Below are 43,966 nucleotides of genomic sequence, written 5' to 3'. Positions count from 1 at the left end.
CCGCCACCAGGGGCGCCGCCACGGTGAGGTAGGGCGAGGCGAACGGCCGGGCGACGCGGCGCCCGAGGCCGAGGGGCCCCGGGCCGACCCGGAACGGCAGCAGCGCCGCGAGGTCCCGGCCCCGCCGGACGACGAGGCAGGCGAGGTCCGCGGGCGCCAGGCCGTGGGCGCGGTGGGCCTCCATGACGCGGCGGCCGTAATCGGGCGTGGCGGCCGCGGNNNNGCCTCCGGGTCGCGGGCGAGGTCGGCGAGGGTCGCGACCTCGGCTCGCAGCGGGAGCGGCGCCCGAACGGGCGAGGGCCGGGCCGCGAGGCCGCTCACGCGCGCCCCCGGGCGAAGGCCGGGGTGGCGAGGCCGAGGCGGCGCCGGGCCGCGAGCGCCAGGGCGAGGCCCCGGGCGGCCGTGACGGCGGCGGCGGCGAGCGCCGCCCCGAGGGTCCCGAGGAGCGGCACCAGGGCCAGGGTCAGGGCGACGGCGGCGAGGAGGAGCGCCAGCGTGATCGCCGCGCAGAGGCGCTCGCCGCCGAGCATGGTGAGCAGGTCCTCGGCCGGCCCGCAGGCGCTCGCCGCGACGGCGCCCGCCACCAGCACGGCGAGCAGCGGCAGGCTCGCCCGGAACTCGGGGCCGAACAGCCCGAGGAGGAGCGGCCCGGCCGCCACCACGGCGAGCCCGGTCGAGAGGGTGGCGAGGAGCGTCAGGCGCGACCAGCGCCGCACCAGGGCCTCGAGGCCGGCGCGGTCGCCGCGCGCGCCGGCCTCCGCGAAGCGCTGCGCCGTCACCGAGGAGGCGGCGTACTGCACGAAGACCACGAACTGGAGCAGGCGCGTCGCCGCGAAGTAGGCGCCGACCTCCGCCGGCGGCAGCAGGAAGCCGAGCACCAGCACGTCCACGAAGTTGAAGCCCGAGCCGGCGAGGTCGACGAGCGCCATCGGCAGGGCGGCCCTGAGCCACTCGCCGCACGGGTAGAGCCGCCGGCCCGCCGGCAGGTCGGCGCGCAGGCGCGCCAGGATCAGCCCGGCCTGGACGCCGAGGGAGAGGGCCGTCGCGGCGAGCGTGCAGGCGACCGCGACGGCGGCCTCCGGGGGCGCGCCGAGCGCGACCGCGAGGAGCATCGCCGCCATGATCAGCCCCTGGCGCAGCAGGTAGGGCGGCGCGACCGCGAGGAGCGTCCAATTCCGGCTGCGGGCGACGCCCTCGCAGAAATCCTGGAGCGCGAACAGCGGCAGCACCAGGGCGGCGAGGCGGAGCGGGGTCGCGTAGGCGGGGGAGACGAGGTCGGGCCGCAGCGCGAGGAGGCCGGCGCCGAGCCCCGCGAGCACCGCCCCGGCCGCGAGCGAGAACAGGGCCCCGAAGACCAGGAAGCCCCGGGCCGGGCCGGCGGCGCCCCGCGCCCGGTAGGTCGGCAGGAAGCGGCAGGCGGCCTGCGAGAGGCCCCAGGTCGAGGCGTGGCCGAGGAGCGCGGTCCAGACCCAGACCGACGCGAACACGCCGTACTCCGCGCCCCCCATCACCCGGGCCATCAGCACCTGGGCCAGGAACGCGAAGCCGGCCGCGGCGATGCGGATGCCGAACACCGCGACCGCGGTGCCGGCGACGCCCGTCGCCTCGGCATCGCTGAGAGAAACCCCGGCCGCCATGCGCGCTCACCCGGGCGCGGGCCGCCCGCGCGTCCGGTCCTGCCTAGCGGCTCGGGGTTGCGCCGGGGTTAAGCCGGAGGCGCGGATTCGGCGGACGGGCCGCGCGCAATGGGTCGCGCTCAGTGGGCCGCGGCCGGACTCGTGCTGCCGGTGACGTCGGGCTGGAGCAGCGAGACCGTGATGGCCCGGGTGACGTGCTCGGCCATGCAGCGGTAGCCGAGGTCGGCGAGGCGGAAGCCGGCGCCCGCCACGGCCTCGCCCTTCGCCCGGGCGGCGAGGTAGCGCATGGCCTCGTAGCGCTGGACGAGCGGCACCTGCTCGCTCGCGGCCACTTTCTGGATCGCCTGGACGAAGTGGTTGTAATAGTCGTCCTTGGCGAGGCTCGCGGTGTATTGCGGGTCCACCAGCACCACGTCGATGCCGTGGGACTTGATCCAGGCCACGGTCTCGGCGAGGGACTGGGCGAAGCCCTCGATCTCGACGCGGGCGAGGGCGTCGTTGCCGCCGACCTGCCAGACGACGAGGTCCGGCTCGATCTCCGCCACCATGGTGCGCAGGCGCTCGGCGGCCCCGAAGGCGATCTCCCCCGAGACGCCGCGGCTGTCCACCTCGACCTCCACGTCCGGGAAGGAGCGGGTGAGCGCGTCCTCGAGCTTGACCGGGTAGCTCGCCGCCGCCCCGAGCCCGCCCGAGGTGGAGCCGCCGATGGTGAGGACGTGGACCGCGCGGTGCTCGCGCAGGGCCTTCTTCACCGCCTTGAGCTTGGCCAGGGTGTAGAGCTTCGAGCCCGGCACCCGGCACTCGGGCGAGAGGCTCGGATCGGGCGCCTCCGGGCTCGGCGCGGTGGCCTGGGGCCCGGGGATCTCCGCCGCCTGCGGGGTCTGCGCCGCGGAGGGCGAACCGAGGCTCAGGCCGAACGCAAGGCTCACACCGACGAGGAGGGCCGGGGAGAGCGTGAGCGCCATTCGACGAACCATGCGGTGAAGGACAGGGCAGCGAAGCCGCATCCTACGACAAAGATATCGACGGCGAAACCGCCCCCGCTCCAGAATCTGACGAGCTGTGCACCGAGGCTCGCGACCGAGCCGACCGAGAAGACCGCCAGGGAATTGCGTCCGAGGGCGGCGAGCTGGCGCGTCATCCAGGTCAGGCGCGGCTGCACCCAGCCGAACACCGCCTGGAAGGCCAGGAGGACGCCGAGGAAGTGCACGAGCCGGGCCGGCGAGAGGTAGCTCTTGTCGAAGGTGAAGAGCAGGCGCGGCTCGGGCACGGAGAGCGGGTCGGGCCTGAGGTTGAACCAGGACAGCACCGCCCCCAGGGCCACGATGACGAGGCCCGCCGGCATCAGGCGCCGGCGCCAGGCGAGGAAGCGCTCCGAGTCGCGCCGCCACTCGTAGGCGGCAAAGCCCAGAACCAGGAGGAGCTGCCAGCACAGGGGGTTGAAGAACCAGTGCCCCTCGACGGGCCAGGTCGGGATGTTGATCTCCGCCACGAGGCAGACCGCGTAGAGGGTGAGCGAGGCCGCGAGGGCGAGGCCGAGATGGACCCGCGCGATCAGCACGAAGACGGGCGCGAGCCCGAGCAGCACGACGTAGAGCGGCAGGATGTTGAAGAAGCCGAGCTGGTGCAGGAGCGTGACCCAGCCGACGGTCGCCTGGATCGGGTCGCCGAAGATCGGCCCGGCATTGTGCCACTCCACGAGGAGCGGGTTGTCGAGGGAGAGCGCCGCCCCGGCCAGCATCGCGAGGGCGATCGCCGTGATGACGAGCTGCGCGCGGTAGACCTCGACCATCCGGGAGAGGAGCCGCAGCACGGTGCGGCCCGCCGGCTCGGGCGTGCCGTCCCGGCCCCGGGTGGCGATGCCGATCGACCAGCCGGCCAGGAACACGAACAGCTCGGCGGCGTCCGAGATGCCGTACTGCGAGTAGGTGTAGTTCTGGAAGACGTTGCCCGGGATGTGGTTGATGAAGATCGTGATCAGGGCGACGCCGCGCCAGAAGTCGATTGCGTTGGGGTCACGCATGGGGCTGGTCGTCCTCGGTCAGGCGGCCTCCGGCGCGGGCGCGCCGCGCCCGCCCTTCAACGGTGATCGCCCGGGCTCGCCCGGAGGCCGCGCGGGCGTCGCAGCGCTACTTCACGATGCGGTCGAGGCGGTTGTTGACGAAGAAGTACAGCTCCTTGGCGCCGGGCTCGGTGTAGAGGACCTGCACCTCGCGCTGGCCGCGCCCGCTCTCGCCGACGAGCACGTCGGTCGGGGGCTTGCCCTTGAGCCGCACGAGCTCGCACTCGCCGATGCCGGGCGCGATCGCGCCCGCGGCGCTCGGCACCGGCCCGGTGCAGGTGCCGTCCGGCGCGAGCACGGGCCCCGCGTAGGCCGGGGGGGCCGGGGGGGTGATCGTCACCGGCGGGGCGGCCCGGTTCGGGCTGCCGCCGCAGCCGGCCGCGGCCAGGCCGGCGCCGAGGGCCGCCGCGGCGGCGAGCCCCCGCGTCCCGGCCGCCCTCGCCCCGAGGCCCCGCTCCGTCCGCGTCATCGTCCCTCGCCCGCGCCCTGCCGTGCCCTCAGGGCCGCCTCGTAGAGGCGAAGAACCTCCCCGCGCAAGGCCGCGCGCGAGCTTTTGCGCGAGTAGAACATGTGGCCGCCGGGAAAGACCGCGAGGGCGAGGCGCCGGTCGCCGCCGAAGGCCGGGACCTGATCGAGGATCAACTTCGAGGCGAAGTAGGGCGTGACGAGATCCGTGTAGCCGTGCGCGACCAGCACCCGCAGCGACCCGTCGAGGGCGAGCGCCTGGCGCAGGTCGCCCACCACCTCCGGCGGCGAGCGGCCCGAGCCCCAGTTCCAGGACCGGTTCACGCCCGTGCTGAGGAGCTCGTAGCGCAGGTTCGGCACCCGCCAGTTGAGCGTGCGGGCGTAGAGATCCACCATGGCGCTCGTGAGGGGCGCCTGCATGGCGGAGAGCAGCGGATCCTCGAAGTGGGATTGCGCGGCGGTCGGGTCGGGGTCCCAGCCGGTGATGCCGGTGTCGTAGGCGCTGGCGACCCGGCCGTCGCCGCGGCCGATCTCGCGCTGGAAGCTGCCGGCGGACAGCCGCCCGCCCTGGCGCCGCACCGCCGCGGCGTCGAGCCCGACGAGGGCCGCGACCTTCTCGGAGAGCCGGTCCAGGGCCGCCGGGTCGGAGGGACCGCGCAGGAGGTCGGAGAGGTACTGGCCGGTGGCGTAGGCCTCGACCTCCGCCATCGTCCCGGGGCCCGGCGCGCCGCCGCGCCGCTCCAGGCCCGCCGCGGCCAGGGAGGGCAGGCGCGTCACGGCCCCGAGCGGGTTGTGGCGCGGCGGCTGGAGCCAGCCGAAATCGAGCACGGGCGAGAGCAGCACCAGCCCGGAGAGGCCGACGCCGACGTCGTCCTGGAGCTTGCGGGCGATCAGCGGCCCGCGAAAGCCGCCGTAGCTCTCGCCGAGGAGGAATTTCGGCGAGGCGAGCCGGTCGTTGGTGCGCAGCCAGCGGGCGATGGCGGCGGCGAGCACGGAGGCGTCGCTGTCGACCGCGTAGTAGCGCTTGCCGTCGTCGCCCGCCGCCCGGCTGTAGCCCGTGCCGACCGGGTCGATGAAGACGAGGTCGGTGAAGTCGAGCCAGGTCTCGTCGTTCGCGACCAGCGTCGGCGCCGCCGAGGGGCTGACGCTGGCGCCCTCGAGCGGCAGCCGCCACGGCCCCACCGCGCCGAGGTTGAGGTAGGCCGAGGCCGCCCCGGGGCCGCCGTTGAGCGCGAAGGTCACCGGCCGGCCGCCGGGCTCGCGCTCCGGGACGGCGTAGGCCGTGAAGGCGATCTCGGCCTGGAGCTTGCCCGCCTCGTCGACGAGGGCGAGGCTGCCGGCGGTGGCGGTGAAGCTCAGGGAGCGCCCGCCGGCGAGGGACAGGGTGTGCTGCGTCACCGCGTCGGCCGGCAGGCGCCGGCCCTCGGGCTGGCGCGCCTCGGACTGGCGGGATTCGGCGGGCTTTTGCTGGGCCGGCGCCGGCACCGGCCCGAGGCCGATCACGAGCGCGGCCAGCAGGGCCAGGGTACGGGTCATCGCGGTTCATCCTCCCGTTGTGCGGGGCCGGGCTCCCGCCCGCGCCTCGGCCGTCGTCAGGGGCCGGGCCGGCGCCGGGGTCCGGGCGCAGGGCCGGGCGCCCGGACCCCGGCGTCACGCCTTCTTCTGCCAGCGCCCGCTCTCGTCCTGCTGCCAGTAGGCGACGGCGTGGCCGGCCTCCTTGGCGCCCCGCCACTGCTCGCGGGCAAACAGCAGCGCGTCCTGGTCGGAGCCGTCGAACAGGATGCAGATGCGCTGGTAGGTGCCCGCATCCTCCGGCAGGGACGCCCCCTCCACCAGGAAGCGGATCGAGGCGCCGTTCGGGTTGGCGTCCCGGAGGGTCAGGACCACGGGCTGCGTGCCGCTGTCCGGCTCGCGCTCGGTGCCGTGGGGCAGGAAGCCGTCGTCCGAGAAGGTCCAGAGGTGGTCGTCGAGGGCCTGGAGACGCTCCTCGCTCGTCGCCTGCACGGCCACGCGCCACTGCCGCTCCAGGGATTTCTCGAGGAGGCTCGGCAGCACCGACTCGAGGGGCTGGCGCTGCATGTGGTAGAACAGGATCTCGGTCACGGGGTGTGAGATAGGGCCGCGGGCCCCGAAAGGCATCCGGCCTCACGGCGCGATGACGTGCGGCACGAAGCGCGCGGCGTTGCCGGTGATGGGGTCGGGGCTCTCGCGCAGGCACAGGCCCGCCGGGACGTCGCCGACGAGCCAGCTCCCGGCCAGGACGTGCTGGCCGGCGAAGACCGGGAGCGCGCACAGGGCCTGGCGCACGTGGCCCTCGGCGCCGTAGGGCCCGTCCCGGCGGGCGAGCACGGCGCCGTCCCGCACCATGAGCACGTTCGCGCCCTCGCGCGACAGGATCGGCTTGCGCACGAACGAGGCGCCGAGGGCGCCCTTGCGGGGATCGTCCTCGAAGTAGGCCGGCAGCAGGTTGGGGTGGCCGGGCGCCATGGCCCAGAGGTGGGGCAGGAGCCCCTTCGTCGAGAGCACCGCCTTCCAGGGCGGCTCGAGGAACCGGGTCGGGGTGCCGGCGAGGCGGTCGCCGAAGGCGTCCCGGAAGGCCCATTCCCAGGGGTAGAGCTTGAACAGGGTGCCGAGCGGCGCGCCGAGCGCGTCCGTGAAGGCGCCCGCGCTGTCGAGCGCCACCGCCTCGAGGGGCACGAAGCGGGTGGCGAGGCCGGCCTGATGGGCGCAGTCCTGCAGGTAGGCGACGGTGCCGCGGTCCTCCGGCGCCGCCTCCATGCAGGTGAAGGCGACCGGGCCGCCGATCTCCCGGAAGCGCGCGACCAGCCGGTCGTGCACGGCGTTGAACTGATCGGTGCCGGCCGGCAGCCGGCCGCGCGCGAGGCTGTCCTCGAGCCAGAGCCACTGGAAGACGCCCGTCTCGTAGAGCGCCGTCGGGGTGTCGGCGTTGTACTCGAGGAGCTTAGCCGGCCCCTCCCCGCCCCAGGCGAAGTCGAGCCGGCCGTAGAGGGACGGGTCGCGCCGCCGCCAGCTCGCGCGCACGGCCTCGAAGGCGTGGCCGGGGATGCCCAGGGAGGCGAGGATCGCCGCATCGCCCACGGCCCGGTCGACGAAGGCGAGGCAGAGGGCGTGCAGCTCGGCGCTCGGCGCCTCGAGCCCGCGCTCGATCTCGTCGAGGGTGAACGCGTAGGCGTGGGTCTCGTCCCAGTAGGGCGCGCCGTCGAGGCTGTGGAACGTGAAGCCCGCGGCCGCGGCCTGCGCGCGCCAGTCCGGCCGCTCGCCGAGGGCGAGGCGCCGCATCAGCCGCCCGCGTGCCCGGAGCCCGCGTGTCCGGAGCTCGCGTGGACGGCGACGCCGTGGCCCGTGGCGCCGAAGCCCCCCGTGGCGACGACCCGCGCCGGGGCGGGGCCGCCGCGGGCGACCGCCGAGGAGACGCGGGCGAGCGTCGAGCCCCGGGCGGTCCAGACGCGGCCGCCGCCGCTCGTGCAGTAGCCGCCGGAGACGCCGGAGACGCCCGCCGCTTCGCGCGCCTCGTCGGGCGCGTGCCGGAACAGCGGCTGGACCGGCAGGTGCTGGTCGGCGGACCGGCCGATCATGAACCCCGCGAGGAGCGGCACGAACGCGCCGGCGGGCGCCGGCGCCACGGCGGCGGTGCAGCCGCCGCTCCCGTGGTGGCGCTCGCAGGCGGCGCTGTCGGGGTAGCGCGGCGCCACCGTCGGGTAGAGGGCGCGGACCTCGCGGTCGGCGGCCTCGCAATCCTCCGGGCTGCGCAGGCCCTGGGCCCGGCAGGCGGCGAGGTCGGCGTACACGAGGGTGTCCTCCTCCCGCTGGGAGGGATCGCGCCGCGCGAGCACGAGGGCGGCCGCCCCGACGCCGACGAGGAGCACGAGCGAGACGGTCTGGGACCGCTTCGAGCCCTGGGTCGGACCCGGCCCGTCGAGGGATGGCGCGTTGGCTTGCATCCGGGGCCGGCGCCCTCCGGGGTGGGGTCGGGGCAGACGACAGCAGCCGGGCCCGGCCGTCAATAGGTCATGGAGGCGGCGTTGAGGATGCCGGCGGCGAGCGAGGCGGCGGCGAGGAGCAGCGCCGGCGCGGCCTCCCCGGCCGCGATCTGCCGCGACAGGTCGGGCAGCGCGAGGCGGACCAGCCAGTAGACCAGCATCTGCACGACGAGCCCGACGAGGCCCCAGATCGCGCAGTCGAGGAGCCCCTGCGCGTTGTAGATCGCGACCGCGAGGGGCAGCGTGAAGGCGACGAGGCTGCCCCCGAGGGCGATCGAGGCCGCGGTGACCCCGCGCCGGATCAGCATCAGCTCGTCGTGCGCTGTCGCCAGGGTGTAGATCAGGAGGTAGAGCGCCACGAGGCCGAGCGCGGTGGCGAAGTAGGCCAGGAACGCGCCGAGTCCCGAGATCGAAGCCAGCATCTCCCCCCTCCCCGTTCGCCCGGGCCAGGCCGCGGCCCCGGCCGCCCCCGGGCGTCAGACCAGGCGGCTCTGCTCGATCGCCGCCGCGATGAAGCTGCTGAAGAGCGGGTGCGGCTCGAAGGGGCGCGACTTCAGCTCCGGGTGGAACTGCACGCCGACGAACCAGGGGTGGCCCACCACCTCCACGGTCTCGGGCAGGAGCCCGTCCGGCGAGAGGCCGGCGAAGCGCATCCCCTTGGCTTCGAGCCGCTCGCGGTAGGCCATGTTGACCTCGTAGCGGTGGCGGTGGCGCTCGGCGATCCGGGTGCCGCCGTAGATCTCGGCGATCTTCGAGCCGGGGGCGAGCGAGGCCGCGTAGGAGCCGAGCCGCATGGTGCCGCCGAGGTCGCCCTCCGCCATCCGGCGCTCGAGCTCGTTGCCCTTCATCCACTCGGTGAGGAGGCCGACCACGGGCTCGGGGGTCGGGCCGAACTCGCTCGAATTCGCCTCCGGGATGCCGGCGAGGGAGCGGGCCGCCTCCACCACCGCCATCTGCATGCCGAAGCAGATGCCGAAATACGGGATCTTGCGCTCGCGGGCGTAGCGGGCGGCGCGGATCTTCCCCTCCGCCCCGCGCTGCCCGAAGCCGCCCGGCACCAGGATGCCGTGCAGCCCCTCCAGGAAGGGCGCCGGGTCCTCGCGCTCGAACACCTCCGACTCGATCCACTCGAGGTTGACGCGGACCCGGTTGGCGATGCCGCCGTGGCTCAGGGCCTCGATCAGCGACTTGTAGGCGTCCTTCAGCCCCGTGTACTTGCCCACGATGGCGATGGCGACCTCGCCCTCCGGGTTCTTGATCCGGTGGGTGATCTGGCGCCAGCGGTCGAGCTTCGGCTCGGTGCCGCCGTCGAGGCCGAAATGGGCCAGAACCTCCCGGTCGAGGCCCTCCTCCCTGTAGGAGAGCGGCACCTCGTAGATCGTCGAGACGTCGCGGGCCTCGATCACCGCCGACTCGCGCACGTTGCAGAACTGCGCCAGCTTGCGGCGCTCCTCGCGCGGGATCGGCCGGTCGCAGCGGCAGAGCAGGATGTCGGGCTGGATGCCGATCGAGCGCAGCTCCGCCACCGAGTGCTGGGTCGGCTTGGTCTTCAGCTCGCCCGCCGACGGGATGTAGGGCAGGAGCGTCAGGTGCACGTAGGCGCAGGTGCCCCGCGGCAGCTCCTGGCCGAGCTGGCGGATCGCCTCGAAGAAGGGCAGGCCCTCGATGTCGCCCACCGTGCCGCCGATCTCGACCAGCACGAAGTCGTAGGCGTCGTTGCCGTCGAGGACGAACTCCTTGATGGCGTTCGTCACGTGCGGGATCACCTGGATGGTGGCGCCGAGGTAGTCGCCGCGCCGCTCCTTCGTGATGATGTCGAGGTAGATGCGCCCCGTCGTGATGTTGTCGGCGCGGGTCGCCGGCACGCCCGTGAAGCGCTCGTAGTGCCCGAGGTCGAGGTCGGTCTCGGCCCCGTCGTCGGTGACGAACACCTCGCCGTGCTGCGTCGGGCTCATCGTGCCCGGATCGACGTTGAGGTAGGGGTCGAGCTTGCGCAGGCGGACCTTGTAGCCGCGGGCCTGGAGCAGGGCCGCGAGGGCGGCCGAGGCCAGCCCCTTGCCGAGCGAGGAGACCACGCCGCCGGTGATGAAGACATACCGCGTCATGGGACTCGCTCCATACACAGGCGTGGCCGACTTGCCAAACGCCTCGGGCTCACACGGGGTCATGTCCGGGCGGCACGGCCGGCCGGATCCACGGGCATTCTGTCAGCCGGGCGGCGACGCGGCCCGCCGGCGCGGCGCCGGGCGGGCGCGGGGAGGCCGGTGCCTCAGCGCGACTGGGGCGCCTCGGGGGCGGCGGGGGCGGGGCTCGCCGGCGCGGCGGGGGCCGCGCCGCGGTCCTGCATCTGCTTCAGCTGGTCGAGGACGTTGCCGCCGGGGGCGGCTCCGGGCTGGCCCGCCGGGGCGCGCTGGGAGGCGCCCTCGAAGATCGAGCGGGGCCCGCCGCCGCGGTGCGACAGGATGGCGAGCACGATGCTGGTGGCGAAGAACAGGGCGGCCAGGATCGCGGTGGCCCGGGTGAGCGCGTTGGCCTGGCCGCGCCCGGTCATGAAGCCCTGGGTGCCGCCCCCGCCGCCCAGGCCGAGGCCGCCCTCGGAGCGCTGCAGCAGCACCACGCCGATGAGGGCGAGGACGATGATCAGGTGGACGACGATCAGGACGGTCTGCATCGGGCTTCCAGGCCGGCCCCCGCGGGGGCCGCCAACGTGCGAACGGCCGGCACGCGGGCGCGTCCGGACCTCGACTCCGGCGCGCTCGTACACGAGAAGCGGACGCGCGCCAACTGCGGCGTGCCCGTCCGCCCGCCAGCGGGAGGCGGGGCCGGGCCCGGCCCGCCGGGGCTCACGCCGCCGCCCCCTCCTCGAACCGGACCGCCTCGCCCCGCGACGGCTCGGCGAGCGCGCCCTCCCACATGACCGCCTGCCCGCGCACCACGGTGCCGACCGGCCAGCCGGTCACGACCCGGCCGTCGTGGGGCGTCCAGCCGCAGCGGGAGGCGATCCAGGCGTTCGTGATGGTCTCGCGCCGCTTCAGGTCGACCACCGTGACGTCGGCGTCGTAACCCACGGCGAGGCGGCCCTTGCGGGCGATCCCGAAGGCGCGCTTGGGCCCGGCGCTCGTGAGGTCGACGAGGCGCGCGAGCGAGAGGCGGCCGGCCGCGACGTGGTCGAGCATGAGCGGGACCAGCGTCTGCACCCCGGTCATGCCGGAGGGCGAATCCGGGTAGGCTTTGCGCTTCTCCGCGAGGGTGTGGGGAGCGTGGTCCGAGCCGATCACGTCGGCCACGCCCTGCGACACGCCCCACCACAGCCCGTCGCGGTGGCCCGCGTCGCGCACCGGCGGGTTCATCTGCACGAGGGTTCCGAGGCGCGCGTAGGCCTCCCCGCCGTCGAGGGTGAGGTGGTGGGGCGTCACCTCGACGGTGGCGACGTCCTTGTGGTCGGCGAGGAAGCGCATCTCCTCGGCCGTCGAGATGTGCAGGATGTGGATGCGCGCCCCCGTGGCGCGGGCGATCCGCACCAGCCGCTCGGTGGCCTTCAGCGCCACCTCGGGCGAGCGCCAGACCGGATGGGAGGACGGGTCCCCCGGCACCCGCAGGTCCCGGCGCGCCCGCAGCATCGCCTCGTCCTCGGCGTGGAAGGCGGCCCGGCGCCGCGTGCGGCTGAGGATCTCGGCGATGCCGGCGTCGTCCTCGACCAGGAGCGAGCCCGTGGACGACCCGATGAACACCTTGATGCCGGCCGCGCCCGGCAGCCGCTCGAGCGCGGCGACGTCCCGGGCGTTCTCGTGCGTGCCGCCGACCCAGAACGCGAAGTCGCAGTGCATCCGGTGGTGGGCGCGCCGCAGCTTGTCGGCGAGCGCCTCCGGCCCCGTGGTCTGGGGGTCCGTGTTCGGCATCTCGAACACCGTGGTGACACCGCCCATGACGGCGGCCCGGGACCCCGTCTCGAGGTCCTCCTTGTGGTCGAGCCCGGGCTCGCGGAAATGGACCTGGCTGTCGATCACGCCCGGCAGGAGGTGCAGGCCGCGGCAATCCTGCACGCGCCCGGAAGCGGCCCGCGACAGGTCGCCGATGGCCGCGACGCGCCCGTCCCGCACGCCGAGATCCGCCTCGCCGATCCCGTCGTGGTTGACCACGGTGCCGCCGCGCAGGACGAGATCGAAGCTCTGGCTCATCGGACGTGCTCCTTCGCCGGGGCACCGCGATTGAGGGCCGGGCGCTGGCGGCTTATGTCAGCGGTGCCCGCGGTTCAAGCAAAGGTCCCTCATGCCCCTCGCCTCCCTGCCGGAGCGCGCCGTCGTGGCGGTCACGGGCGCCGACGCCACCGGCTTCCTCCAGAACCTCGTCACCTGCAACGTCGAATCGCTGCCGGAGGACGAGGCGCGGCTCGGCGCCCTGCTCTCCCCCCAGGGCAAGATCCTGTTCGACTTCCTGGTGAGCCGCGCGCCCGGGGGGTTCTGGCTCGACACCGCCCGCGCCAGCGCGGCCGACCTCGTCAAGCGGCTGTCGCTCTACCGCCTGCGCGCCAAGGTCGCGGTGGAGCCGGCACCGGGCGCGGTCGCGGCCGCGTGGGGCGAGGCGCCGGCGGGCCCGGCGCGCCGCGACGGCCGCCTGCCCGCCCTCGGCTGGCGGCTCTACCGGGGGGACGGCGAGGGGCCGGCGCCCGACGCGGACGCGGCGGCCTACCACCGGCACCGCATCGGCCTCGGCGTACCGGAGAGCGGCGCCGACTTCACGCTCGGCGACGCGTTCCCGCACGAGGCGCTGATGGACCAGCTCGGCGGCGTCGATTTCCGCAAGGGCTGCTACGTCGGCCAGGAGGTGGTGTCGCGCATGCAGCACCGCGGCACGGCCCGGACCCGCATCGTGCCGATCGGCTACCGCGGCGGCCCGGCGGCGCCTCCCGGCCAGCCGGTCACCGCCGGGCGCCACACGCTGGGCCAGACCGGGAGCGCGGCCGGGGAGCGGGGCCTCGCCATGCTGCGCCTCGACCGGCTCGGCGACGCGCTCGCGGCCGGCGAGGCCGTGGAGGTGGCCGGCCGGCCGGTGGCCGTGGAGAAGCCCGCCTTCGCGACCTTCGGGTGGCCGGAAGCGGCGGCGTGAGGGAGGCCCCCGGGCGTCCCGCCGCCCGGGCCCGCCCGGGGGCGGTCACACCGGGCCGGGATCGCCGTCGGCCCCGCCCGGGGGCGCGCCGGGGGCGGGCCACACCGCCCCGAGCACGAACACCCGGATCGCCGAGGACAGGTTCTGCTCGCCCCGCTCCGCGTCGATGCGGCCCACCAGGGCCTGGACCGAGAGGCCGCGGGCGGCCGCGAGGGCGCGCAGGGCGTCCCAGAACGGCGTCTCCAGGGAGACGCTGGTGCGGTGACCGGCGATCATCAGGGAGCGCTTGAGGCTGCCGCCCGCGCTCATTCGGCCGGGTCGGGCCGCTCGAGCCGGTGGCCCTCGTGACGGGCGGCGTCGAGCGCCTCGCGGGTCTCGGCCCGGGTCTTGGCGGGCTTCGAGCGGCCGAAGGCCGCCCGGTTCTCCGCCGCGTCCCGGTCCCGGGCGGCCCGCTCGCGCGCCTTGCGGGCCTGACGAAGGTTGATGATCTCGGCCATGACACGGATCTCCCGCCGGGTCCCGGCGCGGGCGGGCCCGCGCCGCTCCCGTGAAACTGCGCCGGATCGCGCCGCGACGCCAGGGGCGTGAGGGCGGCGGCGCGCCGCGCCGCGCCGCTCCCGGAGCCCCGGGCGGGCCCGTGGCTACTCGGCGCCCGGCGCCAACCCGGATCTCGGGCGGGCCCGCGCCTACTCGGCGCTCGGCGCCAGCATGGTCTCGGGCCGCACCACCGCGTCGAACTGCTCGGCCGTGACGTAGCCGAGGCGCAGCGCCTCCTGCTTCAGGGTGGTGCCGTTCTTGTGCGCGGTCTTGGCGATCTCGGCCGCCTTGTCGTAGCCGATGGTCGGCGCGAGCGCGGTCACCAGCATCAGCGAGCGGCTCATCAGGTCGGCGATGCGGTCGTTGTTCGGCTTGATGCCGACGACGCAGTTGTCGGCGAAGCTCACCGCCGCGTCGGCCAGGAGCCGCACCGATTGCAGCACCGCGTTGGCGATGACCGGCTTGAACACGTTGAGCTCGAAGTGGCCCTGGCTGCCCGCCACCGAGACCGTGGTGCCGTTGCCGATCACCTGGCAGCAGGCCATGGTCATGGCCTCGGCCTGGGTCGGGTTGACCTTGCCGGGCATGATCGAGGAGCCCGGCTCGTTCTCGGGCAGCGAGATCTCGCCGAGGCCCGAGCGCGGGCCCGAGCCCATCAGCCGGATGTCGTTGGCGATCTTGAACAGGCCGCTCGCCAGCGCGGTCAGGGCGCCCTGCGCGAACACCAGGGCGTCGTGGGTGGCGAGCGCCTCGAACTTGTTGTCGGCCGAGGTGAAGGGCAGCCCGGTCAGCTCCGCCACCTTGGCGGCGAACGTGTCGGCGAAGTCCGGATGGGCGTTGAGCCCGGTGCCGACCGCGGTGCCGCCCTGCGCGAGCGCCAGCACGCCCGGGAGCGTGGCGCCGACCCGGGCGCCCCCGAGGGCCACCTGCGCGGCGTAGCCCGAGAATTCCTGGCCGAGCGTGACCGGGGTGGCGTCCTGGAGGTGCGTGCGGCCGATCTTGACGATCCCGTCGAATTCCCGGGCCTTGCCGTCGAGGGCGGCGTGCAGGTGCTGGAGCGCCGGCATCAGCCGGTCGCTGATCTCGCGGGCGACCGCGATGTGCATCGCGGTCGGGAAGGTGTCGTTCGAGGACTGGCCCCGGTTGACGTGGTCGTTGGGGTGGACCGGGGACTTGCCGCCGCGCTGGCCGCCGAGGCGCTCGTTCGCGAGGCTGCCGATGACCTCGTTGGCGTTCATGTTCGACTGGGTGCCCGAGCCGGTCTGCCACACGACGAGGGGGAACTCGCCGTCGTGCCGGCCCTCGACGACCTCGGCGGCGGCGGCCGCGATCGCGTCGGCGACGCGGGGCTCGAGCTGCTTGAGGTCGCGGTTCACCAGGGCGGCCGCCTGCTTGACGAGGCCGAGGGCGTGGACGAGGGGCGCCGGCATCCGCTCGGTGCCGATGCGGAAGTTCTGGATCGAGCGCTGGGTCTGCGCGCCCCAGTAGCGGTCGGCCGGGACTTCGATCGGCCCGAACGTATCGGATTCCGTGCGGGTGGCTTTCGCGGTCGGCGACATCATGGCCTCTTTGGCGGGTCTGGACGGCGCCTACTTAAGCCAAGAGCGGACAATGCGCGATGCCCCGCATCGCCCGCCGCCGAGCTTGAGGAGACCGGATGCCGTCGCCCGCCCCCGTCGCCGCCGCGCCCGCCGGACGCACCCCGTTCCGGCCCCGGGTGCCGCGCCCGCGCACGGAGCCGATGGGGCTCATCGCCTTCCTGCGCGCCGCGCGGGAGAACCCGCTGACGACGTGGTTCGCGGAGCATTTCGAGCAGCCGATCGTCGCCGGAGACGGCGCCCTCGGCCGCGTCACCGTGGTGAGCGAGCCCGCCGCGATCCGGCACGTGCTCCTCGACAACGCCGCCAACTACCGCAAGGACGACCTCCAGCGCCGGGTCCTCGCCCCGGGCCTCGGCAACGGCCTGCTCACCGCCGAGGGCGACGAGTGGCGCCTCCAGCGCCGGACCCTGGCGCCGATCTTCTCGCCGCGCCACGTCGCCGGCTTCCAGGCCCCGATGACCGAGGCCGCCGCGCGCCTCGCCCGCCGGCTCGCGCGCCGCGACGGGCAGAGCGTCGACGTGGCGCTCGAGATGACCCGCGTGACCCTGGACGTGCTGGAGCGCACGATCTTCACCCACGGGCTGCCGCGGGAGCCCGACGCCCTCGGCCGGGCGATCACCCGGTACTTCGAGGCGCTCGGGCCGATCGACCCCCTCGACGTGTTCGGGGTGCCCGACTGGGTGCCGCGCCTCGGCCGCATCCGGGCCCGGCCGGCCCTGCGCTTCTTCGCCGAGGTGGTGGACGAGCTCATCGAGCGCCGCCGGGCGCTCGCCACGGCGGCCGAGGCCCCCCACGACCTCCTCACCCTCCTGCTCCGGGCCCAGGATCCGGAGACGGGGCGCGGCCTCTCGGACCTCGAGGTCCGGGCCAACATCGTCACGTTCATCGGCGCCGGTCACGAGACCACCGCGAACGCGCTGACCTGGACGCTCTACTGCCTGTCGCAGGACGAGGCCGCCCGCGCGGCCGTCGAGGCCGAGGTCGACGCGGCCTTCGCGGGCACCGCCGCCCCGGCGGCCGAGCACCTGCCCTGGACCCGGGCGGCCATCGAGGAGGCGATGCGGCTGTTTCCGCCGGTGCCCTTCATGAGCCGGCAGGCCGTGGCCGACGACCGGATCGGGCGGATCAAGATCCCCCGCGGCTCCCTGGTGACGGTGGCGCCCTACGTGCTGCACCGCCACCGCCTGCTCTGGGAGGACCCCGACGCCTACGTGCCGGAGCGCTTCCTGCCGGAGAACCGGGCCCGCATCGACCGCTACGCCTACCTGCCCTTCGGGGCCGGCCCGCGGGTCTGCATCGGCGCCAGCTTCTCGCTCACGGAGGCGACCCTGGTGCTCGCCCACCTCGTGCGGGCAATCCGCCTCGACCGCGCCCCGGAGGCCGGACCGGTCGTGCCCCTGCACCGGGTCACGCTGCGCCCGCAGGACGGCCTGCGCATGCGGGTGACGGCGCGGGGTGGCGCGCCCGCGGCGGGCCCGGTGCCGAGTGCCGGGGGCGCCAGGAGAGGCGCGCGGGCGACAGGCGCGGCGACGTCGGCCCGCAGCGCTGCCGGCTGAGCCCGGCCGCCCGCGGCGGTGGGATCGACGCCCGGTCGGGGGATGTGGCGGCGCCGGGCCCGGGGGGCGGTGGCGCCCCCGCGGCGGGCCTCAGCTCTTCTTGCGGAACGCGTCCAGGCTGACCACCGAGGCGCCCTCGGGGGGCTCGGTCTCCGGGTCGGGCTTGTCCCCGTCGCCCTCGGCCTTCGCGCCCTCGGCGCCGGCGTCCCGGGCGGGCGCCGGCACCTTGGCGGCCTTGTCGGCGGCCGCGGCGACGAGCTTCGGGACGCCCGCGCCGATCGCCGGGACCTTCGCGGACGAGGGGATCTTGGACGAAGCGATCTTGGGCGAGGCCTCGCTCGGCTCGGAGCCGGCGCCGCGGATCGCCCGGAGCGGGGTTCCAGCCGGGGCCGCGCCCTCCTCGCTCGGCGCCCCGTCGTTGAGCTCGAACTTGAGGCCGAACTGCACCGAGGGGTCGAAGAAGCCGGTCACGGCCTCGAACGGCACCAGCAGGCGCTCGGGCACCCCTGAGAACGACAGCCCGACCTCGACGGTGTGCTCCGTGACGCCGAGGTCCCAGAACTGGTGCTGGAGCACGATCGTCATGTCCTGGGGGTACTTCTCCCGCAGCCGCTGCGAGATCCGCACGCCCGGGTAGTCCGTCCGGAACGAGACGTAGAAGTGGTGATCGCCCGCGAGCCCGTCGCGGGCCGCATCGCCCAGCACCTTGCGCACGACGTTGCGCAGGGCGTCCTGCACCAGGAGATCGTAGCGAATCAGATCGTCTGCCATCAACCGTCGCTTGCCTGGTGCCGCATCGTTCGGGCGGAAGGAAAGAAGTGGAGGCTTCTGTTGCCAGGTGCCTCCGAACCCCGCCTATGCAGTGCTACCCGCTAGGACTTCGTTTGGTATTGGGGACCGCTTACGCGGCCACCGCCACCGGAGCAAAGTTGTCGTTGGCAACTATTGCAATGGCCCGATAACGGCGGAACCATGCCGAGCGAAAGTCCAACCTTTACGCCCTCGTCGATCCTATTTCGCCCCCGCCGAAGCCCAGGCCGCGCGGCCGCCGCTCTGGGCTTGGGTGGAGGCGCCGGGTACCGCCCCCGGGTCCGATAGGTTTATTCCGAAGAACGTTTATCGCCATAGCCGGCCTCGCGACCGGCGAATGGGAATATAGAGACTCCCGTGCCGCTTTTGAAGCCCGCCGAACCGCATTCTGCGTCCGCGTCGCCGCCAGCGGCCTCCGGCGCGGGGACGGCCGCGGCCGGGGCACCGCGGGAGGCCGCCCGCCCGGGGCGACAGGGCCCCGCGTTCTGGCCGCGGACCCTGCGCGTCGCGGGCCTCGCCGCGCGGGCAGCGCTCCTCCAGGTCGCCGCCTTCGCGCTCGCGTTCGGGCTCGTCGCCGCGGCGCGCTGGCTCCTCGCCCGGTCGGGCCTGCCCGTCGCGCGGCTCCCGTTCGGGCGCCTCGGGCCGGAGGACGCCGCCGCGATGGCGCTGACGCTCGCGCCGCCCCCGGTGCTGGCGCTCCTCGTCCTGTGGCGGGCCCGGGCGCGGGAGGGGCGCGGCTGGGCGGGGTCCCTGGCGCTCCGCCGGCCGGTCCTTCGCCGGCGCGCCCTGTCGCTGCTCGTCGCCTGGCCCTTCCTCCAGGTCGCCTGGACGGCGGGCCTCCTGGTGCTGCTCGGCCAGTCGCCGGCCCGGGCCTGGCGCCTGTCGCCGGCCATCGCCGGCGAGGTGCTCTGGGCCTGGGCGCTCTGGCTCGTGGTGCTGGCGCCGCTCGCCGAGGAGCTGCTGTTCCGGGGCGACCTCTTCGGCCGCCTGCGCGGGCTCCTGCCGCCGGCCGCGACCGTGCTGGCGAGCGCCGGGGTGTTCGCCCTCTGCCACGCCGAGCGCGGCCTGACGCAGCCCCTCTCGGTGCTGCCGCTCGGCCTCGCCCTCGGGCTGATGCGGCTGTGGACCGGCAGCCTCTGGCCCTGCATCGTCCTGCACGCCGTGAGCAACGGGGCCGTGGTCCTGGCGATGCTGTGGGCCTCGCGGGCCTGAGCGCCCGCGGGCCCGGACCCCACGTGGAAACTCCACGTGGATTCGCGCAACCGGCCCTCACCGGCGCGGCGCGGATGCGCTATCGTCCGCGCCTCGCGAAGGCTCGTCCGCGGAGGAAGACGTCATGCGCCCCTATCACGACCTCCTGCAGCGCATCCTCGACGACGGCGTGGAGAAGCACGACCGGACCGGCACCGGCACGGTCTCGGTGTTCGGACATCAGATGCGCTTCGACCTCGCGGAGGGGTTTCCCCTCGTGACGACGAAGCGCCTGCACCTCAAATCCATCATCCACGAGCTGCTCTGGTTCCTGGCCGGGGACACGAACGTCGCCTACCTGCAGTCGAACGGCGTCACGATCTGGGACGAGTGGGCGGACGAGCGCGGCGACCTCGGCCCGGTCTACGGCAAGCAGTGGCGCTCCTGGGCCAAGCCCGACGGCGGCAGCGTCGACCAGATCGCCTGGGTCCTCGACGAGATCCGCCGCAACCCCGATTCGCGCCGCCTCGTCGTCTCGGCCTGGAACCCCGCCGACCTCGACCGGATGGCGCTCGCGCCCTGCCACTGCCTGTTCCAGTTCTACGTCGCGGACGGGCGGCTCTCCTGCCAGCTCTACCAGCGCTCGGCGGACGCGTTCCTCGGCGTCCCGTTCAACATCGCGTCCTACGCGCTCCTGACCGAGATGATGGCGCAGGTGGTCGGCCTGCGGCCCGGCGACTTCGTCCACACGCTGGGCGACGCGCACCTCTACTCCAACCACCTCAACCAGGCCCGCCAGCAGCTCGCCCGCGCGCCCCGCACCCTGCCGACGCTGCGGCTGAACCCGGAGGTGCGCTCGCTGTTCGACTTCCGGCACGACGACATCGCCATCATGGGCTACGAGCCGCACCCGGCGATCCGCGCGCCCGTGGCGGTGTGAGGCGCGGCCGGCGCGCCGCGATGCCGCTCCCGCCGCAAGCCGGCGCCCCGCCGCCCGGGGCGTCGGCCCGGCCGACCCGCCGAAGGCCCATGCCAGACCCCACCGTCACCCTGATCGCCGCCGTGGCGGAGAACCGCGTCATCGGGCGCGACAACGGCCTCGCCTGGCGCCTGCGCAGCGACCTGCGGCGCTTCCGCGCCCTGACCATGGGCAAGCCCGTGATCATGGGGCGCAGGACCTGGGACTCGATCGGCCGGCCGCTGCCGGGACGCCGGGTGATCGTGCTCACCCGCGATCCCGCCTGGACGGCGCCCGAGGTCGCGACCGCCGGCGGCTGGGCGCAGGCCCTCGAGCGGGCCGGGCCGGCGGACGAGGTGATGGTGGCCGGCGGGGCCCAGATCTACGCCCTCGCCCTGCCGTTCGCCCGGCGCCTCGCCCTCACCCGGGTCGCGGCCTCGCCCGCCGGCGACGCCCTCTTCCCGGAGATCCCGGCCGATTTCCGGGAGGTCGCGAGCGAGGCGCACCCGGCCGGGCCGGACGACGAGCACGCGTTCCGATTCGTCACGCTGGAGCGGCACGTCTGAGCCGGCGCGTCCATCTCAGAATCGCGGGTGCGGCGATGCAACTCCCTCGGCCCGGCCGAAACCTTGAGGGTTCGGGCGGCGCCGGAGGTTGCTTTCGCGCAAGGGTCAGCCGATATCGCACCGGGAGCGATCGAGAGACCAGTTCGGGTGCCGTGCGGGACGCGAGAGCGCGGGGCGTGCCGGCCAGGAAAGGACATGGGCGAGCATGCCTTGGAGCAATCAGAGCGGCGGCGGCGGCAGTGGCGGCAGCGGCGGCGGCGGGAGCGGTGGCAACGGAGGTGGCGGGCCCTGGGGGCGCGGCGGCGGCAATAGCGGCGGGCCCTGGGGCGGCGGCGGCTCGGGCGGCGGCAACCAGCCGCCGGACCTCGAGGACCTGCTGCGCCGCAGCCAGGACCGCCTGCGCAACCTGATGCCGGGCGGCTCCGTCGGGGCCAAGGGCGCCGGGCTCGTCGCCCTCGCGGTCCTGGCGCTCTGGCTCGCCACCGGCTTCTACACCGTCCTACCGAACCAGGTCGGCATCAACACCGTGTTCGGGCGCTACACCGGCCAGGCCGGCGAGGGCCTGCGCTACAACTTCCCCTACCCTGTCGGGTCCGTGGTGAAGCCGAACGTCGGCGAGTCCCGCAGCATCCAGATCGGCTACCGCTCCGGCGCCGGGGCGCAGCGCGCCCGCGACGTGCCGGAGGAGAGCCTGATGCTCACCGGCGACGACAACATCGTGGACATCGACTTCGACGTGCAGTGGCGCGTGAACCCGGCCAAGGCCGAGGAGTTCGTGTTCAACCTCCAGAACCCCGAGGGCACCATCAAGTCGGTGGCCGAGAGCGCCATGCGCGAGGTGGTCGGGCGCCGCCAGATCCAGGCGATCCTGACGACCGAGCAGTCGAGCGTGGCCCAGGAGGTCCAGGAGATCATCCAGAAGGGGCTCGATTCGTACGGCGCCGGCGTCCTCATCAACGTGGTGCAGCTCCAGGGCGTGAGCCCGCCGGCCGAGGTGCGCCAGGCCTTCGTCGACGTGAACGCGGCCCAGCAGGACGCGGCCCGCGCCCGCAACGAGGCCGAGACCTACGCCAGCCGCGTGGTGCCGGAGGCCCGCGGACGGGCCTCGCAGATCTCGCAGCAGGCCGAGGCCTACAAGTCGCAGGCCACCGCCGAGGCCACCGGCCAGGCGGGCCGTTTCCGCGAGGTCTACGATTCCTACAAGCTCTCGCCCGCGATCTCGCGCGAGCGCATGTTCCTCGACACGATGGAGAAGGTCCTGGGCGGCGTGAACAAGGTGATCATCGACCAGAACGGCGCGTCCGGTGCCGGCGCGGCGGCGGTGCTGCCCGTGCTGCCGCTGCAGGACTTCGCCACGACGGCGCGCCCGCCCGCCCAGATCCAGGGGTCCCCGCGATGAACACCCAGACCATCCGCACCGGCCTGGTGGTGCTCGCCGCCCTCCTGCTGGTGCTCGCCTACGCCTCGGCCTTCACGGTGACCCAGACCCAGCAGGCGCTGGTGCTCCAGTTCGGGCGCGTGCGCACCGTCCTCAACCAATCCGGGACCGATCGGCCCGGGCTCTACTTCAAGCTGCCGTTCTTCGAGAGCGTGGTGCTGTTCGAGAAGCGGCTGCTCGACCTCGACCTGCCGGTGCAGACCGTACTCTCGGCCGACCGCCAGAACCTCGAGGTGGACGCCTTCGCGCGCTACAAGATCAGCGACCCGCTGCGGTTCTACCAGTCGGTGAACAACATCCAGGTCGCCAACCAGCGCCTGTCGAGCTTCACCAACGCGGCCATGCGCAACGTGCTGGCGAGCGCCTCGCGCGACGCCATCGTGCGCACGCAGCGCGAGGGGCTGATGAACCGCATCCAGGAGGACGTGAACCGGCAGGCCAAGAACCTCGGCATCGAGATCATCGACCTGCGCCTGACCCGGGTCGACCTGCCGGCGGCGAACTCGCAGGCGGTCTACCAGCGCATGCAGACCGAGCGCCAGCGCGAGGCCGCCGACCTGCGCGCCAACGGCCAGCAGATCTCCGCCACCATCAAGGCCCGGGCCGACCGCGACGTCACCGTGCTCCTCGCCGAGGCGAGCCAGAAGGCCGACCAGCTCCGCGGCCAGGGCGACGCCGACCGCAACCGGATCCTCGCCGACGCCTTCGGGCAGGACCCCGACTTCTTCGCCTTCTACCGCTCGATGCAGGCCTACGAGAAGGGCCTGTCGGGCAGCGAGACCCGGCTGGTGATCAGCCCGAACTCGGACTTCTTCCGCTACTTCAACGACCCGCAGGGCCGCCAGCGGCTCGGCGGCGCCGCCGCGCCGGCCCGGGCGCCCGCCCAGTAGAGACTGCCCCCGAGCCCCTGGGAGGCGTCTCCCAGTCCCTCGCTTGCGAGACGATCAGACGGCATGACGACGCAGCGACTTCCCGGACGCCCGGCGCCGTGCCGGCGGGACAGGCCCTGAGGGCCGTGAAGGATCTCGCCGCCGCCCTCGGCCTCGCCCTGGCGATCGAGGGCCTCCTGTGCGCCGCTTTCCCGCAGGCGATGCGGCGGGCGATGCTGGAGGCCGCCCAGACGCCGATGGAGCGCATGCGCCTCGTCGGCATCGCCTCCGCGGTGGCGGGCGTCGTGGTGGTGGGAGCGGTGCGCCTGCTCCTCGGCTGAAATGCCGCCGGCGGGGCAAGCCTTGAACCCTGCCGGCCCGGAGCCGATCTAAGGACCGGCGTCGGCGCGGTCGCCCCGGCGGCTTTGCGCAGGCCGGCCGATCTGTCAGCATCGCGTCATGACGTTCACATCGCTCTTCCCGCCCAGCTCCTCCCATCCATGAGGTTTCCGATGGCCGCAGCCACGCGCGCACCCGTGCGCCGTTCCCCCGCATCCGTGAGACGGCGGCTGCCGGCCCTCGCGGGCGCGCTCCTCGCGCTCTCCGTCGGGACCGCGGCGCTGCCCACGGCCGCCCTCGCCAAGGGACCGGATTCGCTCGCCGACCTCGCCGATCAGGTGACCGACGCGGTCGTGAACATCTCGGCCTCCACCACGGTCGAGGCCCGCAGCCGCACGATGCCGCAGCTTCCCCCGGGCACGCCGTTCGAGGACCTGTTCGAGGAGTTCTTCAACCGGCGCGGCGGCCAGGGCGGCGAGAGCCAGCCCCGCGCTCCCCGGCGCTCGAACTCCCTCGGCTCGGGCTTCATCATCGACTCGGCTGGCATCGTGGTGACGAACAACCACGTCATCGGCGACGCCAACGACATCCAGGTGATCCTGCACGACGGCCGCAAGCTGAAGGCCGAGATCATCGGCAAGGACTCGAAGATCGATCTCGCGGTGCTGCGGGTGAAGCCCGATCCCGACAAGCCCCTGAGAGCGGTGCCCCTCGGCGATTCCGAGAGGATGCGGCCGGGCGACTGGGTGATCGCGATCGGCAACCCGTTCGGCCTCGGCGGCTCGGTCTCGGCCGGCATCGTCTCGGCCCGGGGCCGCAACATCGAGTCAGGCCCCTACGACAACTACATCCAGACCGACGCGGCCATCAACAAGGGCAACTCGGGCGGGCCGCTGTTCAACATGAGCGGCGAGGTGATCGGCATCAACACCGCGATCCTGTCGCCCACCGGCGGCTCGGTCGGCATCGGCTTCGCGGTCCCGACCGCGACCGCCGGCCCGGTGATCGAGCAGCTGCGCCAGTACGGCGAGGTCCGCCGCGGCTGGCTCGGCGTGCGGATCCAGAACATCGACGACACCGCCGCCGAGGCCCTCGGCCTCAAGGGCGGCGCCCGGGGCGCGCTGATCGCCGGCGTCGACGACAAGGGCCCGGCGAAGTCCGCGGGCCTCGAGGTCGGCGACGTGATCGCGAAGTTCAACGGCGTCGACGTCAAGAGCTCGAGCGACCTGCCCCGCATCGTGGCGGCGACGCCGGTGGGCAGGACCGTCGACGTGGTGACGATCCGCAAGGGCCAGGAGCAGACGAAGCAGGTCACGCTCGGGCGCCTCGAGGACACCGACAAGCCCCAGCAGGCCAACCTCAGCCGGCCCGCGCCGGAGGCGGACGTGACCCGCCAGGCCCTCGGCCTCAACCTCTCGGGGCTCAGCGACGAGGCGCGCCGCCGCTTCGGCGTCAAGGACAGCGTCAAGGGGGTGGTCGTCACCCGGGTCGACCCCAACTCGAACGCCGCCGACAAGCGCATCCAGGCCGGCGACGTGATCGTGGAGGTGGGCCAGGAGCCGGTGAACTCGCCGGCCGACGTCACCCGCCGCATCGACCAGATCAAGAAGGACGGCCGCAAGTCCGCCCTGCTGCTCGTCTCCAACAAGGAGGGCGAGGTCCGCTTCGTCGCCCTCAGCCTGGAGTAGCCGGGCGCCGGGCGCGCGCTGCCGGCCGGGCGGGCCGGGCGCGTCCGGGGACCCCGGTCAGGCGCCCTCGCCGAGGCGGTGGCGCGCCGGCTGGGTGCCGTCCTCGTCGGTGACGCCGTAGGTGCGGGCGAGGTCGGCGACGCGCAGCGTCTGGCCGGCCCTCGTCCAGGCCGCCGGATCCCCGGCGAGCGCCGCCAGCGCCCGGCCGGCGTAGAGCGGGCTCTCGCCCGCGTCGCCGGCCATGCCGGCCTCCACCACCCGCTCGGTGCGCACCAGCCCGGGCGAGAGCGCGAGCGCGGTGACGCCGTAGGGCTCGAGCTCCGCCGCGGTGGCGACCGCGAGGCGGTTGGTGGCGGCCTTGGCGAGGTCGTAGAACAGGTCCCCGAGGTAGCCCTCCTGGGTGTCGAACGAGACCAGGGCCAGGAGGCCGCGGCGCGCCGAGACCATCGCGGGCGCGACCGCCCGGGCGAGCATCAGGGCCGCGAGGGGCCCGGTCTCCAGGGCGTGGCGCAGGGGGGCGAGGCCGCGGCGCCAGAACGCGGTGCCCCAGGCCGCGCCGTCCGGGTAGCGCTCGCCGTCGTAGCCCTCGTTGCCGCCCCACACGCTCGACACCGCGACGTCGATGCGGCCGAACCGCCGCAGGGTCCAGTGGACGAGGGCGTCGACCTCCTGCTCCCGGGTGTGGTCGCAGAGGTAGTGGTGCCCGCGGCCCCCGGCGAGGTCGACCTCCCGGGCGGCGTCCTCCAGGGCCTCGCGGCGCTGGTCGGTGCGCGGGCCGGCCTCGCTCGAGCGCGCCGTCACCACCACGGTGGCGCCGGCCTCCCCGAGGGCCCGGGCGATGCCCCGCCCGACCCCGCGCGAGGCGCCCGCGACGAGGCAGATCCGGTCCGACAGGTCGGGGACGCCGGCCGGCCTCACGAGGCGGCCCGGGCCGGCGCGCCCCCGCGGGCGAGGAAGCGCCGGAAGGCCTCCTGCGCCTCGGGCGAGCGCAGGGCCGCGTCGAAGGCCTTCGCCTCCGCGTCCATGGCGGCCGCCACGGCGTCGCGGTCGCCGCGGATCAGCGCGCGGGCCGCGGCCAGGGCCTGACGGGGCTTGGCCGCGAGCTTGGCGCCCTGGGCGAGTGCGTGCTCGAGCAGCGCGTCGGCCGGCACGACGGCGTTGGCGAGGCCGAGCCGCACCGCCTCGTCGGCCCCGAAGGCCTCGCCGAGCAGCAGGAGCTCGGTCGCCTTCGTCAGGCCGACCCGGCGCGGCAGCAGGTAGCTCGACCCGGCCTCCGGCACGAGACCGAGGTCCACGAACGGCATCCGGAAGGTCGCGGCCGGCGCCACGTAGACGAGGTCGCAGTGCAGGGTGAGCGTCGTGCCGATGCCGACCGCGATCCCGTCCACCGCCGCCACCATGGGCGTGCGGGTGACGGCGAGCTGGCGGATGAAGCGCAGCGACGGGGCGTCCCCGAAGGCCCGCTCGGCCCGGGCGACGAAGTCCGCGATGTCGTTGCCGGCCGTGAACGCGCCCTCGGCCCCGGCGAACACCACGGCGCCGATGCCCGAGCCGTCCCGGTCCGCCGCGACCAGGGCCTCCCGCATCGCGTCGTACATCACGCCCGTCAGGGCGTTCTTCTTCTCGGGCCGCGCGAGCTGGACGAGGCAGACCCCGCCCGGCTCGTGGGTGATCCTGACATGCTCGGTCATGGCCTCTCCTCGCCGCCGCCGCGGCCCGGCGCCGCCCAGGGTCGGGGGCGGCGCCGCGATTCGCGGCGGATCATCCCCGTTTCGCGCCCCGAGCGCGAGCGCGGAAATCCCGGCCGCCGGCGCCGCCGGGCCGCGCGGGCGGGCGCCCTCACAGCCCGGCCGCGCCCCCGTCCGAGCGCGGGTCGTGCGTCGCCTCCACGCGGCCGTTGCCGGGGTGGCGCACGAGCAGGCCGGCATGCCCGAGGGAATCGACGTAGGGACCGCCGAGCTCCTCGACCTCGTGGCCCATGCGCCGCAGCGCCGCGACGCTGCCCGGATCGAAGCGGTCCTCCACCTTCACGGTCATCGACTCGGCGCCCCAGGTGCGCCCGAACAGGAAGCGCGGGGCGTCGACGGCGTCGGCGACGCCCATGCGGTGGTGCGCGTAGCGGGTGAAGACCTGCGCCTGGAACTGCGGCTGCCCGTCGCCGCCCATGCTGCCGTAGGACAGGACCCGGCCATCGGCCATGACCGCGAGGGCGGGGTTGAGGGTGTGGAACGGCCGCCGGCCCGGCTCCAGGGGGTTCACGGCGCCCGGGTCGAGGGAGAAGGAGGTGCCGCGGTTCTGCCAGGCGATCCCGGTCCCCGGCAGCACCACGCCCGACCCGAACTCCCAGTAGACGGACTGGATGTAGGAGACCGCGAGGCCGTCGCCGTCGATGGCCCCCATCCAGACCGTGTCGCCGTCGCCGACCGGCCGGACCGGGTACGGCGAGGCCCGGTCCATGCGGATCGCCGCCGCCTCGGCGGCCAGCCGCCCGGGCGCCAGGAAGGCGGCGGGGTCGTGCCGCAGGCGGTCGAAATCCGTCACCACCGCGTCGCGCACCCGGAAGGCCCGCTTCGTCGCCTCGATCAGGCCGTGGGTGTGGGCCGTCGTCCCGGGCGCGAGCGTGCCCAGGCGCTCGTAGAGGCCGAGGATCATCAGGGACGCCAGGCCCTGCGTCGGCGGCGGGCAGTTGTAGAGCGTGGCGCCCGCGAGCCCGAGCGAGAGGGGCGCCCGCGGCACGGCCCGGAAGGCCTCCATGTCGGCACGGGTCACCGGGCTGCCGACGCGGGCGAGGTCGGCGGCGATCTCGCGCCCGACGTCGCCGCGGTAGAAGTCGTCGAGGCCGGCCTGCGCGAGCTGCTCCAGCGTGGCGGCGAGGGCCGGCAGGGCCCGCACCTCCCCGGCCTTCGGCGCCCGGCCGTCGATCAGGAAGGTCGGGGCGAAGCCGGGCTGGTCGTGGAGCGTGTCCAGTTCCTTGGGCACGTAGCGGCCCTCCGAGGGGGAGACCGCGACGCCCGCCCGGGCGTGCCGGATCGCGTCGCCGAGGAGCAGGTCGAGGGGCAGGCGCCCGCCGAGCTCGGCCGCGTAGGTGCGGGCGAGGGCCCAGCCCCCGACCGCGCCCGCCACCGTGAGGGCGGCGTCCGGGCCGCGCTCGGGAATGGCGTCGTAGCCCTTCTCGCGGTAGCGCGACGCCGTCGCGAGGCGCCCGGCGGGGCCGCAGGCCTCGATCGCCCGCACGCGTCCGCCCGGCTCGCGCACCAGCCAGAAGCCGTCGCCGCCGATCCCGTTCATGTGGGGATAGGCCACCGCGATGGTGGCCGCCATGGCGAGCATCGCCTCGACGGCGTTGCCGCCCTCCGCCAGGACGGCGCGGCCGCTCTCGGCCGCGAGGTGGTGGGGCGCCGCGCAGGCGGCGCGGGCGAAGACGGGTGTCTCGGGCATCGGCTCTCGTTCGCGTCAGGGCGGCCGGAAGGTTGCCCCTCGGGCCGCTTCAGGCTAGTCCGCGGGCGGGCGGAGCGATAGACGCGCACCCTCGCCCGGCAGCAGGAAGGTACGGGTCCCGTGGCCGCTTCAGGTTCCCTCAACAGCCGCAACCTCGTGACGCTCGTCAGCATCATGGTGCTGGTCGGCACCGAGGTGTTCGCGGTGGCGATCGCGGCGGGCTGGGCGCTGGCCGGCATCTTCGAGCTCGGCGACCTCGTCGGCCACGTCCTGATGGGTCTGTTCAGCCTGCTCGCGCTCTACATCATGGTCCAGCTCTGGCAGCGCGCCAACAGCATCGAGCCGATCCGCGGCCGGCGCTGAGGCGGGCCGACGGACACGCTCGCGGATCGGGGCCCCGCATGATCGACCGCCGCACGCTGCTCTCCGGCGCCGCCCTGCTCCTCGGCTCCGGCGCCCGGGCCGGCGCCGCTCCCCTCTCCCTCGGCCCGCCCGAGGCGTTCGGCTTCGAGGGCCTGAAGGCGCGCGCCCTGGCGCTGAGCCGCCAGCCCTACGCGGCGCCCGCGATCCCGGCCCGGGACGTGCTCCAGGCCATCGACTACGACGCCCACGGCAAGCTGCGCTACAAGCCCGACCACGCCCTGTTCGCCGACGGCCCGGGGGCGTTCCCGGTGACGTTCTTCCACCTCGGGCGCTACTTCCAGAAGCCCGTGCGGATGCACGTCGTCGAGGGCGGGCAGGCCCGGGAGATCGTCTACGACCCCGACGCCTTCGAGATGCCGGCCGATTCGCCGGCCCGGCGCCTGCCGCCCAACCCCGGCTTCGCGGGCTTCCGCTTCCAGGAGCCCCGCGGCGGCTCCCTCGACTGGCGCCGCAACGACTGGGTGGCGTTCCTGGGCGCCTCCTACTTCCGGGCGATCGGCGAGCTCTACCAGTACGGCCTCTCGGCCCGGGGCCTCGCCCTCGACACGGTGATGCCGGACCGCCCGGAGGAGTTCCCGGACTTCACCCACGTCTGGTTCGAGGCGCCCGCGCCCGATGCCGACACCGTGACGGTGATGGCGCTCCTCGACGGCCCGTCCGCGGCCGGCGCCTACCGGTTCCGGATGCGGCGCACCCGGGCCGTGGTGATGGAGATCGAGGCGGACCTCCACCTGCGCCGCGACGTCGGGCGCTTCGGCCTCGCGCCCCTGACCTCGATGTACTGGTTCTCCGAGACCGCCAAGCCGACCGCCGTGGACTGGCGGCCGGAGGTGCACGATTCCGACGGCCTCGCCCTCTGGACCGGCACCGGGGAGCGGCTCTGGCGCCCGCTGCGCAACCCGCCCCGCACCATGGTGTCGGCGTTCTCCGACGCGCGGCCCCGCGGCTTCGGGCTGATGCAGCGGGACCGGCTGTTCGACCACTACCAGGACGGCGTCTACTACGACCGCAGGCCCTCCCTGTGGGTCGAGCCCCTGGGCGACTGGGGCCGCGGCAGCGTGCAGCTCGTCGAGAACGCCACCGACGACGAGATCCACGACAACGTCGTGGCCATGTGGGTGCCGGCCGAGCCGGCCCGGGCCGGCACCTCGCACGCGCTCGCCTACCGGCTGCACTGGGTCGCGGACGAGCCCTACCCGTCCGCCTTCGCGCGCTGCGTGGCGACCCGCGAGGGCAACGGCGGCCAGGCCGGCACCGACCGGCCGCGGGGCGTGCGCAAGTTCGTGGTCGAGTTCCTGGGCGAGCCCCTCGCCCGCCTGCCCTCGGGCGTGAAGCCCGAGCCGGTGCTCACGGCCTCCCGCGGCACCTTCCCGCTCGCCCGGGCCGAGCCGGTGCCGGACGACGTGCCGGGCCACTGGCGGGCCGAGTTCGACCTCGCGGTCAGCGGCCCCGAGCCCGTGGAGCTGCGCCTGTTCCTGCGCCGGGGCGACGAGGTCCTGAGCGAGACCTGGACCTACCAGTACATCCCGCCGGCCTGAGGCCGGATCGCGGCCGCCGGCACCGGCGGCCCCGCGGCTGCGCCGCTCAGGCGGCGCCGAGCTCGCCCAGCGCCACCGGAGCGGCGTGCGGCCGGGTCGCCAGCATGGCGTCGATGAGCGCCAGCACCTCCCGGCGCCCGACATTCGCCGCCTGCTCGAACGGCGTCCAGGTCTGCCGGAAGTCCAGGGCGGCGAACACCGCGCGGTAGCGGGCGAGCTCGGCGGGCGTCAGCGGCACGCCGCGCACGAAGGCCTTGTGGGCCGAGATGGTCCGGGCGCGGCGCGGGTCGGCCGGATCAAGCTCGAACTTGAGGGCGTCGCCGCAGAACAGGATCCGCTTCTCGCGGTGGTGCAGCACCGCGTGGCCGTCGAAATGGCCGGCGGTGCGGTGCAGCGCGAGGCCCGGGAGCGGCTCGAGGTGGTCGTCGTAGGGCCACGAGACCTGGAGCGCCGGGCTCCAGGCGAAGTCCGCCGCGGGCAGGCACAGTTCGGGGTCGAAACGGTCCTGGAGCTGCGCCAGGGCGCCGTAGCTGTGGGGGTGGGAGGCCGACAGCACCGCCATGCCGCCGAGCGCCGCGATGTGGTCGAGGGCGGCCTCGCTGAAGACCGGGCAGCCCTCGAACCCCATGTTGCCGGCCGGCGTGACGATCAGGTAGGCGCTCGGGCCGATGCCCGAGACGGGCTCGTTCCAGAACTTCCACACGCCCGGCTCGACCTCGGCCCAGTGGCACGGGAAGGCGGCCTGCGCCTCCCCGACGCCGCGGAAGCGCCAGCCGTCCTGGGGCACGACGTGGCGCGCGTCGAGGCACATCGGGCAGCTCGGCGGGGCCGCGAAGTGGCGCTGCCAGAACCCGCAATTGTCGCACACGAAGGCCGGCAGAGCGAGGGCGCCCGCGAAGGGCAGGTAACCGGGCACGGGGGACCTCTCGAGGCAGGGGCGCGGCGGGCGCCGGCCCGCCATGTAGGGCGGGGCGCGAGGACCGCCCAACCCCGCAACCGTCCGCCGTCGGGAAGGCCGCCCTCCTTTACTGTGCCGCCTCGGGCCTCCCGTGGTGGTCGTCGACGCCGCGCCAGCGGTTGAGGCGGATGAGCATGCTGCGGATCACCACGTAGAAGACCGGGGTCAGGAAGAGGCCGAACACCGTGGCGCCGAGCATGCCGAAGAGCACCGCCGTGCCGAGCGCCTGGCGCATCTCGGCGCCGGGACCGCTCGCGAAGGCGAGCGGCACCACGCCGAGGATGAACGCGAAGGCGGTCATCAGGATCGGACGCAGGCGCAGGCGGCAGGCCTCGACCGCGGCGGCGACCGGCCCGCGCCGCTCGCTCTCCTCGATCTGGTTGGCGAACTCCACGATCAGGATCGCGTTCTTGGCCGCGAGGCCGATGAGCACGATCAGCCCGATCTGGGTCAGGATGTTGTTGTCCTGCGCCCGCGCCTGGACGCCCGCCAGGGCCGCGAGCACGCCCGTCGGCACCACGAGCAGGATCGCCAGGGGCAGCGCCCAGGACTCGTACTGCGCGGCGAGCACCAGGAAGACCAGCAGCACCCCGAGGGCGAAGACGTAGATCGCCGTGTTGCCGGTCGCCTTCTCCTGGAACGCGATCTCGGTCCACTCGAAGCTCATGCCGTCGGGCAGGATCTTGCGCGCCAGGGCGTCCATGGCGTTGAGGGACTGGCCCGACGAGATGCCGGGGCGCGAATCGCCCTGCACCGGGATCGAGTAGTAGAGGTTGTAGCGCTGCACGATCTGCGGCCCGGCGATCTCCCGGATGCCCGCGAGGGTCCCCATCGGCACGAGGGCGCCCGTGGAGGAGCGCACCTTGAGCCGCTCGATGTCCTGCGGCTCCATGCGGTACTTGGCGTCCGCCTGGGCCCGGACCTGGTAGATGCGCCCGAAGGTGTTGAAGTCGTTGACGTAGGCGCCGCCGAGGTTGACCTGGAGGGTCGAGAACACGTTGGCGAGGGGCACGTTCAGCATCCGCGCCACCGTGCGGTCGATGTCGAGGTAGAGCTGGGGCGTGTCGTTGCCGAAGGTGGTGAAGACGCGGGTGAGCGCCGGGTCGCGGTTGGCGGCCCCGATCAGGTCGCCCGAGACCGCGAGCAGGCGGGCGATGTCGGAGCCCTCGCGGCTCTGGACCTGCATCTTGAAGCCGCCGGCGTTGCCGAGGCCGCGCACCGGCGGCGGCGGGATCGCGATGATCCGGGCCTCCTGGATCGGGGCGGTCTTGGCGAGCACGTCCTGCAGGATCGCGGCCGCCGTGCGGCCCTTGGCGAGGCGCTCGGCGAAGGGCTTGAGCGGCAGGAACATCACCGCGCCGTTGGTGGTGTTGGTGAAGGTCGCGCCGTCGAACCCGGAGATCACCACGGTGTAGCCGACGCCCTCGATGTCGAGGGAGCGCTTCGAGACCTCCTGCACCACCGCGGTGGTGCGCTCGAGGGCCGAGCCCGGCGGCAGCTGCACCACGACCAGGAGGTAGCCCTGGTCCTGGAGCGGGATGAAGCCCGTGGGCGTCGTGCGCACCAGGAACAGCGTGCCGTAGATGACGCCGCCGTAGAGCACCAGCATGACGAGGAGCGGCACCAGGCTCCCGGTCAGGAACCGGACCGTGGCCGCGTAGGCGTTCGCCGTGGCGTCGAAGGCGCGGTTGAAGGTGTTGGCCGCGAAGGCCCCGAAGCGCGCCAGGAAGAAGCGGGGCTGGTGGTGCTCGGAATGGGGCTTGAGCAGCAGCTTGCAGAGCGCCGGCGACAGCGTCAGCGAGTTGAACATCGAGATCAGGGTCGAGGCCGCGATGGTCAGGGCGAACTGCCGGTAGAACTGGCCCGAGATGCCCGGGATGAAGGCGGTCGGGATGAACACCGCCGAGAGCACCAGCGCGATGGCGAGCACGGCGCCGCCGACCTCGTCCATGGTCTTGTGGGCGGCCTCGCCGGGCGAGAGCCCCTCCGACATGTTCCGCTCGACGTTCTCCACCACCACGATGGCGTCGTCGACCACGATGCCGATGGCGAGCACGAGCCCGAACAGCGTCAGGTTGTTGAGCGAGAAGCCGAGCGCCGCCATCGCCGCGAAGGTGCCGACGAGCGAGACCGGGATCGCGACGATCGGGATGAGCGCCGTGCGCCAGCTCTGGAGGAAGACCAGGATCACCACGACGACGAGCACGATCGCCTCGCCGAGGGTCTTGTAGACCTCGTGCACCGACTCGGCGATGAACTCGGTCGGGTTGTAGGCGATCTTGTACTCGAGCCCGGGCGGGAAGTCCTTCGAGAGCGTCCGCATCAGGGCCTGCACCGCCTCCGCCGCCTCGAGGGCGTTGGTGCCGGGGCGCTGGAACACGCCGATGCCGATGGCGGGCTGGCCGTTGAGGAACGACTGGGTGGTGTAGTCCTTCTGGCCGAGCTCGACGCGGGCGATGTCGGAGATGCGCACGAGGCGCCCGTCCGACGCCTTGACGATCACCCGGCGGAACTCGCTCGGGTCCTGGAAGCGCCCTTGCGTCTGCACCACGAGCTGGAAGGCCTGGCTCGAGGGGGCCGGCGGCGCGCCGAGGGCGCCGGAGGCGACCTGCACGTTCTGCTCCTGGAGCGCCGCGATCACGTCCGTGGTCGAGAGCTGGTAGGAGGCGAGCTTGTTCGGGTCGAGCCAGAGCCGCAGCGCGTACTCGCTGCCGCCGAACACCGTGATGTCGCCGACGCCGTTGAGGCGCAGCAGCGGGTCGCGCAGGCGCAGGTAGATGTAGTTCGCGAGGTAGTTCTGGTCGTAGGTCTTGTCCGGCGACAGCACGTGCACGACCATCATCAGGTCGGGCGAGGACTTGCGGACCGTGACGCCGAGGTTGCGCACGTCGGGCGGCAGGCGCGGCTGGGCGACCGAGAGCCGGTTCTGGACCAGCACGTTGGCGATGTCGAGGTTGGTGCCGAGCGAGAAGGTGACGGTCAGCTGCATGTTGCCGTCGTTGGTCGACAGCGACGACATGTAGAGCATGTTGTCGACGCCGTTGATCTCCTGCTCGATCGGCGTCGCGATGGTGGCCGCCACGGTCTCGGCGTTGGCGCCCGGGTACGAGGCGCGCACCACCACGGTCGGCGGCACGATCTCCGGGTACTGGGCCACCGGCAGGGAGATGTACGAGACGTAGCCGATGATCAGGATGACGATCGAGGTCACCGTGGCGAAGATCGGCCGGTCGACGAAGAAGTGGGCAAAACGCATCGGTGGGCCTCTGGCGCCCGCGGGGTCGGGCGTGGCGTCCGTCACGAAGCCGTCCCGGGCGGGGACGGCGGGGCAGTCGGTCGGCGCCGGGCGGGTCCGGTGGGGCAGCCCCACGCGGCCCCGCCCGGGACCTCTGGCGTCGCGGCCGGCCCCGCGGGCCGGGCCGGCGCCGCGGGATCGAGGCTCAGTCGCGGACGGGCGGCAGGTCCTTGCGCTCCGGCGTGACCTTGGCGCCGGGCCGGACCCGGGTCAGGCCCGTGACCACGATGGTCTCGTCGCCCTTCAGCCCGTCGCGGATCACCCGGTAGCCGTCGATCTTCGGCCCCAGGCGGACGTTGCGGGTGGTCACGGTGTCGTCGGCGCCGAGGACGTAGACGATGCGCTTGTCCTGGTTGGCGCCCACGGCGTCGTCCGGGATCAGCACGCCCCGGTAGGGCAGCGAGGCCGGCATGCTGACGATGCCGAACAGGCCCGGCTTGATGAAGCGGTCCGGGTTCTCGACGGTGGCGCGCAGGAGCACGGTGCCGGTGGCGTCGTCCACCCGGTTGTCGACGAAGTTGAGCACCCCCTTGCGGGTCGGCTTCGGCTCGCCGGTGAGCGCCACCAGGATCGGCACCGTGTGCTCGTTCTGCGTCGCGCCCATGCCGATGTTGAGCGTGCCCTGGTAGGACAGGAACGAGCGCTCGTCGACCGTGAAGGAGAAGTAGATCGGGTCGAGGGAGACGATGGTGGTCAGGAGCGTCTGGTCGGTGATGACGATGTTGCCCTCGGTGACGTTGCGCTGCGAGATGCGGCCGTCGATGGGCGAGCGCACCTCGGTGAAGCCGTAGTTGAGCTGGGCCTGCCGCAGGGCCGCGGTGGCGCTGTCCACGTCGGCCTGGGCGGTCAGGGAGGCCTGGCGCCGCTGGTCCGTGACCTGCTCGGAGATGTTGCCCGAGCGGCTCAGCGTCTGGGCGCGCTCGAGGTCGGTCTGGCTGAAGTTCAGCCGCGCCTGGGCCGAGGCCAGGGCCGCCTGCGACTGGTCCAGGGCCGCCTTGTAGGGCCGCCGGTCGATGGTGAAGAGGAGGTCGCCCTTCTTCACCACGGCGCCGTCCTGGAAGTGGATCTTCTCCAGGTAGCCCGTGACGCGGGCCCGCACCTCGACGTACTCGATCGCGTTGAAGCGGCCGGTGTAGTCGTCGTGCTCCACGACCTGCTTGACCACGGGCTTGGCGACCGTGACCGTCGGTGGCGGCCCGCCGGGGGCCTGGGCCCGCGGTGATCCGGCCATCGCCAGGAGCGCCGGGATCACCGCCGCCAGCCATAGCCTGCGCATACTCACTCTCCCGTCCATCTCGTGGGGTGCGGGCCTCGGACGCCTGGAGAGATGTGCGTCGGCACATCCGCGTCGAGGGGCGGCCGCATCGGGAACCGCGCCGCCGGGCGGCGCGGCCCTCCCGGGGCCAGGAGGACGGCTGCCTCGGGCGGGCCGTCCCTTATCTCATTCCGTCGCCTCGCCCGCGGTGATCCAGTCCTTGAAGCCGCCGGCGTAGTGTTCGGTCAGGGGAACCCCCTGGCTCTGGGCGTAGTGCAGGGCCCGGGCCGAGCGCACCCCCGCCGCGCAGGACAGGACCGGGCGGCGGCCGTCCGCGGCGATCAGCGCCCGGAGGGCGTCGAGGTCGAAGGTCGAGAGCGGGTGCGAGACCGAGCCCGGGATGTGGCCCTGCGCGAACTCGTGCGGCTCGCGCACGTCCACCAGCAGGACGGAGCCGTCCGCCAGACCGCGCTTCACCGCATCCCGATCCAAGTCGACGATCGTCATCTCTCTCACCTGAATGCGGCGGCCGGCCGGGCTTGCGCCCGCACGGACACCCGCATCCGCGCCGTGCCCGCGGGCCGGAATGATAGGCAGCGGGCCGCGAGGTTGTCACCACAGCGTAAGGCCGCTGTGACGAATGCGATAAATCATCACCGCTCACCCTTGGCAAGGGCGGCCCGCCGCGGGCGGGTGCGCGCCTTGTGCGGCAGCGCACAAGGCTGGCGGCCGGGGCGGCGCCCCTGTATGCCCGGCGCGCGACCGGCGCGGGTTGCGTCCCCGCCTGCGCCCGGTGCGCCTCCCTGAGGCTTGGCGCGCGCGGGGGGGGCCGCGCCGCCCCCGCCTGCGCCTGCCTCCTCGGATGCTCCCTGCCCCGCATGCCCGCCGATCCCGTTGTCCTCGACCTCACCCGCCTCCTCACCCGCCTGCGGCACGCGAGCCCCACGGGCATCGACCGGGTCGACCTCGCGTACGCGCGCCACTGCCTCGGGCAGAAGGGCGAGCGCCTCGGCCTCGTCTCGACGGCCCTCGGGCCGCGGCTCCTCGAGCGGGCCGAGGCGGCGGCCCTCGTCGACAGCGTGGTGGCGGGCTGGACCGAGGAGCGCGCCGCCGAGGACGATCCGGTCTACCGGGGCCTCGCCGCGTCCCTCGGGGCCGCGGGTGCGGCCGCCCCGGGCCCGGCCGCGCCGGCGCGCCGGCCGGACGGGCGCTCCCGGCGCCGGGCCGAGGCCCGGATCTGGCTGCGGGTGATGCGGGCCCCGGGGGTCGAGCGGGTGCCGCGGGGGGCGCTCTACCTCCACACCTCGCACCTGCGCCTCGACAAGCCGGCGCGGTTCGACTGGCTCTACGACCGGCCCGACGTGCGCCCGGTCTTCTTCATCCACGACCTGATCCCGATCGAGTACCCGGAATACGGCCGCCCGGGCGAGGCGGAGCGCCACGCCGTCCGGATGGAGACGGTGGCCCGCCACGCCGCCGCCGTGGTGGTGAACTCGGCCGATGTCGGGCGGCGCTTCGGCGCGCACCTCGCGGCGCGGGGGCGCCCGCTTCCCCCGGTCACCGTCGGCCCCCTCGGCATCGAGCCGGCCTTCGCCGACCGCACGGGCCCGGGCCTGCGGCCCGCCGGGCCGACCTTCGTGGTCTGCGGCACCATCGAGCCGCGCAAGAACCTGATCGCCCTGCTGGCGCTCTGGCGCGAGCTCGCGGCCCGCGGGTCGCAGGCCGGCCCGACGCCGCGCCTCGTCGTCGTCGGGCGCCGGGGCTGGGAGAGCGAGAACGTCGTCGACCTCCTCGACCGCTGCCCGGCCGTGCGCCGGCACGTCACCGAGGTGGCGGGGCTCTCGACCGCCGGGCTGGTCGGGCTCCTGCGCGGGGCGACGGCCCTGCTGATGCCCTCCTTCGCCGAGGGCTACGGGCTCCCCGTCCTCGAGGCCGCCGCCGCGGGGCTGCCGGTGGTGGCCTCCGACATCCCGGTGCACCGCGAGATCGCCGCCGGCTTCGCGGAGTTCCTCCATCCCCTCGACGGGCTCGGGTGGATGGGGATGGTCACGGCGCTGGCCGAGCCCGGCTCGCCCCTGCGCGCCGCGATGCTGCGGCGGCTCGAGGGCGTGCGGGCCCCGACCTGGGACGACCACTTCGCGCGCGTCGAGCCGATGCTGGAGGCGCTGCCGGGCCGGGGCGGGCGCGGCCCTCGATCCCCCGGGCCCTGAGGGCCCGCCCGCCCCGGTGGGGCCTGGCGCGGCGCTAAGTCCCTGTTCCGGCGCTATCTCTGCGCCGACCCGGTTTCCCCTTGGCCGGACATTGCTCTAGGATTTCGCAGCCCCCGACCGGACGGAGACCATGGACGACACGACCTATCCCCGCGACCTCGTCGGCTACGGGCGGACGCCGCCCGACGCCCAGTGGCCCGGGGGCGCGCGCCTCGCGGTGCAGTTCGTGATCAACTACGAGGAGGGCGGCGAGAACTGCCTCCTGCACGGGGACCGCGCCTCGGAGGCGTTCCTGTCGGAGATCGTCGGCGCCCAGGCCTGGCCGGGCCAGCGCCACATGAGCGTGGAATCGATCTACGAGTACGGCGCGCGGGTCGGCTTCTGGCGCCTGCACCGGCTGTTCACCGGGCGGGGCCTGCCGGTGACGATCTACGGCGTCGCCACGGCGCTCCAGCGCAACCCCGAGGCCGTGGCGGCGATGCGCGAGGCGGGCTGGGAGATCGCCAGCCACGGCCTCAAGTGGATCGACTACCGCGACTTCGCCTACGAGGAGGAGCGGGCCCACCTGAGCGAGGCGGTCCGCATTCACGCCGCGGTGACGGGCGAGCGCCCGCTCGGCTGGTACACGGGACGGACCTCGGAGAACACCCTGCGGCTCGTCATGGACGAGGGCGGCTTCCTCTACTCGGCCGATTCCTACGCCGACGACCTGCCCTACTGGGCCGAGGGCCCGAAGGGGCCGCAGCTGATCGTGCCCTACACCCTCGACGCCAACGACATGCGGTTCGCCACGCCGCAGGGCTTCAATTCCGGCGACCAGTTCCTGGCCTACCTGAGGGACACGTTCGACGTGCTCTACGCCGAGGGCGCGCAGACGCCCCGGATGATGTCGGTCGGGCTGCATTGCCGCCTTGTCGGCCGCCCCGGCCGCCTCGCCGCCCTGGCGCGCTTCCTCGACCACGTGGCGGCGCACCCCGACGTGTGGGTGACGCGGCGCGTCGACATCGCGCGCCACTGGATCCGGCACCACGCGCCGGCCGGGCTGAGGCCGAGCCGGATGAGCCGGGCCCTGTTCGTCGAGGCGTTCGGCGACGTGTTCGAGCACTCGCCCTGGGTCGCGGAGGGCGCGCACGCCGCCGGGCTGACCCCGATGCAGGACAGCGCCGACGGCCTCCACGCCGCCATGACGGCGGAGATGCGGTCGGCCGACCCGGAGCGCGCCCTCGCGCTGATCCGGGCGCATCCCGACCTCGCGGGCCGCGTCGCCGCCGCCGACCTCGCGCCGGAATCCCGCGCCGAGCAGGCCGGGGCCGGGCTCGACGCGCTCGACGAGGGCGAGCGGGCGCGCTTCCTCGACCTCAACGGGCGCTACCGCGCCGCCTTCGGCTTCCCGTTCGTGATGGCGGTGCGCGGCCGGCGCCCGGAGGAGATCCTGGCGGCCCTGGAGGAGCGCCTCGCCAACCCGCCCGAGGCCGAGCGCGCGCGCGCGCTCCGGGAGATCGAGACCATCGCGCTCCTGCGCCTGCGCCAGCGGCTGCCCTCGCGGCCGGACGTGTTCGCGGCGACCGCGTAAGGCAAGGGCTCCCCGCCTACTCCGCCGCCGGGCGCAGGGGCACGAAGCCGATCGGCTGGCGCTGGGGGCCCTCCTGCTTGAGGGTGCGCAGCATCGTCTCGTATTCCTGCTCCATCTCGGGCGTGACCGAGGCGCGGGTCTCGTGCAGCGCCGCGTCGAAATGCGCCCGGGTGATCCGCTCGATCGCGAGGTCCTCCCGCAGCGCCATGAGGCCGGCCCGGCGCGTCAGGTCCTCGAGGTCGGCGCCCGTGAAGCGGGGCGTGCGCTCCGCCAGGGCGTCGAGGTCCACGTCGTCGGCGAGGGGCATGCCGCGGGTGTGGATGCCCAGGATGTGGCGCCGCCCCGGCACGTCCGGCACCGGCACGTAGACGAGCTCGTCGAAGCGGCCGGGGCGCAGCAGGGCCGGGTCGACGAGGTTCGGCCGGTTGGTGGCCGCCAGCACGACGACGCCCTGCAGCTCCTCGAGCCCGTCCATCTCGGCGAGGATCGTGTTCACCACCCGCTCGGTGACGGCGGGCTCGCCCAGGCCGCCGCCGCGCACGGGGGCGAGGGAATCGACCTCGTCGATGAAGATCACCGTCGGGGCGACCTGCCGGGCCCGGGCGAACAGCCGCGAGACCTGCTGCTCGGATTCCCCGTACCACTTCGAGAGCAGGTCGGAGGACTTCGTGGCGACGAAGTTCGCCTGCGCCTCCCGGGCCACCGCCTTGGCAAGCAGGGTCTTGCCGGTGCCGGGCGGACCGAACAGCAGGAAGCCCTTGGCCGGGCGGATGCCGATGCGGCGGAAGGCCGACGGGTTGCGCAGCGGCAGCTCGACGCCCTCGCGCAGGCGCGTCTGCACCGCGCCGAGCCCGCCGATGTCGTCCCAGCCGACGTTCGGCACCTGGATCATGATCTCGCGCAGGGCCGAGGGCTGCACGCGCTTGAGGGCGTTCAGGAAGTCCTCGCGGCAGACCTGGAGCCGCTCCAGGATCTCCGGCGGGATCCCCTCCTTCAGGTTGATCTGCGGCAGGACCCGCCGCAGCGCGTCCATGGCCGCCTCGCGGGCGAGCGCCGAGAGGTCGGCGCCGACGAAGCCGTAGGTGGTGCGGGCGATCTCGTCGAGGTCGACGTTGTCGCCGAGGGGCATGCCGCGGGTGTGGATGGTCAGCACCTCGCGCCGGCCCGGCTCGTCGGGCACGCCGATGATGATCTCGCGGTCGAAGCGGCCCGGGCGGCGCAGGGCCTCGTCGATGGCGTCGCGCCGGTTGGTGGCGCCGATCACCACGATGTTCTGGCGCGGCTCGAGCCCGTCCATCAGGGTCAGGAGCTGGGCGACGATGCGCCGCTCGGCCTCGCCCCTCACCTCCTCGCGCTTGGGCGCGATGGAATCGATCTCGTCGATGAACACGATGGCGGGCGCGTTGCGCTGGGCCTCGGAGAAGATCTGGCGCAGGCGCTGCTCCGACTCGCCGTACTGGCTGCCGATGATCTCGGGGCCGGCGATGTGGAAGAACTGCGCCTCGGTCTCGTTGGCGACCGCGCGGGCGAGCAGCGTCTTGCCGGTGCCGGGCGGTCCGTAGAGCAGCACGCCCTTGGGCGGGTCGATGCCGAGGCGCTGGAACAGCTCCGGGTGGCGCAGCGGCAGCTCCACCATCTCGCGCACCTGGTCGACCGTGGTGCCGAGGCCGCCGATGTCGTCGTAGGTGACGTCGGCCCGGCGCACCTCCTTGGGCTCCTCGTAGAGGGGCCTGAGCTCGACCTCGGTCTCGGCCGTGACCTGCACGATGCCGCGGGCGGGCTGCGTCGAGACCACGACGAGGCGGATCTCCTGCAGGCCGTAGGCCGGCAGGCTGAACATCTGGCGCAGCTCCTCGGGTACCTGGTCGCGGGCGACGCGGGAGGGCACGGAGGTCGAGATCACGTCCCCGGCCACGAGGGGCCGGCGGTAGAAGGTGCGGCGCAGCGCGTCGCCCGAGCCCTGGAGGCGCAGGTTCTTCTGCGCCGGCGCGAGCACGACGCGCGTCGCCGGGCGCACCTCGGCCCGGCGGATCTCGACGTGGTCGCCGGAGCCGACGCCCGCGTTGACGCGCTGGAGGCCGTCGAGTCGGATGATGCTGAGCCCCTCGTCCTCCTCGCCGAGCGTGATGGCGAGCGCCGTGGTGTGGCGCTTGCCGATGATCTCGATCGGCTGGCCCTCCTGGATCCCGAGGCTCTGGAGCACCGCGCCGCTCACCCGGGCGACCCCGCGCCCCACGTCCTCGGCCCGCGCGTTCGCGACCTGCGCCCTCACGCCACCTGCTTCGTCCGCCATGCGCTCGTCCCCGCTCTCGTGGCCGCGGAGGAGCGGGAGCGCCGGGCCCTGGCGGGCGTCCGGGACCACCGGATCCCCTCCGCCGGACGGGGGCGTACTCCACCCGGCCAAGGTCCACGTCCGGCGCCGCCGGGGCGGCGCGTCTCGCCCGGGAAACGTCCCCGGTCCCGATTCGTTGCGGTTCTGTGAGATCCTGGCGAGCCGGCCTAGGTTCTTAGCGTCAGGGTGCCGAGGTCGCCCATGCCGCCCTCCGGCAGCAGCCCGCGCAGGGAGGCAGTGAGGGCGAAGCCGGTCCCCTGCCGCTCGATCGTGTAGAGGTGGTAGCCGGCGCAGTGCTTCAGGAGCCCGCCGCGCGCGGAGGCCGAGGGTGCGCCGATGACCGGCACCCGCCGGCCGCCCGGCGCCGTCAGGAAGGCGATGGAGCCGACGTGGTTGTGGCCGTGCAGCACGAGGTCGGCGCCGACGCGGGCGATCATCGCCTCGAAGGCGCCCGCGTCGGTGAGGTTGCGGCCCGGCTGGGCGCCGCCGACATGGGGCGGATGGTGGATCATCACCACGCGGCAGGGCCGGTCGGCCTCGGTTGCGAGGGCGGCGAGCAGCCGCTCGGCCGCCTGGAGCTGCGCGGTGCCGAGGCGCCCGCTCGCCACGAAGGGCGCCGTCGGGATCGCCGAGGACAGCCCGATCAGGGCGAGGGCGCCGCGCCGCCGGAGGTACGGGAACGCCTTGTCGCGGCCCGCATCGTCCCGGGTCCAGGGGCCGACGGCCTCGAGCAGGCCCTCGAGGGACCCGCGCACGTAGGCGTCGTGGTTGCCGGGCACGAAGCTGACGGCCTCCGGCGCGCCCAGGCCGCCCAGGAACAGGCGGGCGGTCTCCCACTCGCTCGGCAGGCCGATGTTGCACAGGTCGCCCGTGCAGGCGATGTGGTCGGGCGCGGCGGCCTGGATGTCGGACACCAGCGCGGCCAGGATCTCCATGTCGTGGGTGAGGCGCCGGCCGCGGCTCCAGTTCACCCAGCCGGTGGCGCGCTTGCTCATGAGCTGGCGCAGGCGCGGGCGCGGCAGCGGCCCGACATGCGGGTCGGTGAGGTGGGCGAGGCGGAACATCGGACGGGCAACGCGCGCGGGCGCCTCGGGTTTGTGCGCTGCACGAGCCCGCCGGGCGCGGGCGACGCGCCGTCGCGGGCTTGAAGGACGATGCGTGCCCGAGGGCGAGGACGACTCGCCCGCCGCGGACGTGGCCTGTGGGCTGCGGCCGGCGCGCTTCTACGCGCAGTTTCGCGCCCTGTCACCGCGTCCCGCCGGCAGCGGCCGGACCCTCGCGCCGGCGGCGCTGCAATCATCAAATGTGAGTGAGCAACCTAGGCTTGTTCGCCTACAAACGAATATGCTGAGTTGAGGCTCGGTGGCGCGGTCTGGGCTCGGGATTGCAGCGGCGGGCCGACCGGTTCGCGGACAAGGAGCACGCGATGGTCGATGGAAGGCCGGGCCTCGGCGGCCGCCCGCAGGTCGTCCGCACGCCCCTCCTCGAGGATGACGCCGAGGGCGGCGCGTTCACGGCCCGCCGGGTGCGCCAGATCGAGGACCTGCTCGGGGTCGCGATCGCGCCAAGGCGCGCGGACGGGCCGGCCGGCGCCGTCACGGTCGAGGAGGAGACGCTCGAGCTGATCCGCGCCTTCGCGCGGATCGACGACCCCCACGTCCGCCAGGAGCTCCTGGCCCTGGTCCAGGCCGCCGCGCGGGGAGCCGACGCGCCGGGCTGAGGCGACGCGCGCGCCGTCGCATCGAGGCCCCGGTCCGGCCCGGGCCCGCGCGGCGGCCTGGTCCCGGCCCTGCGGCGCAGCGCCCCTGGGCGGGAACCTCGGCCGGCGGCGGCCGGTTCACGCTTCCCCGGCTGCCCGCCTCGGGGGCGAGAGACGATCACCGTGCATCCAACCCGTTCCGCGTTACGGTTCCTCGTGGCCGAGAGCGAGCCGCCCGAGGCGCGCGAGCGCCGGCGCGAGAGCGTCGGCCGTTCCTCCGGGGAGACCTACGTCGAGACGCTGCTGCGCCTGGCGCCGGGTGCGGAATGCCACAGGATCAAGCCCGCGGATGCGGGGGCGGAGCTGCCCGCCGGCGCCGCCCTGTCGGGCTACGACGGCGTGTTCCTGACCGGCTCGCCGC

Annotated in this window: 39 protein-coding genes, 1 other RNA gene and 1 pseudogene; 15 read left to right on the top strand and 26 right to left on the bottom strand. The window is 74.2% G+C overall.

Annotated features, from left to right (window positions below; genetic code table 11):
- Positions 1-317: 317 nt before the first annotated feature.
- The 12 genes from DT057_RS00925 to DT057_RS00870 form a co-directional block, all read right to left on the bottom strand.
- The gene (locus DT057_RS00925) at positions 318-1,637 is read right to left on the bottom strand and encodes a lipopolysaccharide biosynthesis protein (protein WP_128560248.1); all 1,320 of its coding nucleotides are present in this window, start codon (positions 1,635-1,637) and stop codon (positions 318-320) included.
- A gap of 119 nt (positions 1,638-1,756) precedes the next feature.
- The gene (locus tag DT057_RS00920; RefSeq protein ID WP_128560247.1) at positions 1,757-2,602 is read right to left on the bottom strand and encodes an SGNH/GDSL hydrolase family protein; all 846 of its coding nucleotides are present in this window, start codon (positions 2,600-2,602) and stop codon (positions 1,757-1,759) included.
- Positions 2,563-3,660, bottom strand: a complete 1,098-nt coding sequence (locus DT057_RS00915; RefSeq protein WP_128560246.1) for an OpgC family protein — start codon at positions 3,658-3,660, stop codon at positions 2,563-2,565. Before DT057_RS00915 ends, DT057_RS00920 begins: the two co-directional genes overlap by 40 nt.
- Before the next feature lie 106 nt (positions 3,661-3,766).
- Positions 3,767-4,168 carry a hypothetical protein gene (locus DT057_RS00910; protein ID WP_128560245.1) on the bottom strand — a complete coding sequence of 134 codons (402 nt, stop codon included), beginning with the start codon at positions 4,166-4,168 and terminating at the stop codon, positions 3,767-3,769.
- A complete protein-coding gene (locus tag DT057_RS00905; RefSeq protein WP_128560244.1) occupies positions 4,165-5,700 on the bottom strand; it encodes a S10 family peptidase in 1,536 nt (511 codons plus the stop codon). Before DT057_RS00905 ends, DT057_RS00910 begins: the two co-directional genes overlap by 4 nt.
- 114 nt (positions 5,701-5,814) lie before the next feature.
- Entirely contained in the window at positions 5,815-6,267 is a 453-nt protein-coding gene (locus tag DT057_RS00900) for a DNA polymerase III subunit chi (RefSeq protein WP_128560243.1), read from the bottom strand.
- A 42-nt stretch (positions 6,268-6,309) separates the two neighbouring features.
- Positions 6,310-7,464, bottom strand: a complete 1,155-nt coding sequence (locus DT057_RS00895; protein ID WP_128560242.1) for a glutathionylspermidine synthase family protein — start codon at positions 7,462-7,464, stop codon at positions 6,310-6,312.
- Positions 7,464-8,126: a DUF1190 domain-containing protein gene (locus DT057_RS00890; protein WP_128560241.1), complete on the bottom strand. Its 663-nt coding sequence runs from the start codon at positions 8,124-8,126 to the stop codon at positions 7,464-7,466. The genes DT057_RS00895 and DT057_RS00890 overlap by 1 nt, the downstream gene beginning before the upstream one ends.
- Positions 8,127-8,185: 59 nt before the next feature.
- Positions 8,186-8,587: a DUF350 domain-containing protein gene (locus DT057_RS00885; protein WP_128560240.1), complete on the bottom strand. Its 402-nt coding sequence runs from the start codon at positions 8,585-8,587 to the stop codon at positions 8,186-8,188.
- 54 nt (positions 8,588-8,641) lie between these two features.
- Positions 8,642-10,270 carry a CTP synthase gene (locus DT057_RS00880; protein ID WP_128560239.1) on the bottom strand — a complete coding sequence of 543 codons (1,629 nt, stop codon included), beginning with the start codon at positions 10,268-10,270 and terminating at the stop codon, positions 8,642-8,644.
- Positions 10,271-10,434: 164 nt separating this feature from the next.
- Positions 10,435-10,836 (bottom strand): preprotein translocase subunit SecG, encoded by a 402-nt coding sequence (gene secG / locus DT057_RS00875; protein WP_128560238.1) that lies wholly within the window; start codon positions 10,834-10,836, stop codon positions 10,435-10,437.
- 172 nt (positions 10,837-11,008) lie between these two features.
- Positions 11,009-12,343, bottom strand: coding sequence for a dihydroorotase (locus DT057_RS00870; protein ID WP_128560237.1), 1,335 nt, complete (start codon positions 12,341-12,343; stop codon positions 11,009-11,011).
- 91 nt (positions 12,344-12,434) lie between these two features.
- Between DT057_RS00870 and ygfZ the strand changes: the two genes are divergently transcribed.
- The gene (gene ygfZ, locus DT057_RS00865) at positions 12,435-13,271 is read left to right on the top strand and encodes a CAF17-like 4Fe-4S cluster assembly/insertion protein YgfZ (RefSeq protein WP_128560236.1); all 837 of its coding nucleotides are present in this window, start codon (positions 12,435-12,437) and stop codon (positions 13,269-13,271) included.
- Positions 13,272-13,316: 45 nt separating this feature from the next.
- On the opposite strand, the gene DT057_RS00860 is transcribed toward ygfZ, so the two are convergent.
- The 3 genes from DT057_RS00860 to fumC form a co-directional block, all read right to left on the bottom strand.
- Positions 13,317-13,580 (bottom strand): ribbon-helix-helix domain-containing protein, encoded by a 264-nt coding sequence (locus DT057_RS00860; RefSeq protein ID WP_128560235.1) that lies wholly within the window; start codon positions 13,578-13,580, stop codon positions 13,317-13,319.
- Positions 13,577-13,768 (bottom strand): DUF4169 family protein, encoded by a 192-nt coding sequence (locus DT057_RS00855; protein ID WP_128560234.1) that lies wholly within the window; start codon positions 13,766-13,768, stop codon positions 13,577-13,579. Before DT057_RS00855 ends, DT057_RS00860 begins: the two co-directional genes overlap by 4 nt.
- A gap of 189 nt (positions 13,769-13,957) precedes the next feature.
- Positions 13,958-15,367 carry a class II fumarate hydratase gene (fumC, locus tag DT057_RS00850; protein WP_128560233.1) on the bottom strand — a complete coding sequence of 470 codons (1,410 nt, stop codon included), beginning with the start codon at positions 15,365-15,367 and terminating at the stop codon, positions 13,958-13,960.
- Between the two features lie 98 nt (positions 15,368-15,465).
- Here fumC and DT057_RS00845 point away from each other — a divergent pair, with 98 nt between their 5' ends.
- Positions 15,466-16,965 carry a cytochrome P450 gene (locus tag DT057_RS00845; RefSeq protein ID WP_128560232.1) on the top strand — a complete coding sequence of 500 codons (1,500 nt, stop codon included), beginning with the start codon at positions 15,466-15,468 and terminating at the stop codon, positions 16,963-16,965.
- Between the two features lie 90 nt (positions 16,966-17,055).
- Here the strand turns inward: DT057_RS00845 and DT057_RS00840 are convergent, their stop codons facing one another.
- Both DT057_RS00840 and ssrA read right to left on the bottom strand, forming a co-directional pair.
- Positions 17,056-17,736: an SspB family protein gene (locus DT057_RS00840; RefSeq protein WP_128560231.1), complete on the bottom strand. Its 681-nt coding sequence runs from the start codon at positions 17,734-17,736 to the stop codon at positions 17,056-17,058.
- Positions 17,737-17,782: 46 nt separating this feature from the next.
- Positions 17,783-18,150, bottom strand: a transfer-messenger RNA (tmRNA) gene (gene ssrA, locus DT057_RS00835).
- Between ssrA and DT057_RS00830 the strand changes: the two genes are divergently transcribed.
- The 7 genes from DT057_RS00830 (at position 18,133) to DT057_RS00800 (ending at position 24,824) form a co-directional block, all read left to right on the top strand.
- Positions 18,133-18,987 carry a CPBP family intramembrane glutamic endopeptidase gene (locus DT057_RS00830; protein ID WP_238312815.1) on the top strand — a complete coding sequence of 285 codons (855 nt, stop codon included), beginning with the start codon at positions 18,133-18,135 and terminating at the stop codon, positions 18,985-18,987. The two genes, ssrA and DT057_RS00830, sit on opposite strands and share 18 nt — an antisense overlap.
- Positions 18,988-19,111: 124 nt before the next feature.
- Positions 19,112-19,906, top strand: coding sequence for a thymidylate synthase (locus DT057_RS00825; protein WP_128560230.1), 795 nt, complete (start codon positions 19,112-19,114; stop codon positions 19,904-19,906).
- 89 nt (positions 19,907-19,995) lie between these two features.
- Positions 19,996-20,490, top strand: coding sequence for a dihydrofolate reductase (locus DT057_RS00820; protein ID WP_128560229.1), 495 nt, complete (start codon positions 19,996-19,998; stop codon positions 20,488-20,490).
- A 205-nt stretch (positions 20,491-20,695) separates the two neighbouring features.
- Positions 20,696-21,889, top strand: coding sequence for an FtsH protease activity modulator HflK (gene hflK / locus DT057_RS00815; RefSeq protein ID WP_128560228.1), 1,194 nt, complete (start codon positions 20,696-20,698; stop codon positions 21,887-21,889).
- A complete protein-coding gene (gene hflC / locus DT057_RS00810; RefSeq protein WP_128560227.1) occupies positions 21,886-22,818 on the top strand; it encodes a protease modulator HflC in 933 nt (310 codons plus the stop codon). Before hflK ends, hflC begins: the two co-directional genes overlap by 4 nt.
- A 125-nt stretch (positions 22,819-22,943) precedes the next feature.
- On the top strand, positions 22,944-23,138 hold the full coding sequence (locus DT057_RS00805; protein ID WP_128560251.1) for a DUF2065 family protein: 195 nt from the start codon (positions 22,944-22,946) through the stop codon (positions 23,136-23,138).
- Positions 23,139-23,309: 171 nt separating this feature from the next.
- Complete coding sequence (locus DT057_RS00800; protein ID WP_128560226.1) at positions 23,310-24,824, top strand: DegQ family serine endoprotease; 1,515 nt, start codon at positions 23,310-23,312, stop codon at positions 24,822-24,824.
- Between the two features lie 57 nt (positions 24,825-24,881).
- On the opposite strand, the gene DT057_RS00795 is transcribed toward DT057_RS00800, so the two are convergent.
- From DT057_RS00795 to DT057_RS00785, 3 genes are all read right to left on the bottom strand, one after another.
- Positions 24,882-25,742, bottom strand: a complete 861-nt coding sequence (locus DT057_RS00795) for an SDR family NAD(P)-dependent oxidoreductase (RefSeq protein WP_128560225.1) — start codon at positions 25,740-25,742, stop codon at positions 24,882-24,884.
- The gene (locus DT057_RS00790; RefSeq protein WP_128560224.1) at positions 25,739-26,515 is read right to left on the bottom strand and encodes an enoyl-CoA hydratase-related protein; all 777 of its coding nucleotides are present in this window, start codon (positions 26,513-26,515) and stop codon (positions 25,739-25,741) included. The genes DT057_RS00795 and DT057_RS00790 overlap by 4 nt, the downstream gene beginning before the upstream one ends.
- A 148-nt stretch (positions 26,516-26,663) precedes the next feature.
- Positions 26,664-28,262, bottom strand: a complete 1,599-nt coding sequence (locus tag DT057_RS00785; protein ID WP_128560223.1) for a gamma-glutamyltransferase family protein — start codon at positions 28,260-28,262, stop codon at positions 26,664-26,666.
- Between the two features lie 174 nt (positions 28,263-28,436).
- Here DT057_RS00785 and DT057_RS00780 point away from each other — a divergent pair, with 174 nt between their 5' ends.
- Complete coding sequence (locus DT057_RS00780) at positions 28,437-28,625, top strand: hypothetical protein (RefSeq protein ID WP_128560250.1); 189 nt, start codon at positions 28,437-28,439, stop codon at positions 28,623-28,625.
- A gap of 38 nt (positions 28,626-28,663) precedes the next feature.
- Positions 28,664-30,223 (top strand): OpgD/OpgG family glucan biosynthesis protein, encoded by a 1,560-nt coding sequence (locus tag DT057_RS00775; RefSeq protein WP_128560222.1) that lies wholly within the window; start codon positions 28,664-28,666, stop codon positions 30,221-30,223.
- 46 nt (positions 30,224-30,269) lie between these two features.
- On the opposite strand, the gene DT057_RS00770 is transcribed toward DT057_RS00775, so the two are convergent.
- From DT057_RS00770 to DT057_RS00755, 4 genes are all read right to left on the bottom strand, one after another.
- A complete protein-coding gene (locus DT057_RS00770; protein WP_128560221.1) occupies positions 30,270-31,139 on the bottom strand; it encodes an MBL fold metallo-hydrolase in 870 nt (289 codons plus the stop codon).
- A gap of 109 nt (positions 31,140-31,248) precedes the next feature.
- On the bottom strand, positions 31,249-34,437 hold the full coding sequence (locus tag DT057_RS00765; RefSeq protein WP_128560220.1) for an efflux RND transporter permease subunit: 3,189 nt from the start codon (positions 34,435-34,437) through the stop codon (positions 31,249-31,251).
- A gap of 184 nt (positions 34,438-34,621) precedes the next feature.
- The gene (locus DT057_RS00760) at positions 34,622-35,752 is read right to left on the bottom strand and encodes an efflux RND transporter periplasmic adaptor subunit (RefSeq protein WP_128560219.1); all 1,131 of its coding nucleotides are present in this window, start codon (positions 35,750-35,752) and stop codon (positions 34,622-34,624) included.
- Positions 35,753-35,917: 165 nt separating this feature from the next.
- Positions 35,918-36,238: a rhodanese-like domain-containing protein gene (locus DT057_RS00755; protein ID WP_128560218.1), complete on the bottom strand. Its 321-nt coding sequence runs from the start codon at positions 36,236-36,238 to the stop codon at positions 35,918-35,920.
- A gap of 371 nt (positions 36,239-36,609) precedes the next feature.
- Between DT057_RS00755 and DT057_RS00750 the strand changes: the two genes are divergently transcribed.
- Both DT057_RS00750 and puuE read left to right on the top strand, forming a co-directional pair.
- Positions 36,610-37,941: a glycosyltransferase family 4 protein gene (locus DT057_RS00750; RefSeq protein WP_128560217.1), complete on the top strand. Its 1,332-nt coding sequence runs from the start codon at positions 36,610-36,612 to the stop codon at positions 37,939-37,941.
- A 130-nt stretch (positions 37,942-38,071) separates the two neighbouring features.
- Positions 38,072-39,514 (top strand): allantoinase PuuE, encoded by a 1,443-nt coding sequence (gene puuE / locus DT057_RS00745; protein WP_128560216.1) that lies wholly within the window; start codon positions 38,072-38,074, stop codon positions 39,512-39,514.
- A 16-nt stretch (positions 39,515-39,530) separates the two neighbouring features.
- Here puuE and DT057_RS00740 read toward each other — a convergent pair whose 3' ends face one another.
- Together DT057_RS00740 and DT057_RS00735 are read right to left on the bottom strand one after the other, a co-directional pair.
- Positions 39,531-41,807, bottom strand: a complete 2,277-nt coding sequence (locus DT057_RS00740) for a CDC48 family AAA ATPase (RefSeq protein ID WP_128560249.1) — start codon at positions 41,805-41,807, stop codon at positions 39,531-39,533.
- A gap of 206 nt (positions 41,808-42,013) precedes the next feature.
- The gene (locus DT057_RS00735; protein ID WP_128560215.1) at positions 42,014-42,910 is read right to left on the bottom strand and encodes a metallophosphoesterase family protein; all 897 of its coding nucleotides are present in this window, start codon (positions 42,908-42,910) and stop codon (positions 42,014-42,016) included.
- Between the two features lie 362 nt (positions 42,911-43,272).
- On the opposite strand from DT057_RS00735, the gene DT057_RS00730 reads away from it, so the two are divergent.
- Both DT057_RS00730 and DT057_RS00725 read left to right on the top strand, forming a co-directional pair.
- Positions 43,273-43,566: a hypothetical protein gene (locus tag DT057_RS00730; protein WP_128560214.1), complete on the top strand. Its 294-nt coding sequence runs from the start codon at positions 43,273-43,275 to the stop codon at positions 43,564-43,566.
- Between the two features lie 195 nt (positions 43,567-43,761).
- Positions 43,762-43,966: pseudogene (locus DT057_RS00725) on the top strand (type 1 glutamine amidotransferase); the annotation flags it as partial.

Source organism: Methylobacterium crusticola, from assembly GCF_003574465.1.
GTDB classification, from domain to species: domain Bacteria; phylum Pseudomonadota; class Alphaproteobacteria; order Rhizobiales; family Beijerinckiaceae; genus Methylobacterium; species Methylobacterium crusticola.
Note: the sequence above shows the minus strand (reverse complement) of the source record. Positions and strands in the feature narration are given on the sequence as shown.

Excerpts from the sequence above, each read along its gene's own strand:
- DT057_RS00925 (WP_128560248.1), bottom strand. The coding sequence starts at position 1,637 with ATGGCGGCCGGGGTTTCTCTCAGCGATGCCGAGGCGACGGGCGTCGCC.
- DT057_RS00920 (WP_128560247.1), bottom strand. The coding sequence starts at position 2,602 with ATGGCGCTCACGCTCTCCCCGGCCCTCCTCGTCGGTGTGAGCCTTGCG.
- DT057_RS00915 (WP_128560246.1), bottom strand. The coding sequence starts at position 3,660 with ATGCGTGACCCCAACGCAATCGACTTCTGGCGCGGCGTCGCCCTGATC.
- DT057_RS00910 (WP_128560245.1), bottom strand. The coding sequence starts at position 4,168 with ATGACGCGGACGGAGCGGGGCCTCGGGGCGAGGGCGGCCGGGACGCGG.
- DT057_RS00905 (WP_128560244.1), bottom strand. The coding sequence starts at position 5,700 with ATGACCCGTACCCTGGCCCTGCTGGCCGCGCTCGTGATCGGCCTCGGG.
- DT057_RS00895 (WP_128560242.1), bottom strand. The coding sequence starts at position 7,464 with ATGCGGCGCCTCGCCCTCGGCGAGCGGCCGGACTGGCGCGCGCAGGCC.
- DT057_RS00890 (WP_128560241.1), bottom strand. The coding sequence starts at position 8,126 with ATGCAAGCCAACGCGCCATCCCTCGACGGGCCGGGTCCGACCCAGGGC.
- DT057_RS00885 (WP_128560240.1), bottom strand. The coding sequence starts at position 8,587 with ATGCTGGCTTCGATCTCGGGACTCGGCGCGTTCCTGGCCTACTTCGCC.
- DT057_RS00880 (WP_128560239.1), bottom strand. The coding sequence starts at position 10,270 with ATGACGCGGTATGTCTTCATCACCGGCGGCGTGGTCTCCTCGCTCGGC.
- secG (WP_128560238.1), bottom strand. The coding sequence starts at position 10,836 with ATGCAGACCGTCCTGATCGTCGTCCACCTGATCATCGTCCTCGCCCTC.
- DT057_RS00870 (WP_128560237.1), bottom strand. The coding sequence starts at position 12,343 with ATGAGCCAGAGCTTCGATCTCGTCCTGCGCGGCGGCACCGTGGTCAAC.
- ygfZ (WP_128560236.1), top strand. The coding sequence starts at position 12,435 with ATGCCCCTCGCCTCCCTGCCGGAGCGCGCCGTCGTGGCGGTCACGGGC.
- DT057_RS00860 (WP_128560235.1), bottom strand. The coding sequence starts at position 13,580 with ATGAGCGCGGGCGGCAGCCTCAAGCGCTCCCTGATGATCGCCGGTCAC.
- DT057_RS00855 (WP_128560234.1), bottom strand. The coding sequence starts at position 13,768 with ATGGCCGAGATCATCAACCTTCGTCAGGCCCGCAAGGCGCGCGAGCGG.
- fumC (WP_128560233.1), bottom strand. The coding sequence starts at position 15,367 with ATGTCGCCGACCGCGAAAGCCACCCGCACGGAATCCGATACGTTCGGG.
- DT057_RS00845 (WP_128560232.1), top strand. The coding sequence starts at position 15,466 with ATGCCGTCGCCCGCCCCCGTCGCCGCCGCGCCCGCCGGACGCACCCCG.
- DT057_RS00840 (WP_128560231.1), bottom strand. The coding sequence starts at position 17,736 with ATGGCAGACGATCTGATTCGCTACGATCTCCTGGTGCAGGACGCCCTG.
- DT057_RS00825 (WP_128560230.1), top strand. The coding sequence starts at position 19,112 with ATGCGCCCCTATCACGACCTCCTGCAGCGCATCCTCGACGACGGCGTG.
- DT057_RS00820 (WP_128560229.1), top strand. The coding sequence starts at position 19,996 with ATGCCAGACCCCACCGTCACCCTGATCGCCGCCGTGGCGGAGAACCGC.
- hflK (WP_128560228.1), top strand. The coding sequence starts at position 20,696 with ATGCCTTGGAGCAATCAGAGCGGCGGCGGCGGCAGTGGCGGCAGCGGC.
- hflC (WP_128560227.1), top strand. The coding sequence starts at position 21,886 with ATGAACACCCAGACCATCCGCACCGGCCTGGTGGTGCTCGCCGCCCTC.
- DT057_RS00800 (WP_128560226.1), top strand. The coding sequence starts at position 23,310 with ATGGCCGCAGCCACGCGCGCACCCGTGCGCCGTTCCCCCGCATCCGTG.
- DT057_RS00790 (WP_128560224.1), bottom strand. The coding sequence starts at position 26,515 with ATGACCGAGCATGTCAGGATCACCCACGAGCCGGGCGGGGTCTGCCTC.
- DT057_RS00785 (WP_128560223.1), bottom strand. The coding sequence starts at position 28,262 with ATGCCCGAGACACCCGTCTTCGCCCGCGCCGCCTGCGCGGCGCCCCAC.
- DT057_RS00780 (WP_128560250.1), top strand. The coding sequence starts at position 28,437 with ATGGTGCTGGTCGGCACCGAGGTGTTCGCGGTGGCGATCGCGGCGGGC.
- DT057_RS00775 (WP_128560222.1), top strand. The coding sequence starts at position 28,664 with ATGATCGACCGCCGCACGCTGCTCTCCGGCGCCGCCCTGCTCCTCGGC.
- DT057_RS00765 (WP_128560220.1), bottom strand. The coding sequence starts at position 34,437 with ATGCGTTTTGCCCACTTCTTCGTCGACCGGCCGATCTTCGCCACGGTG.
- DT057_RS00760 (WP_128560219.1), bottom strand. The coding sequence starts at position 35,752 with ATGCGCAGGCTATGGCTGGCGGCGGTGATCCCGGCGCTCCTGGCGATG.
- DT057_RS00755 (WP_128560218.1), bottom strand. The coding sequence starts at position 36,238 with ATGACGATCGTCGACTTGGATCGGGATGCGGTGAAGCGCGGTCTGGCG.
- DT057_RS00750 (WP_128560217.1), top strand. The coding sequence starts at position 36,610 with ATGCCCGCCGATCCCGTTGTCCTCGACCTCACCCGCCTCCTCACCCGC.
- puuE (WP_128560216.1), top strand. The coding sequence starts at position 38,072 with ATGGACGACACGACCTATCCCCGCGACCTCGTCGGCTACGGGCGGACG.
- DT057_RS00740 (WP_128560249.1), bottom strand. The coding sequence starts at position 41,807 with ATGGCGGACGAAGCAGGTGGCGTGAGGGCGCAGGTCGCGAACGCGCGG.
- DT057_RS00735 (WP_128560215.1), bottom strand. The coding sequence starts at position 42,910 with ATGTTCCGCCTCGCCCACCTCACCGACCCGCATGTCGGGCCGCTGCCG.
- DT057_RS00730 (WP_128560214.1), top strand. The coding sequence starts at position 43,273 with ATGGTCGATGGAAGGCCGGGCCTCGGCGGCCGCCCGCAGGTCGTCCGC.